This window comes from Tabrizicola sp., from assembly GCF_016792905.1.
Taxonomy (GTDB): Bacteria; Pseudomonadota; Alphaproteobacteria; order Rhodobacterales; family Rhodobacteraceae; genus Tabrizicola.
Genome location: NZ_JAEULP010000039.1, coordinates 1 through 49,977 on the forward strand (window position 1 = coordinate 1; position 49,977 = coordinate 49,977).

A 49,977-nucleotide genomic window follows, 5' to 3' on the forward strand; every position below is an offset into this window, starting at 1 on the left:
TCTCTTCTCCGGTCTGGTGGTCATAGCAAGCACAAAACTCCCGATCCCATCCCGAACTCGGCCGATAAGTGTGCCTACGCCAATGGTACTGCGTCTCAAGACGTGGGAGAGTAGGTCGCCGCCAGACCTGAAAAGAGACAATCTCACTCCATACGATGACAACCCCCCGATCGCACTCCAAGCCCTCGGGACAACGGACGCGGGGTGGAGCAGCCCGGTAGCTCGTCAGGCTCATAACCTGAAGGCCGCAGGTTCAAATCCTGCCCCCGCAACCAATCCCCCCATACCCCCACAAGACCCCCAATCGCAGGGCGCCTGGCGTTCATGGCCCAGCGGACCTTGCATCTGCTCAGTAGCGACCTTGCCGACGCCGAAGCCGTGCTTGCTCCACCGGGCTCAGTCGCCATGCCACGCGAGATTGCCGAATGGATGGCAGTGACCGGCGGGTCAGGGACCACCTCCGTAACCGGCGAAAGCCCGATCGTCTCGGGCGCGTGCATCTACGCCTGACCGCCCTTGGGCGCGTCGCCCGACAGGAAGGGCATGATCCGCGCGACGATGGCCGCCAGCGGCTGGTCGATGTCGACGGTCAGCGCTTCGTCCGGACCCGGGGCCTCCAGCGCCGCAAACTGGCTGTTGAGCAGGGAAACCGGCATGTAGTGGCCCTCCCGCTTCGCCATGCGGCCCTCGATCACCTTGCGGCTGCCGGACAGGTGGACAAAGCGGACCGGCCCGTCGACACCCCGGCGAATGCGGTCCCGGTAGGCCCGTTTCAGCGCGGAACATCCGACGATCACCGGGGCCTCGCTCGCCAGCACCGTCGCCACGCAGTCAAGCCAGGGCCAGCGGTCGGCATCGGTCAGCGGAATTCCGGCCCGCATCCTTTCGACATTCGCGGGCGGATGAAGATCGTCGCCGTCGACATAGGGCAGGCCGAGTGCTGCTGACATTGCCTCGCCCACCGAGGACTTGCCGCAGCCGGCGACGCCCATGATCACGGCTCGAAGGGCTGGCTGACGTGTCATAGCGAGGCCGTGATCCCGCCGTCCACATAGAGCACATGGCCATTGACGAAACTGGAGGCGTCGGAGGCCAGGAAGATGCAGGCGCCGACCAGTTCCTCGACCTTGCCCCAGCGTCCGGCGGGGGTGCGCCTTTCCAGCCAGTCCGTGAAGGCAGGGTCGGCAACCAGCGCGGCGTTGAGCGGCGTGTCGAAATAGCCTGGGGCCAGCGCGTTGCATTGCAGGCCGTGCCGGGCCCAGTCTGCCGCCATCCCCTTGGTCAGGTTGCCGACCGCACCCTTGGTGGCCGTGTAGGGCGCGATGGAGGGGCGGGCAAGCGCTGTCTGGACGCTGGCAATGTTGATGATCTTGCCACGCCCGCGCCCGATCATGTGGCGGGCCACCGCCTGGCCGACATGGAAGACGCTGGCGATATTGGTCTGGAGCAACCGCTCGAACGCTTCCTCCGGGAAATCCTCGAGCGGGGCGCGATGCTGCGTCCCCGCGTTGTTGACCAGGATGTCGATCGGGCCGATGTCCGCCTCGAAGCTGTCGATGCTGCTGCGGACGGCGGCATGGTCGGTTGCATCGAAGGCGAGCGTCAGGGCGCCCGGAATCTCAAGCGCGGCTTCCGTCAACCTGGCCCGGTCCCGTGCGTTCAAGATTACTGTTGCGCCAGCCGCCGCCAGGCCCTTTGCCAGCGCCAAGCCGATGCCCTGCGATGATCCGGTGATCAGCGCCCGGCGGCCTGTCAGGTCGAAAAGTCCCGATTCCAACCCGGCCCTCCTCCGTTGCTTCCGACAGGGCGAAGCGGGTCATTCATGTTTTCCCCAACACTTCGAGTCAAGTGCCGCGGCCGCCTAGGGGGTGTGACCGGCCGGGAGCAGCGGCCAAGACGTGCAACGGCCCCGGTGTGGAACCGCAATAGCAAGGGGCCAGCGGCTTGCACCGCTGGCCCCCGGAAGGACCTGTCGGCTAGATCAGTTCGTCATCAGGTAATAGCTGTTCCGAGACCCGCCCATGTTCTGCACGGTGACGTAGAAATAGCCATCCCAGGCCGGGGTCCAGTCGCAGTAGAGCTTGTCCGACCAGCTGACGTCATAGCAGATCACGTTGCCATTCTCGTCGGTCACTGCCACGTCCAGGTTCGCGTCGCCGTCGCCGACGATGGCGACCTCGGCGTAGGAGTTGCCGTAGTAGGGGATTTCCCAGACATCGGTCTGGCCCGAGGGCAGGCGCGACAGCCATTCGACCGCCCCGCCGATCCGGCCCCGGCCGGTTTCGGCCTTGGCATCCTCGATCAGGCCCAGCAGAGCCTCGTCATCCGCCGCCAGTTCCGTGGCCTTGGCGAACATCGCATCCGCCGTCACCGGGGCGTCGGCGGCGCCCTCATCCTCGTTGGCGGCGTTGAAGAAGGTAGCCTTCGATACAGCGCGCGGGCTGCCGTCGTTCATCATCGGCGCAGGCGCGGCGGGGGCGGCTGGGGCGGCCTTCTTGCGCAGGCTTTCCTGGTCGCCTTCGGCAAAGGCGATCTTGGCCGGATCAAGCGCCGCGGCTTCGGCGGTCTTCACCTCGACCGAGGCCGCCAGCTTGGCGGCGGCCAGCACAGTGACGGCATCGCCCTGCGCAACCCCCAGCGCGTACAACTCCTGCGCCAGGCCCATCGTCGAGGCTGCGCCGGGTGCGGCACCTTCGGCGGCAGCGCCGACGTTCACGCCGGTCTTGTCCTGCGCAAGAACGGGCAGGGTCAGCGCCGCAACGGCTGTGGTGGCAAGGATCAGCGAAAGGGATTTGATCGACATGGCGGGTCCTATGGGTTGACCAGCCCGGAATGGGCCGGAATGTCAGGATCATTGCAGGCGATCACGCGATTGAGAAGGTGGCAAAATGTGACAAATTCCGTCACCTGCATCAGTTGCCGATCAGCTGGTAGCTGTTCCACTCCGCCCCGGTGTTCGTCACCTGCACGATGAAGAACCCGTTGCGCGCCGGGGTGAACCGGCACAGCGCCGGGTCAAGCGCGGGCGGGCGGGTGCAGACAACCGCGCCGGAATCGTCGGCCACGGTCAACCCCAGGGCCGTGCCGCCATCGCCCAGCACCGCGATCTCGACAGGGACCGCACCGGACAGCGGCATCCGCCAATCGTCCGCAGCCCCGCCATCCAGAGCCGCGGCTGCGACCGTCACAACCGGCACCCTGCCATGCGGCACCTGCGCGTCCAGATCATAGGCCAGATCCTGCAGGTTCGGGTCGTCGATCGCCATCCCGTGCAGCACTGCCAGGGCCGCGTCACTGCCCGGATCTGGCGGTCCCGCGCGCTCGGGCGCGGGGGCCGGGATCGCTTCGGCCTCGGTCAGCCGGTCCCAGCCAAGGGCCGGGCGGGTGGTGACGCCCCGGGCCAGCCGGATCGCGGCCAGAAGCAGCATCGGGTCGCCGCTGGCGCTGGCCATCCGGTAGGTGCGATGCGCCAGGACCAGCTGGCTCGCCGCGCCCGGGCCCCCCGCACCCTCGGCGGCAAGGTTCGGTGCTTCGGCAAGGGCGGGTCCAAGGCCCAGGAAGAGGCACAGGAACAGGGCAAGACGGCGCGGCATCGGCGGGCTTTCGGCAATGTGCCGCGACCTTGGCAAAGCCGGGCGGCAGGGACAAGACGGGAAAGCTTCCGGCCGCCCCGGTTTCGCGGTAGCACGGGTCAAACGGAGGGGAACATGCGCGAAATACTGGAACGGCTCCTGGCCTTCGACACGGTGAGTTCAAAGCCGAACATCGCGCTGATGGACTATGTGAAGGGCCTTCTCGAAGGCGCGGGGCTGATCGTGACGCTGGTCCCCGATCCGTCGGGTGGCAAGGCGAACCTCTTTGCCTCGACCGGGCCGGAAGGGGCGCAGGGCGTGATGCTGTCGGGGCACACCGACGTCGTGCCGGTCGAAGGCCAGGTCTGGACCAAGCCCCCCTTCGCGCTGACCGAGGCGGACGGGCGCTACTACGGGCGCGGGGCGGCGGACATGAAGGGCTTCGTCGCCTGCGCCATCGAGGCGATGGTCGACGCCGCGCGCCGCCCGCTGACGGTGCCGCTGCATCTCGCCCTGTCCTATGACGAGGAGATCGGGTGCATGGGGGTGCGGTCGCTGATCGACCTTCTGGCAGCGGCCCCGGTGAAGCCGCGCTTCTGCATCGTGGGGGAGCCGACGGGGATGCAGGTCGCGACCGGCCACAAGGGAAAGATCGCGCTGCGGGCGACCTGCACCGGGCGGGAGGGGCATTCGGCCCTTGCCCCGCTGGCCCTGAATGCGCTGCATCTGGCGGCCGATTTTCTGGGGGCGGTGCGACGCCTGCAGGCCGAGGTTGCCGCGACGGGGCTGAAGGACGGGGACTATGACGTGCCCTATTCGACGCTGCATGTGGGGAAGATGTCGGGGGGGGTGCAGGTCAATATCGTGCCGAACCATGCGGTGCTGGATTTCGAGATCCGGTCCCTGGCGGGGGAAGACGTCGCGGGCCTGATCGCCCGGCTGGAGGCCGAGGCCGAGGCCATTGTCGCACCGCTGCGGGCGGAGTTCCCGGAGGCGGCGATCAAGGTGGAGCGGCTCTGGGACTATCCCGGCCTTGGCACGCCGTCGGATGCGGCGGTGGTGAATTTCGTCAAGGGGCTGACCGGGGCGAACGGGACGATCAAGGTGGCCTTCGGGACCGAGGGTGGCCTCTTCGACGCCCGGCTCGGGGTGCCGACAGTGATCTGCGGGCCGGGGTCGATGGCCCAGGGTCACAAACCGGACGAATTCGTTGCGGTCGAGCAGATCGAGCGCTGCCGGGGGATGCTGGCAGCGCTGGTCGGGCGGCTGGAGGCGGGGTGGTAGATCGGACTGTCCACGGTGGACAGATTTTCGGTGCCTTTGAAATCAAATGGTTGGGCGCGGCCGTTAGGAGTATTTTTACGGTTCAGGGTTCGCGGGAGACGGCCATGGACGGCACGGTGGAGGCTTGAGAGGAAAGGCGCGTGGGCAAATTGCCCACCCTACCTGCGGCTGCAGAGGATGGGCATTTTGCCCATGTCTTGCGGAAAGCCGGATCAGTCGGCCAGCGCCTTAAGCCGCCTGGCCTGATCCTTGCCGATCCGGTAGTGCCCGGTCATCGGATAGGCGAAGAGGATGTCTTCCTCCTGCGCGCCGCGGCCGATGTTGTGCAAGACCAGCGGCGTGCCATCCGCCGTAAGGCGGTCCGACACGATGCCGATGTGGTCGAGGTTGCCGGGAAGCGTCCAGGTGACGATGTCGCCGGGAAGATAGGGCGTCGGGCCTTCTTCCAGTGGCACCTCGGCGCCGATATGGGCGAAGAGTGTCCGCAGGTTCGGCACCCGGCGGTGGTCGATGTTGCGGTCGGTCGAGGTCAGGCCCCAAAGGCCCGGATAGGCCGCGAAATCGGCCTGCATGTCGCGGTTCACCGCGAGTTGCAGGTCGATCCCCCAGCCATCGCGCAGGGCGCGGATCACCACGTCGGTGCAGACTCCCCGGTCGCGCGGCACATCACCACCGGGGAAGGTGAGCTTCGCATAGGCCGGGTCGTAGATCACCGTCACGCCCACCTGCGCGCGCGCGGCGGCGGTCAGCCGCGACGGTTCGGATCCCGCAAGGGCGGGGGCGGCAAGGGCGAGCGAGAGGATCAGGACAAGGCCGCGCATAGGCTGAATCATGCGCCTTTCCCTGCTGCAACGCGAGTGAGGATTTCCGGCGAATCGAGCGGGCTGGCGCGTTTCCGCCGGGGTCGGTAAGACTTGCGTGATGGCGATCACCCTGACCTCTCTGGCCGATCTGGCGACGCATGGCTTCGATGACATCATCGACGTGCGCTCGCCCGCGGAATTTGCCGAGGATCATCTGCCGGGAGCGATCTCGCTGCCCGTGCTGGACGACGAGGAGCGGGCACGGGTCGGGACGATCTACAAGCAGGCGAGCCCGTTTTCCGCCCGCAAGATCGGCGCGGCGCTGGTGGCGAAGAATGCGTCGCTGCACTTGCAGGGGCCGCTGGCCGACAAGCCGGGAGGCTGGCGCGCACTGGTCTATTGCTGGCGGGGCGGGCAGCGGTCGGGGTCCTTCGCGACGATCCTGGGCCAGATCGGCTGGCGGGTCGAAACGCTGGCCGGCGGCTACAAGACCTGGCGGGGACTGGTGGTGCGTGAGGTCTATGACACACCCGTCCGGGCGCCGGTGGTGGTTCTGGATGGCAATACCGGGTCGGCGAAGACCGAGGTGTTGAACCTGCTGCCGGGTTTCGGGGTGCAGGTGATCGACCTTGAGGGGCTGGCACGGCATCGTGGCTCGCTGTTCGGCGCGGTGGGGCCGCAACCTTCGCAGAAGGCCTTCGAGGGGGCGCTTGCGTTGGCTCTTGCCGGTTTGGATCCGTCGCGACCCGTCGTGATCGAGGCGGAGAGTTCGAAAATTGGCAATTGCCGCCTGCCGCCGGAGATCTGGAAGGCGATGGTCGCGGCGCCCCGGGTGGCGATTGCGGCGCCAAGGCCAGCGCGTGCAGAATATCTGGCGCGGGCCTACTGCGACCTGACGGCGGATGCGGACCGGTTGGCGGCGACGGTGGGGCTTCTCAAGCCGCTGCATTCCGCCGAGGTGATCGAGGAGTGGCTGGGGCTGGCGACCTCGGGTCAGTTCGCGGCGCTGGCGGACGGGCTGATGGAGCGGCACTATGACCCGCGCTACGGCAAGCACCGGGCGCGGATGGCGGTGCCGTTTCTTGAGGTCGGGGCGCCAGACCTGCGGTCCGAGGCTTTGCCGGGGATCGCGGCGCGGGTGGCGGAGGCGGTGAAGCGGCTGGCCTGAGCCGGCGGAACATGGCAGTATGTTCCTTCTTTGTTCTGGACCTGAGTCGCCCGCCATGCCCTTCGTCGAGTTGTCGGCGCTGACAAATTTCACCTTTCTCACCGGGGCCTCGCACCCCGAGGAGATGGTCCTGCGCGCCGCCGGAATGGGGATGGCGGCGATTGCGGTGGCCGATGTGAACTCGGTTGCCGGGATCGTGCGGGCGCATACCAAGGCGCGGGAGCTGGCGCGGGACGGGGGGCCGAGGGTGCGGCTGATCCCGGCGGCGCGGGTGGTCCTGGCGGACGGGTTCCAGGTGACATGCCTGCCGCGCGACCGGGCGGGCTGGGGGCGGCTTTGTCGTCTCCTGAGCCTCGGCCGGTTGCGGGCGGTGAAGGGCGACTGTCGGCTGGACCTGGCGGACCTGCTGGAATGGGGCGAGGGGATGGAGCTGCTTGTCCTGGCGCCCGACCAGCGGCTGACGCTGGCCATGGCGGGCGAGGGGATGGAGCCGAAGCGCTGGCGCGCGCATGTCGCCCGGCTGGTGGCGCGGTTTCCGGGGCAGGTGAGCCTTGCGCTGGCGCCGCGCTATGACGGGCAGGACCAGGGGCGGTTCCAGCGGCTGTCGCGGGCGGCTTCGGCGCTGGGGGTGCCCACGGTGGCGACGGCGCTGCCCTTCCTGCACCACGGGCGGCGGCGGCGGCTGGCCGATGTGCTGACGGCGATCCGGCTGGGGGTGCCGGTCGACCGGCTGGGGCGCAAGGCCCTGCCGAACAATGAGGGGCGGTTGCGGTCGGAGGGGGAAATGCTGCGGCTCTTCGCGGGCCATGAGGCAGCGGTGGCGCGGGCGGGAGAGGTGGCGGCGCGGGCGGGTTTCTCGCTGGACGAGTTGCAGTATGAATATCCGTCCGAGGTTTCAGGCGGGGAAAGTGCGGCGCAAAGGCTGGCCCGGCTGGCCGAGGCGGGGCTGGACCGGCGTTATCCCGAGGGGGTGCCGGACCGGGTGCATGCGCAGATGGCGCATGAGCTGGAGCTGATCGCCAGGCTGCGCTACGAGCCCTATTTCCTGACGGTGCGGGACATCGTGGACTTTGCCCGTGCGCGGGGCATCCTGTGCCAGGGGCGGGGCTCGGCGGCAAATTCGGTGGTCTGCTATGCGTTGGGCGTGACCTCGGTTTCGCCCGAGATCGGGACGATGGTGTTCGAACGCTTCATCAGCGAGGCGCGGAACGAGCCGCCCGACATCGACGTCGATTTCGAGCATGAGCGCCGGGAAGAGGTGATCCAGCACATCTACGAGAAATATGGTCGCCACCGGGCGGGGCTGTGCGCGACGGTGATCCATTATCGCGGCAAGCGGGCGGTGCGCGAAGTGGGGCGCGCGATGGGCCTGTCCGAAGACACGCTGGCCGCGATGTCCAGCCAGATCTGGGGCTGGGGCGGGCCCGGGGCGATGACGGAGACGCGGCTGAAGGAGATCGGCCTTGACCCCGCCGATCCGCGGCTGGCCCAGACCCTGCAGCTGATCGACGAGATCCAGGGGTTTCCGCGCCACCTGTCGCAGCATGTGGGCGGGTTCATCATCACCGAAGGCCGGCTGGATGAGCTCGTGCCCGTGGAGAATGCCACGATGGAGGATCGCACGGTCATCCCCTGGGACAAGGACGACATCGACACGCTGAAGATCCTGAAGGTGGACGTGCTGGCGCTGGGAATGCTGAGCTGCATCCGCAAGGCGTTCGATCTTCTGGAAAGGCATCACCACCAGCATTTCACCCTGGCGACCCTGCCGCCCGAGGACCCGGAAACCTACCGGATGCTTTGCCGGGCGGATTCACTGGGGGTGTTCCAGGTGGAAAGCCGGGCGCAGATGAACTTCCTGCCGCGGATGAAGCCGAAATGCTTCTACGACCTGGTGATCCAGGTGGCGATCATCCGCCCCGGTCCGATCCAGGGCGACATGGTGCATCCGTTCCTGCGGCGGCGGAACGGGCAGGAGAAGGTGAGCTTTCCGTCCGACGAACTGGGCCGGGTGCTGGGCAAGACGCTGGGGGTGCCCCTTTTCCAGGAGCAGGCGATGCAGATCGCCATCGTGGGGGCGGGGTTCTCGCCCGATGAGGCGGACCGGCTGCGGCGCTCGCTGGCGACGTTCAAGAAACATGGGTCGGTCAGCGAATTCAGCGACCGTTTCATCGGAGGGATGCTGGCCAAGGGCTATGACGAGGATTTCGCCCGCCGCTGCTTTGCCCAGATCGAGGGGTTCGGGAGCTACGGTTTCCCCGAAAGCCATGCCGCAAGCTTTGCGCTGCTGGTCTATGCCAGTGCCTGGGTGAAGCGGCACCATCCCGGCATCTTCGCCTGCGCGCTTCTCAACAGCCAGCCGATGGGCTTCTACGCCCCGGCGCAGATCGTGCGGGATGCGCGGGAACATGGCGTGACCGTGCTGCCGCCCTGTATCCAGGCGAGCCATTGGGACAACCGGATGGAATGGCTGAACCGGCCGGAGAAAGCTCCGGAACTGGCGCTGCGGCTGGGGTTCCGGCAGATCAAGGGTATCGCCGAGGAGGAGGCGCGCTGGATCAGCGGAGCGCGGGGCAACGGCTACCAGACGGTCGAGGATGTCTGGCGCCGGGCGGGGGTGACCCCCGCAATCCTGGCGCGCCTGGCCGAGGCGGATGCCTTCGCCGCCCTGGGCCTGTCGCGGCGCGATGCGCTCTGGGCGGCAGAGGCGCTGGCCGAGGGCGCCCCCCTGCCGCTGTTCGCGGACGACCTGGACGGCGAGGGCATCACGGAGCCTGCCGTCCACTTCCGCGAGATGACGCTGGGCGAAGCGGTGGTCGAGGATTATGTGGCGATGCGTCTGACCTTGCGGGCCCATCCCATGGCGCTTTTGCGGCCCTGGCTGGATGCTGCCTGACGGGGATGAAGCCGGATCAGGGACCAGCCAATGGCCCCGCCCCCGGCACAGGACCGCACGGCAGATCCGTCTAGATCAGGCCTTCCTTGTGGAACAGCGCCTTGAGGTCGGTTTCGGGCCGCGCGCCGAAATGGCTGATCACCTCGGCAGCTGCAACGCAGCCCATGCGCCCCGACGTCGACAGCGACTGGCCGGTGGCAAGGCCGTACAGGAATCCGGCGGCGAACTGGTCGCCCGCGCCGGTGGCGTCGACCGGCACCACGCGCCTGACCGGGACGACGGCCTCCTCGTCACCCCGCACCACGATCACGTCATGGCCCGACCTTGTGCAGACCACCAGCCCCGAATCCGCCGCCGCCTGCTCCAGTGCGGCGGAAAGGTCGGTCTGGTACAGCGAGCACCATTCGTGCTCGTTGCCGATGACGTAGTCCAATGACTTGACCAGACGCCGGAAGTCCGGGCGGTGGCGGTCGACGCAGAACGGGTCGCTGAGCGCGATCCCGGCCTTGCCACCCGCCTTGTGGCACAGCTCGACCGCCCGTTCGAAAGCCTGCATCCCCTTCGGCTTGTCGTAGAGATAGCCTTCGAGGAACAGGATCTCGGCGCTGCCCGCCACAGAGTCGGACACGTCATCGGGGCCAAGCTCGGAGGAAATGCCAAGATAGGTGTTCATCGACCGCTCCCCGTCCGGCGACACGAAGATCATCGAGCGCGAGGTCGGAAGTTCGCCCCCCGGCACCGGCGGGTTGACGAAGTCTGTGCCTTCCTTCGCCATGGTCTGCGCATAGAACCGACCGAGCGCATCGTCATGGACCCGACCGATGAAGCCGGTGGTCAGCCCAAGGTTGCCAAGACCCGCCAGCGTGTTCGCCACCGACCCGCCGGGGGCCTGCTGGCGGTTGGTCATCGCGCCATAGAGAAGCTCTCCCCGCTCGCGTTCGACAAGCTGCATGATGCCCTTCTGGATGCCCATCAGGTCAAGGAAACTGTCATCGGCAGAGGAGAACACATCGACGATGGCATTGCCGATGCCGACAACCTGATAGGATTTCATGCGGTCTTTTCCTCATAAAGGCACCAGTCGCGGATCGGGCAGATGCCGCAGCGGGGCTTGCGCGCGGTGCAGATATACCGGCCGTGCAGGATAAGCCAGTGATGCGCATGCTGCTGGTACTCTGCCGGGACATTGTCCTCGATCGCCCGCTCCACCGCCGCCTCGTCCTTGCCGGGCGCGATGCCGGTGCGGTTGCCGACGCGGAAGATATGGGTGTCGACCGCCTGGGCGGGGTGGTGGAACCACATGTTCAAGACCACGTTCGCCGTCTTGCGGCCCACCCCCGGCAGCGTCGTCAGCGCGGCCCGGGAGGACGGTACCTCGCCCCCGAAGTTTTCGATCAGGAGGCGCGAGAGCCTGATGACGTTCTTCGCCTTGTTGCGATAGAGGCCGATGGTGCGGATATGTTCAATCAGCCCCTCCTCTCCCAGCGCCAGCATCTTTTCCGGGGTGTCGGCGATCTGGAACAGCTTGCGGGTGGCCTTGTTCACCCCGGCATCGGTGGCCTGCGCCGACAGCGCCACCGCCACCAGCAGGGTGAAGGCGTTGAGGTGTTCCAACTCGCCCTTCGGATGCGGCTCGATTTCGGCAAACCGCGCGAAGATCCGTTTCAGCGTGGCATAGGGAAGCTGCGGTGTCATGGGTCCCTTGCAGCACGAAAGCCGCCTCGCGACAAGCCGCAGGAAACGGGTCGCACCGCGGTCGGGGCCAGAATAGATTGCGGGTCCAAGGAGAAGACCGATGACCGACCTGTCCCCCGCCTACCACTACCAGGTGATCGCCCGTGCGCTGCAGGTGATCGACGCAGAGGGCCCCGCGCTGACGCTGGAGGACCTCGCCCAGCGGATGAACATGAGCCCTGCGCATTTCCAGCGCCTCTTCAGCCAGTGGGTCGGCGTCAGCCCGAAGCGCTATCAGCAATACCTGACATTGGGCCATGCCCGACGCCTGCTGAACGAACGGCATACGATGCTGGGCACCGCGCTGGAAACCGGGCTTTCGGGGACGGGGCGGCTGCATGACCTGTTCCTGACCTGGGAAGCGATGTCGCCCGGCGACTATGCCCGGGGCGGGGCGGGGCTGGAAATCCGCTGGGGCTGGTTCGAAAGCCCGTTCGGCCCGGCGCTGGTGATGGCGACCGACAAGGGCATCTGCGGCATGGGCTTTGCCGACGAGATGGGCGCGGAGGCAGCACTGGAAGACCTGGTCGGCCGCTGGCCCAGGGCCACCTATGTCGAGGATCCCACGGCGATCCGTCCCCTGGTCGATGCGGCGCTGGGCGGGCGGAGCGCCAGCCTGCACCTGATCGGCGCCCCGTTCCAGATCAAGGTCTGGGAGGCGCTTCTGGCGATCCCTTCGGGTCATGTCACCACCTATGCCGACATTGCCGGGGCCATCGGCCACCCCAGCGCACACCGGGCGGTCGGCACCGCGGTGGGCCGCAATCCGATCTCTTTCCTGATCCCCTGCCACCGGGCGATGCGCCGCGACGGCGGCCTTGGCGGCTATCACTGGGGCCTGCCGCGCAAGCGCGCCATGCTGGCCTGGGAGGCCGCTCGCACAGATTTGTAATGCGCGGAACCCTGCCGAAGCCTTCGGGAACCGGCAGCCTCTCGACGACGTTCGTGTATTGTGGCACGGGTCTGGCACAGGCCCGCGAATGGGCGAATTCTTGAGGCGAGAGCACAAATGATGATGAAGACCCAACTGATCCTGGCGGCAACGGGTACGCTGTTCCTGACCGCCTGCGTCGATCCCAATGCCTATCCGAACGACCCGAATGCCCGGCAGCGCAATGGCGCGATCATCGGCGGCATCACCGGCGCCTTGGCGGGTGTTGCGGTTTCGGGCGATGGCGACGAGCTGAAGGGCGCGATCGTCGGCGGCGCCCTGGGTGCCGGTACGGGCGCGGTGATCGGCGCGGACCTTGACCGCCAGGCCGCCGAACTGCGCGGCTCGCTGAATTCCAACATCTCGGTCACGAACACCGGCGACTACCTGATCGTGAACATGCCGCAGGACCTGCTGTTCGCAACCGACAGCGCTTCGGTCCGGCCGGACCTGACCGCCGACCTGCGCGCGGTGGCGGCAAGCCTGCTGCGCTATCCCAACAGCCGGATCGAGGTGATCGGCCATACCGACAACACCGGGTCCGCCGCCTACAACCAGGACCTGTCGCAGCGTCGCGCCGTCTCGGTCGCGGGCGTGCTGCGCGACAGCGGTGTGCCGGGCAACCGCATCTCGGCCTATGGCAGGGGCGAGGATCAGCCGGTCGCGTCGAACCTGACGCCGGATGGCCGGGCGAAGAACCGCCGGGTGGAGATCATCATCCGCCCGAACCGCTGAGGCTCTGCGGGATCGAAACGGGGGGTCAGCCGCGGCTGGCCCCTTTTTCATTGTGATCTGCGGAAATCGGTCATATTTCTGGACCAATAACCAGGGCTCGCCATGCCATTTCACAAGGTCACGCCAGAGAAGCTGTCGAACTCGGTCGTGCGGCAGATCGAGCAGCTGATCCTGCGCGGCATCCTGCGGCCGGGCGAACGGCTGCCCTCCGAGCGGGATCTGGCCGACAAGCTGGGCGTCTCGCGTCCCTCCCTGCGCGATGCCATCGCCGACCTGGCCGACCGCGGGCTCCTGGTCAGCCGCGCCGGATCGGGCGTGTTCGTGGCGGACGTGCTGGGCTCGGCCTTCTCTCCGGCCTTGACGCAGCTCTTCTCCACCCATGACGAGGCGGTCATCGACTACATCAGCTTCCGTCGCGACATGGAGGGGCTGGCGGCGGAACGGGCGGCGACCTTGGGGTCGGAGACCGACCTGAAATTGATCGACACGATCTTCGGCAAGATGGAAGCCGCGCACCAGAAGCGCGACCCTTCGGACGAGGCGCAGCTGGATGCCGAGTTTCACATGGCGATCATCGAGGCCAGCCACAACGTCATCATGCTGCACATGCTGCGCTCGATGTTCGAGCTTTTGCGGCAGGGCGTGTTCTACAATCGGCAGGTCATGTTCCGGAACCGGATGACGCGGGACCAGCTTCTGGACCAGCACCGGGCGATCAATGCCGCGATCCAGGCGCGCGACCCGACGGCGGCGCGGGCGGCGGTGGCCGCCCACATGGCCTATGTGGAGCAGGCCTTCCACGACCAGATGCGCGCCGAGAAGCGCGAATCCATCGCCCGGCAACGGCTGGAGCAGGAAGCCAGCCGATAGCTACTTCAACGGCAGGTGCAGTTCGGTGATCAGCTCTTCGGGCGCGGTATCCATCGGCGTGTTGAGATAGACCTCGAAAGACGGCGTGTCGGCGGGCTCTTCGCCCGACTGCGGCAGCCAGATTCCGAACAATTCGTCATAGGCGGCGGGCAGGCCGGCGTAGGGTCCCCTGTAGGTCAGCACCGCCTGTCGACCGCCGGGAAGCGAGACTTCCTCAAGCGGCGGGGACAGGTCGGCCGGGCCCCTGATCTCGAACCCGGCATGACTGCGCAGATCGGCTTCGGCGACCGACTGCGGGTCGTCGTGAAAGACCGCGATCATCCGCCCGGCGCTTGGGAACAGGTTGCGACTGGCCATGAGGGCGGACAGCTGCTGGAAGGCCCGCGAAATCTCGTGATAGGCGCCCCTGTGCGGCAGTGCGGCAAGCCGGATCGGGTCTTCTGTGCGGATGGTGACGGGGTGCATGGCATCTCTCCTTGCTGGGATGTGGCGGACAAAGGGGCGCAACTCGCCCCGCTTGCGAAAGGCGGTGGGCGACATCAGGAAAGCTTCTGCGAAGGCGCGGTTGAAGCTTGTCAGATTCTCCATCCCGATCGAGGTGGCGATGGCGGCAAGCGGCTGGTCGGTCATCGCCAGCAGGTAGGAGGCCCGCTGCATCCTGATCCGGCGCACCGCCTGGGCCAGCGTCTCGCCGGTCATGGCGCGGAAGACGCGATGCCAGTGGAATCGGCTCATCGCGGCGACGTCGGACAGGGCATCCAGAGACAGGTCCCCGGCGGGGTTGTCGTGGATGTGGTCCAACACCCGCAGCAGCCGTTTCTCGTTCGCATTCGCCATCTTGCCTGCCCCTTTCGCCCGGCCATCCTTGCACGACGCCGCCGCACAAATCTTGCCGAGTTGCATCAGGCATTCCCCGCGGGCATATAAGGACGGTCCCGGTAAGGAAGCGCCATGCAATACCTCGAATTCGAAAAACCCCTCGCCGACATCGAAGGCAAGGCGGAAGAACTGCGTGCCATGGCGAAGACCGGCGGTGGCGTCGACATGTCGAAAGAGGCCGAGGCGCTGGACCGCAAGGCCGACCAGGCGCTGCGGGATCTCTACAAGACGCTGACGGCCTGGCAGAAATGCCAGGTGGCCCGCCACCCCGACCGGCCGCATTGCCAGGATTATATCGAGGCGCTCTTCACCGAATATACCGCGCTGGCCGGGGACCGGGCCTTTGCCGACGACCATGCGGTGATGGGGGGACTTGCCCGGTTCAACGACCAGCCGGTGATGGTGATCGGGCACGAAAAGGGCAACGACACCAAATCCCGCATCCAGCGCAACTTCGGCATGGCTCGGCCCGAGGGCTACCGCAAGGCGATCCGGCTGATGGACATGGCCGACCGCTTCCGCCTGCCGGTGATCACGCTGATCGACACCGCCGGGGCCTATCCCGGCAAGGGCGCCGAGGAGCGTGGTCAGGCCGAGGCCATCGCCCGGTCGACCGAGAAGTGCCTCGCCATCGGCGTGCCGCTGATCTCGGTGGTGATCGGCGAGGGTGGATCGGGCGGGGCGGTGGCCTTCGCCACGGCGAACCGGGTGGCGATGCTGGAGCATTCGGTCTACTCGGTGATCTCTCCGGAAGGCTGCGCCTCGATCCTGTGGAAGGACGCCGAAAAGATGCGCGAGGCGGCCGAGGCCCTGCGGCTGACGGCACAGGACTTGCAGAAGCTGGGGATCATCGACCGGATCGTGAAGGAACCGGTGGGCGGGGCCCAGCGGGCGCCGAAAGAGGCGATCGAGGCGGTGGGCAAGGCGATCGAGGCAATGCTGGGCGAGCTTGTCGGCAAGAAGCCCGAGGCGCTGGTCCGGGACCGGCGGCAGAAGTACATCGACATGGGCTCGAAAGGGCTGGCGGCTTGAAAGCCTGGGCAGCCGCAGGCCTTGCCGGGCTGATCGCATTTCCTGCCCACGCCGGGACGCTGGAGGGGCGGCTGGTGACGTTCACGGTCGAGACCTGGGATGATCGCGAGGCCCCGCTTCTGGTCGCGCGGGGGCGGACGGTGACGGTGGGGCAGGGCACCGAGTTCGGGTTGGACCGGGAAGGGTTCACCGGCGGCCTCGACGTGGTGCCCGTGGATGTCGAAATCGGACCGACGCGGATCGAGCTGAGCTATCCGAAGGGGATCGGGCGGTTCTACGAGGCGAAGTTCAACGGCTATGTCCTGCGGTTCGAGACGGACTGCGCGCTGTTCGAGCATGTTGCCGTCGATCCCGCGGAGACGACGATGAAAGTGACCGAGGTCTGGGCCGAGACGGGCGCGCTTTATGTCAACGTCTCGGGGCTGGGCTACGGGCCGCAGGCGAAGCTGGCGCTGGATCTGGAGGTCGCCGACTGCCCGCTGAGCTGACCTGTCCACGGTGGACAGAATTTTGCGGCAAATGAAATCAATGGGTTGGCCGCGGACGTTCAGGATTTGGAAAGGTTTGACCGGGCCCTGAAACGACGCCTCCTCGTGCGCCTTCGGCTTCTTGTCGGAAGGGGGCCATGGCGAGGAGGGACGAAGTTGCCGACGGGCCTACCACATCGTCTGCGCGGCCCGGCCCGGCCAGTCGGCGTCATAGGCCCGGCCGTCGATCCCGCCCTCGGTGATCTCGCGCAGCATGTCGCCCACCGTGGGCAGGCCCGCCGACTGGTCGCCCGAAGTCCACAGCGCGGAGCGGATCAGGGCGCGGGCACATTGCGAGTAGACCTCGGCGATGCGGATCACGATGACGGTCCGGGGCTGTTTTCCCGCGCGGTCGAAGCGGGCGCGGAGGTCAGGGTCGGCAGTCAGCCTGGCGGTCCCGTTGACCCGCAGGGCATTCAACGCGCCGGGGATCAGGAACATCAGGCTGACCCGCCCGTCGCGGACGATGTTGCGCAGGCTGTCGATACGGTTGTTGCCGAGCCAGTCGGGCAGTGCCAGCGTCTGCGGATCGAGTACCGCGACCACCGGCCCCTCGTCGCCGCGTGGCGAGCCATCGGTGCCCTCGGGGCCCACGGTGGTCAGGACGCAGAAGCGTGCCCGGTCGATCCAGTCGCGGTAGGCGGGGATGAGATGCGGCGTGACCTTGACGGTCGAGGCTTCGGCGGGTTGGCCGTAGTGGCGGTGAAGGTCGTCCAGAGTGGTGATCCAGTTCATGACGGTCCGCCTGTGGTTTGAGGTCAGGCCCCTTTCGCCTTTCGCCGGGGCGTCTTCGGTTTCGGGGCCGGAAGATCGTCGGCCACGGCCCTGAGGGCCAGGATGACCGGGTCGGGGGCATCCAGCGCGTCGGTGACAAGGAGATGCAGCTTTGCGCCGGGATAGGGATGGCCGGTCGGGCAGCCGGGAAGCGCCGCGGTGGCACCGGCAGTCGGCTTGACGAAGAGGAGATCGTCGCAGACCAGCGCCACCACCTTGCCGTCGAGGTAGAGCGCGTATTCGCCGAACATTTTCCGGGAGGTGAGCGGCAGCGGCGCCAGCGCGTCGAGGAGATGTGCGATGGTGTCGGCCCGGGTTCCCATCAGATCTTGAACCCTGCCTCATGCATCAGGCGGTTGGAGTTGTGCTCGACCTCTGCCTCCAGCCGGTTCATGAAATCGGGCACCGGCAGGCCGGGGGCGATGGGGGGCAGGAATTCGACCACGGCGAGTCCCGGTTTGCGCAGGATGCCGCGCTTCGGCCAGAAGACGCCGACATTGGTGGCGACCGGGTGGCAGGGCTGGCCAAGCTGGTCGAAGAGGAGGCCGGTGCCGACCTTGTAGGGTTTCACATCGCCCGGCGCGACACGGGTGCCCTGCGGGTAGATGATGAGCTGGCCGGGCTCGGCACTGCCTGCGGCGACATCGGCCTTCATCCGCGCGATGGCCGCGCCGCGCTTGCCGCGATCGACGGGTACGCAGCCGATGCGCAGCGCATACTGGCCGAGGAAGGGGGCATACATCAACTCGCGCTTCATGATGAACTTGCCCGCCGGAACCGCGTTGAAGATCAGGATGATGTCGAGAAAGCTCTGATGCTTGGCGGCGATCAGCGCCTCGGTGGTCGGGGGGGTGCCGCGGACCTCGGAGTTCAGGCCGGTGAGGATGCGCAGCGAGACGATCACCCAGCGGCAGAAGGTCTTGCAGGCCACCCGGGCGCCGTGGCGGGAGAGGAGCGCCCAGGGGGCGAAGACCACGGCGATCACGGCCATGGCAAGATACATCTGGATGATGAAGACGAGCGACAGAAGCCAGCGGATCGGGGTCATGTCAGCTCTCTGAGTTTCCGGAAGGCGGCACGGCGGGTGGCGAGGAAGGCCACGATAGCAGCGAGCGGGGGGAGCGCAAAGGGCCAGAGCCAGCCGAGGCCAGTGAAGCCGAGCCCGGTCAGGAAGCCGCCGGCGGCGTCGGCAGCGGGCAGGGCGGCGACGCCAATCAGCCCGGCGGTGGCACCGACGGCGGCCCCGGCGAAGCTGCGCAGGGTGAAGCGGCGCACGAACGCGCGGGCGATGTAGCTGTCCTTGGCGCCGACCAGGCGCAGGACGCGGATCACCTCGGCGTTGGTGGCAAGCGCGGCGCGGGCGGAAAGGGTGATCATCGCGGCCATGGTGGCGCCAATGAGCGCGATGGAGAGGACGCCAAGGAGACGGATGCGGGAGGCGGCCTCGACCAGCGGGCGGCGCCAGCGGGTGTGATCGTCCAGCACGGCACCGGGAGCCTCGGCGGCAAGGCGCTGGCGCAGGCCCTCGGAATCATACGGCTGTTCGGCCTCGACCACCTCGATCAGCCGGGGGATCGGCAGGGCCTCGACCGGCAGGCCGGGGCCGAACCAGGGTTCGAGGAGCGCCCGCGTCTCGGCATCGTCGAGCGCGCGGTAGCTGGCGATGCCGGGGGTGGTGGCAAGCGTGGCGAGGATCGCGTCGGTCTGGATCTGCATCTGCCCGGTGGGGGCGGAGAGGCGGATGGTGGCGGTCTTCGCCAGCGCCTCGGACCAGCGCGTCGCCAGGCGGCCGGAGGCCAGCGAGAGGGCAAGGGCAAAGACGCAGAGGAAGGTCATTGCGCCCGCGGTGAAGGTGGTGAGCCAGGCGGTCGGACCTGAGGGGGGGACGACTTCCAGCGCGCGGGTGGCGGGGCTGGCGGGTTTGGCCTTGGGGAATTTCACAGATCGGCCCCCGCAAGCTGCACCCGGTGCTTCGCGATGCGCAGCACGCGGGCCTGGATCTGCGCCTTGGCCTGGCGGATCAGGTTCAGGTCGTGGGTAGCGACAAGGATGGTCTTGCCCATCTTGTTCAGTTCCACGAGGAGCGTGAGGATGCGCAGCGACATTTCCCAGTCGACGTTGCCGGTGGGCTCGTCGGCGAGGATCACGTCGGGATCGACGATCACGGCGCGGGCCAGGGCGGCGCGCTGGCGTTCGCCGCCCGAAAGCTGTGGCGGCAGGGCACCGGCAAGATGTTTCAGGCCGACCCAGCCGAGGAGGTCTTCCATGTCCTGGGGGCTGCTTTCGCGGTCGGAGACGGTGAAGGGCAGCGCCATGTTCGCGGCGATGGTCATGTGGTCGAGGAACTTGCAGTCCTGATGCACGATGCCGATGCGGCGGCGGCTGCGGGCGACATCGTCGCGCGACAGGCTTTTCACGTCATGGTCGAACAGGGTCACGCGGCCGGAGCTGGGCTGCAACTCGGCATAGGCGAGTTTCAGGAAGGTCGACTTGCCCGCGCCGGAGGGTCCGGTGAGAAAGTGGAACGACCCTGGCGCAAGCTTCAGCGAGACATCCGACAGAAGCTCGCCCCCGCCATAGCTGTAGGCGACGTTTTCGAAGGTGATCACGGCTTTCCCCCGGCCCTGCGTCGGACACGTCATGCGGCACGGTGGCGCCGGTGTCACTGCGCTTTCCATCGCACAGGCCGAAACGATTGCACAAGAGCACGCGACAAAGCCTTGGAACCACAGGAAATAGGGATTACAACTTTGAGCGAGCAGCCGAAAAACAGGCGTTGAGGGACGAAGATGCGGTTGGTTTGCCCGAACTGTGAGGCGAAATACGAGGTCCCCGAGGACGCGATCCCGGAAACCGGACGCGACGTGCAATGCGCGAATTGCGGGCATGCCTGGTACCAGATGCGCCAGCGCGCCGCCGGGGCCGAAGCGGTCGCCGCGCCCGTGGCGCCGCCCGCGCCCCCCCCGGCCCCCGAGCCGGTGGTCGAGCCCGAGCCGGTGGTGGAGATTGAAGTGGCGGCGCCGCCTCCGGTTGTGGCCGAGGCGGAGGTGATCGTTCCGCCTGAACCCGAGCCCGTGGAAGACATGGTTGCCGAGGTGGCGGAAGCCATGCCGGAACCCGTTGCCGAAGCACCGGCAGAGGTGATCGGCGATGTGGTGGAGGAGGTTGCCGAGAGCGCCGGGCTTGCCGCGGAAAGCGTCGTGGCCGAAGCGGCTGCGCTGGCTGATCCGACGGTGGTCGAGGCTGCCGTCGCCGAGGTGGTGACGGGTGAGGTCGAGGAGCCGGTGGCCGAAGCTGCCGCCGTGCCCGTCGCCGAGACGGTTGCCGAGACGGTTGTCGCGGATGCGGAGGTCGTGGGCGACGCTGCCGAGGGGGACGACGGTGCCGAGGCGCCCGCGGTTGCGGCCACGGCGGCGGCCTATGCGGTGGACGAATCCGTCCTTGCGATCCTGCGCGAAGAGGCCGCGCGTGAGGCCCAGGCGCGGCGGGCAGAAGCGGCGAAGCCGTTGGAAACCCAGACCGACCTCGGGATCGAGGCGGCCATTCCAGCGGCGGTGAAGGCGCAGGCGGCGGCTGCTCCGGTCGCAGTCGATCTGGAGAGCGAGGACAAGCTGGCTGCCCGACGGACGCGTCTGCCGGATGTCGAGGAGATCAATTCGACCCTGCGGCCGACGGAAACCGCGCAGGACGGGACCGAGTCGGTCGAAACCGCGGCGTCGGTTGTCGAGCGGCGCAGCAGTTTCCGCAGCGGGTTCCTGATGGTGCTGACCGTGGCGATCCTTGGCTCGGCGCTGTACGGCAGTGCCGATGCGCTGGCGCAGGCGATTCCCGCGCTGGCCGGGCCGCTGAAGGCCTTTGTCGGCTTTGTCGACAGCCTGCGCCTGCATCTGGACGGGCTGATGCAAAGCGCGACCGTGGCGATCAACGGCAACTGAGCGGCCCAATTCGGCTTGCCCCTGACCGGGCAGGCCTTTATCCCTTGCGCCAAGCCATTTCCCGCAAGGAGCCGCCATGACCAACCAGCGTTTCGACAAGTCGAAGCTTCCCAGCCGCCATGTCACCGAAGGCCCGGCGCGCGCGCCGCATCGCAGCTATTTCTACGCGATGGGGATCACCGAGGAAGAGATCCACCAGCCCTGGGTGGGCGTGGCGACCTGCTGGAACGAAGCGGCCCCCTGCAACATCGCGCTGAACCGGCAGGCGCAGATCGTGAAGCAGGGCGTGAAGAAGGGCGGCGGGACGCCTCGCGAGTTCACCACCATCACCGTGACCGACGGGATCGCGATGGGGCACGAGGGGATGCGGTCCTCGCTCGCCTCGCGCGATGCCATCGCCGACACGGTGGAACTGACGATGCGCGGGCATTGCTATGACGCGATCGTCGGGCTGGCGGGCTGCGACAAGAGCTTGCCGGGGATGATGATGGCTATGGTGCGGCTGAACGTGCCCTCGGTCTTCATCTACGGCGGGTCGATCCTGCCGGGCCGCTATCAGGGACAGGACATCACCGTGCAGGACATGTTCGAGGCGGTGGGCAAGCACCAGGCCGGGAACCTGTCGGATGCAGAGCTGGAGATCATGGAAAAGGTCGCCTGTCCGTCCTCCGGCGCCTGCGGGGCACAGTATACCGCGAACACGATGGCTTGCGTCTCGGAAGCCATCGGGTTGGCGTTGCTGAACTCCTCTAGCGCCCCCGCGCCCTATGAAAGCCGCGACCAGTATGGCGAGGCTTCGGGCGTGGCGGTGATGACCCTGATCGAGAAGAACATCCGCGCGCGGGACATCGTGACGCTGAAGGCGCTGGAGAACGCGGCGCGGGTGGTCGGCTGCACCGGCGGGTCGACCAACGCCGCGCTGCACCTGCCGGCGCTGGCGAACGAAGCCGGGATCGACTTTGATCTGTTCGACGTGGCCAAGATCATGAAGGACACGCCCTATTTCGTCGACCTGCGCCCCGGCGGCAAATACGTCGCCAAGGACCTGCACGAAGTGGGCGGCGTGGCCGTGGTGATGAAGGAACTGGCGCGCGAGGGCTTGCTGCACCTCGACTGCCTGACGGCGAGCGGCAAGACGCTGGGTGAAAGCCTTGACGAAATCCGCGGCGAGGCGGATGGGCGGGTGATCTATCACATCAACAGCCCCATCACCAAGACCGGCGGCGTGGTCAGCCTGAAGGGCAACCTGGCGCCCGACGGGGCGATCGTGAAGGTCGCGGGGATGACCGAGGCGGAGCAGAAGTTCACCGGCCCGGCGCGGGTGTTCGAATGCGAGGAAGACGCGTTCGAAGCGGTGAAGAGCCGCGGCTACAAGGAGGGCGAGGTCATCGTCATCCGCAACGAAGGCCCGGCGGGTGGCCCGGGGATGCGCGAGATGCTGGCGACGACGGCGGCGCTGTCCGGTCAGGGCATGGGCAAGAAGGTGGCGCTGATCACCGATGGGCGCTTCTCGGGCGCGACGCGCGGCTTCTGCGTCGGTCATGTCGGGCCGGAAGCGGCGCATGGCGGACCGATTGCGCTTTTGCGGAACGGCGACGTGATCACGCTGAACGCGGTGACGGGCGAACTGTCGGTTGCGCTGTCGGACGAGGAGCTGGCGAAGCGCAAGGCCGAATGGAAGGGACCTCGCAAGACGCAATACACCAGCGGAGCGGTCCACAAGTTCGCCAGACTGGTTGGCGGCGCGCGCTGGGGGGCGGTGACGCATCCGGGCGCGAAGGCCGAAAGCCACGTCTACATGGACCAGTAAGGCGTCATGGCCAGCCGCATCGCCACGGTTCTGGAGGGCTGGCACCAACGCCGGACCGAGATCCGCTGGGCGCGGCTGGCAGACAACGCCCCGGGGCTGGAGAGCTACGAGCTGCGGGCGCTCCGGGCCGAGGCGCGGGGATTCCGCCGATACCTGGACCGCACGCTGCAGGTCGCGGATGCGCGTCTGGCGGTGCCCTCGTCAGCTTCGGGCCTGCCGCAGATGCCGCTTGGGACCGACTGGTCGTGGCGGCCCGACCTGTGGCGCGGGGCAATGGCGGAGCCCGGCGCGGTTGCGCAGGGTGAGCGAACGGCGCTGGGCGAGGGGGTTGCACTTTACCACGACTGCCCGTTGGGCGAGGTCGTCGTGCGGCAGGTCCGCAACGACCGGCCCGAGGACCGTGCGCCCTATGGCCTGGCCATCGACATCTTTGGCTTCAGGGGCAGCTTCCTGTCGCTGGCGCTGAACCTGCCGGATGCAGCGGTCGAAGGTCTGAAGGCGCGGCATCTGGTGCGGACCGAGATGGTGATCGACAGCGACCGGCCGATGCGGGCCTATGTCCGGCTGAACGTCAAGCACGGCCCGAACCTTGCGCAGCCGGTCAGCAACCTGCCTGCCGAGGGCCGCGACAAGCTGGCCGAGTTCGACCTGGCCTATGCCGACCTGAACGACAAGCGGATCGAGCGGGCATGGGCAGACCTGATCCTGAACGACGCCGCGATGACGCGGATCGTGATCCGCGACGTCGTTGTCAGTCGTCGCCCGCGGGCCGAGCTGTAAGGGGAAACGATGCCTGCCACGGCGAACATGCGGATCGACCAGGGTCGGATCGCGGGCGGTGTCTGGGAGGGCATCCTGACAGGTGCCGACAGGATGCCGGTGATCGAGGTCCTGCACGAGGGCCGCGCGGTCGAGGGCGCCGAGGTCCGGCCGGTGCCAGGCAGGGCGGGCCAGTTCGCGGTGCGGGTGCCGATCCCGGCCTGGGCGCTGAACGAAGGGGTGCAGAGCTTCCTGGTGCAGGCGGGCGGGGTGACGCTGGCCCGCTTCACCCTGGTCGCCGGGCAGGCGCTGGAGGAAGACATCCGGGCCGAGCTCAACCTTCTGCGGGCCGAGCTGGACCTTTTGAAGCGCGCCTTCCAGCGGCATTGCCGGGAAAGTTGAGCCGCGGCCTTCGAGGTCATCCCCTCCTTGACCGGTCTTGCGCGAGGAGGGGCGACGGCATCAACGGGTTGCGGCCTAAAGCTGCGAGAGCAGGTATTCGCCGGCCGAAATCTCGCAGCCGCGGCCGGTTTCCGGGTTGGAGCGGGTGATGACCCCGTCCTCGGCCAGCAGCGAATAGCGCTTCGACCGCCCGAAGAACCCGCTCTGCGGCACGTCGAAGGCCAGGCCGATGGCCCTGGTGAAGGCGCCGTCGGCATCGGCCAGCATGGTGATGCCTGCCGCAGTCGCGCCCGTCGCCTCGCCCCAGGCCTTCATCACGAAGGGGTCGTTGACCGAAATGCAGATGATCTCGTCCACGCCCTTGTCGGCGAAGCCTTTCGCGGTGCGGATGAAGCTGGGCACATGGGCGGTCGAGCAGGTGCCGGTATAGGCGCCGGGCAGGCCGAAGATCACCACTTTGCGGCCCTTCAGCGTCTCGGAGAGTTTCACGCCCTCGACGCCGTTCTCGCCCGACCGCAACAGCGTGGCCTCGGGCAGTTTCGTGCCAACCTCGATCGTCATTGGTGTGATTCCCTCATCTTTGCCGCGTTGCGCCTTCACCCATATGGGTTATAGGGTCCGTCGCGGAACATGCCAGAGGGGGATGCGCGATGCGGGTGGTGATCGTCGGGGCCGGGCAGGCGGGTGCGGCCCTGGCCGCGAAGCTGCGGGCCCTGGGGCATGACGGCGAGATCGTGATGCTGGGCGACGAGCCCGCGCCGCCCTACCAGCGCCCGCCGCTGTCGAAGGCCTATCTTCTGGGCGAGATGGAGGAAGACCGGCTCTGGCTGCGCGCGCCGGAGTTCTGGGCGGACAGCAACGTCGAGTTGCGGCTGGGGCAGGCGGTGACGGCCATCGACCCGACCGCGAAGACCGTGACCGTGGGCGGCGAGGCGCTGGCCTATGACCATCTGGCGCTGACCACGGGGTCGACCCCGCGTCGGCTGCCCGCAGCCATCGGCGGGTCGCTGGAAGGCGTCTACACGGTGCGCACGCTGGCCGATGTCGATGCCATGCGGGGCGAGTTCCAGCCGGGCCGGAGGGTGATCATCGTCGGCGGCGGCTATATCGGGCTGGAGGCGGCGGCGGTTGGCGCGAAACTGGGGCTGGAGGTCACGGTGCTGGAGATGGCGCCGCGCATCCTGCAACGGGTCGCGGCGCCCGAGACCTCGGATTATGTCCGGGCGCTGCATCAGTCGCACGGGGTGAAGGTGCTTGAATCCACCGGGCTTGACCGGCTGGTCGGGGATGACCGTGTCGAGGGGGCGCTGTTGAAGGACGGGCGCCAGATCCCGGCGGATTTCGTGATCGTCGGCGTGGGGATCACCCCCAACACCCATCTGGCCGACGAGGCGGGGCTGGAGATCGACAACGGCATCGCGACCGACGAGCTGGGCCGGACCTCGGACCCGGCGATCTGGTCGGCGGGGGATTGCGCGTCCTTCCCGTGGAGGGGTGGACGCATCCGGCTGGAATCGGTCGGCAATGCCATCGACCAGGCGGAAGCGGTGGCGGCGAACATCCTGGGTGCCGGGGCCGCCTATGAGGCGAAGCCGTGGTTCTGGTCGGACCAGTATGACCTGAAGTTGCAGATCGCAGGGCTGAACATGGGCTACGACCGGATCGTCACCCGGAGGGGCGAGGGCGATGTGGCAAGCTTCTGGTACTATCGCGGGGCGGACCTGTTGGCAGTGGATTCGATGAATGACAGCCGGGCCTACATGGTGGGCAAGCGGCTGATCGAGATGGGCAAGAGCCCGGTGCCCGAGGTGATCGAGACGGCGGCGGACCTGAAGCCCTTGCTCAAGGGCTGAAGCCCCCTCACCCCCGACCCCTCTCCCCAGGTGGGAGAGGGGAGTGACCCCCCGGAGCGGACATGCGGATCATTGGTGGCAGCCGTCGCGGGTTGAAGCTGGTTGAGGTCGGCGAAGGGGATGCGGCAGCGCATTTGCGACCGACCTCGGACCGGGTGCGCGAGGCGGTGTTCAATCTTCTGGTAAACAGCCAGGGGTTCGATCTTTCGGGCGTGCGCGTGCTGGACCTGTTCGCCGGAACCGGAGCGCTGGGGCTGGAGGCGCTGAGCCGCGGGGCCGCGCAGGCGACCTTCGTGGATGATGGTGCGAAGGCGCTGGCTTTGATCCGGGCCAATGTCGCGAAGATGCGGGCGGAAGGCGAGACGCTGGTTCTGAAGCAGGATGTCCGGCGGCTGGGGCCGAACCCGGGGGCGGTCCATGGGCTGGTGTTCCTCGACCCACCCTACGGGAAGGGTTTGGGAGAGCTGGCGTTGGCGGCGGCGCTGAAAGGGGGCTGGCTCGCGCCGGATGCGTTGGTGGTCTGGGAGGAAGGCGGGGGTCCGGCGGTGCCGGAGGGTTTCCGTCAAGTCGACCAGCGCAGATATGGAGATACGATCGTGACCTTGTTGAGAGCCCCGGAATGATCCGCCCCGAAGCCGTGCTCTTCGATTGCGACGGGGTGGTCGTCGACAGCGAGGGGCCGACATTCGCGCTGTTCCTGCAGGACCTTGCGCGCCATGGCCTGCCCCTGACCCTGCAGGAGTTCGAGGCGGATTTCGTGGGCGGCACCGTCGAGTTGGTGGCGCAGCGGGCGCGGGCGGCGGGGGCGCGGCTGCCCGAAGACTGGGTCGCGGATTTCTATCGCCGCATGTACGCGATGCTGGCCGGGGGCGTGCCGCTGGTCGAGGGGGTGGCGGGGGTGCTGGACCGGCTGGACCGGGCCGGGATTCCCTATGCCATGGGCTCGAACGGCTCGCTGGAGAAGATGGAGATCACCCTTGGCCAGCACGTGCTTGCGGGCCGGTTCCGGGCGGTCTTGTCCGGGCAGGGCATGGGGGCGCCGAAGCCTGCCCCGGATGTCTATCTTGCGGCGGCCGGGGCCTGTGGAGCGCGGCCCGGGGCCTGCGTGGTGATCGAGGACAGCGCCACCGGGGCGCGGGCGGGCCTGGCCGCCGGGATGCGGGTGCTGGGCTTTGCCGCGCACGGGCCCGAGACGGCGACCGCCCGGAGCCTGACGGCGCTGGGGGTGCCGCTGTTCCGGCGGATGGCGGATTTGCCGGGGCTTCTGGGGCTGGACGGGTGAAGGTGCGCTGTAGCGCACCCTGGGACCGGGTCAGAGCTTCCGCCTAGCGCGCAGCGCGGCGCCGATGGTGCCGTCGTCGAGATAATCCAGCTCGCCCCCGATCGGAACGCCTTGCGCGAGGGTGGTGACCTGCGCCTGGGTGCCGGAGAGCGCGTCGGCGATGTAATGGGCGGTGGTCTGGCCATCGACCGTGGCGTTCAGCGCGAGGATGACCTCGCGGGTGCCTTCCTCGGCGACGCGGGCGACAAGGCGGGGGATGCCCAGCTCATCCGGGCCGATGGCATCCAGCGCGGAGAGCGTGCCGCCCAGCACATGATACCGGCCGCGGAAGGACTGGCCGCGTTCCATGGCCCAGAGGTCGGCCACATCCTCGACCACGCAGATCTCACCCGTGGCGCGGGCGGGGTTGGCGCAGATCGCACAGGTGTCCGAGGTGGAGATATTGCCGCAGATCCGGCAGTCCTTTGCGGCAAGCGCGACTTCGGCCAAGGCCTGCGCGAGGGGGGCCATCAGCTGCGCGCGTTTCTTCAGGAGGACCAGCACCGCGCGGCGGGCCGAGCGGGGACCGAGGCCGGGAAGCCGGGCCATCAGCTCGATCAGCGCCTCGATGCCTGTCTCGTCCGCCATCCGCGGCAGCCCGGTCAGCCAGGCATGCCCATTCCGGGCGGGAGCCCGAGATCGTCGGCGATGCGGGCCATTTCGGCCTGGGCACGTTCGTTGCCGCGATCTTGCGCGTCGCGGATTGCAGCGATGATCAGGTCTTCGACCACTTCCTTCTGCGCAGGGTCGAGAAGGCTTGGGTCGATGTCGAGCCCGGTGACGATGCCCTTGGCAGTCGCCCGTGCCTTCACCGCGCCGCCGCCCGCTTCGCCGAGCACCACGATGCGGGCAAGTTCCTCTTGCAGCGCGGCCAGCTTGCCTTGCATTTCCTGTGCGGCCTTCACCATCTTGGTCATGTCGCCAAGCGCACCCAAACCCTTCAGCATGCCGCCATTCCTTTGTTCAACCGGGACACAGATCGTAGCTGCCAAATAGGGGGATGACCAGTGAAGCGCAAGCTTACGGCGTGGCGCGGAACAGCATTCGGCGGGGGAAGAAGCCTGCGGCGCGGAAGAAGGCCTGGGCTTGGGTGTTGGCCTCCCAGGTGTCGAGGAGGATTTCGTCGACCTTGAGTTCGCGGGCGAGGTCTTTCGCGGCCCCAAGCAGCGCGCGGCCCTGGCCCTGGCGGCGGGCTTCCGGCGCAACGGCGATGTGGTCGATCATCAGGCGGCGAATGGCGGGCGAAAAGATCGACGCCTCGCGGGTTTGCAGCTGGCAGAGGGCATAGCCGGTCGCGGGGTCGCCGGTCAGGAAGGCGGTGCAGGCGGGGTCGGACAGGCGGTCGGCGAAATATGCGGTCAGGGATTGGGGGGCGGGGTTCGGGAAGAAGGCTTCGGGGTAATGCGCGGCGTGCCAGCCCTGAACATGGGCGTTCAGGCGCGCCAGCGTGGCCGCGTCCTCGGGTCCGGCGCGGCGGGGCGTCATTCCTCGAACGGGTCCCAGTCTTCGTCGGCTTCGGGTTCGGCCAGCGGCAGGGCGGCTTCGGCTGCCTCGGCGGTGATCGCCTCGGGGGAGCGGACGTCGGAGATCTGCGCTCCGGGGAAGGCGCTGAGGATCGCCTGGACAAGCGGGTTTTCGGCGGCCTCGGCGCGGGCGGCGGTCAAGGCGCTGTCGCGGGTTTCGGCGATGGTGGGCTGGCCGCCGGAGCCGACGACCGAGACGCCCCAGCGGGCGCCGGTCCAGCCCTGCAGGCGCTGGCCAAGCCGGGAGGCGAGGTCGGGTTTCGCGCCGGGGGCGGGTTCGAACTCGATCCGGCCGGGGGCGTATCGGGCAAGGCGGAGGCCGGTCTCGACCTCGTTCAGAAGCAGCATGTCGCGCTTCTGGCGGATCAGCTCGATCACCTGGTCGAAGCTGGCGTAGACCTGGAGCTGGCCTTCGGCAAGGACCGGGGCTGCTGCGGTCATCACCGGGCCGCGGCTGGGCGCGGAATGGACGGGCGCGAGGCGGGGGCTGTGGACGGTGCCGCCGCCCGCCGGGGCGCCGCCGGGGATACCGCCGCCGGAGGGCGGACGGGGGGTGTCGGAAAGCTTCTTCACCAGCGTTTCGGGGTCGGGCAGGTCGGCGACATGGGTCAGGCGGATCACGGCCATCTCGGCGGCCATCATCGCGTTCGGGGCGAGCGAAACCTCTTCGATCGCCTTCAGCAGCATCTGCCACATCCGCGTCAGGGCGCGCATCGGCAGGCGGGCGGCCATGTCCTGACCGCGCGTCTGTTCGTCGGGTGGGGTGGTCGGGTCCTCGGCAGCGGCGGGGTTGATCTTGATGACCGAGATCCAGTGGGTGATCTCGGCCAGGTCGCGCAGGACCGCCATCGGATCGGCACCGTCGGCATACTGGGCGGAAAGCTCGGCAAGTGCCGCAGCGGCGTCGCCCTGCATGATCAGGTTGAACAGGTCGAGCGTGCGGCCCCGGTCGGCGAGGCCCAGCATGGCGCGGACCTGGTCGCCGGTGGTTTCGCCCGCGCCGTGGGCGATGGCCTGGTCCATCAGGCTCATCGCGTCGCGGACCGAACCTTCGGCGGCGCGGGTGATCAGGGCGAAGGCATCCGGCGCCAGTTTCGCGCCTTCGAGGTCGGCCACCTTGGCGAGGTGGGCCATCATCACCTCGGGTTCGATCCGTTTCAGGTCGAAGCGCTGGCAGCGCGACAGGACGGTGACGGGAACCTTGCGGATTTCGGTGGTCGCCATGATGAACTTCGTATGCGACCGCGGCTCTTCCAGAGTCTTCAGCAGCGCGTTGAACGCGCTGAGTGACAGCATGTGGACTTCGTCAATGATGAAGATCTTGAACCGTCCCTCGGCGGGTCGGGTGTTCGCCATCACATTCAGTTCGCGGATGTTGTCGACACCGGTGGATGACGCAGCGTCAATTTCCAGCACGTCGAAGAACCGGCCCTCCGTGATCCCCACGCAGGGTTTGCAAACCCCGCAGGGCTCGGTCGTGGGGCCACCATTGCCATCGGGGCCGACGCAGTTCAGGCCCTTGGCGATGATGCGGGCGGTGGTGGTCTTGCCGACCCCGCGGACGCCGGTCATCACGAAGGCATGGGCGATCCGGTCGGCGGCGAAGGCGTTCTTCAGGGTGCGCACCATCGCCTCTTGCCCGATCAGGTCGGCAAAGGTCTGCGGGCGGTACTTGCGGGCAAGGACCTGGTAGGCTTTCTCGTCGGACATGGAACCCTCGTGACTCGGGGGCCAGACTAGGGCGCGGGGGGCGGAAGGTCCACCGGGAAGGGTGTTCGATGGTGATTGCGGAACTGCCGGTGGGCGGAGGCGTGCTCGGGATCGGGCCGATGCCGGGACGGGGTGGCGCTTATGCCCGAGAGCTGGCCGAGGTGCTGGCTTGGGGGCCGGAGTTGGCGTTGACGATGACGACGGCAGCGGAACTGGCGGCGAAAGGGGCGGAGGGGCTGCCGGTTGATCTGGGCGATGCGGGGGTGGAGTGGCTGCATCTGCCGATTGCCGATTTTGGCGTGCCGTCAGGGGAGACGCTGGCCGCGTGGCCCGCAGCCTCGGTCCAGGCGCGGGAGGTGCTGGCGGCGGGCGGCAAGGTCTGGGTGCATTGCATGGGGGGGTGTGGCCGGTCGGGAACGGCGGCGCTGCGGCTGATGGTCGAGGCGGGGGAGGAGCCGGGTGCCGCGCTGGCGCGGTTGCGCGCGGTCCGGCCATGTGCGGTCGAGACGCCGGAGCAGTTTGCTTGGGCGGCGACGGGTGCAAAGGGAAGGTGCGCCTGAAGGCACACCCTACATCGTGGGGCCGTAGAGACGGGCGGGCAGGCCGCGCAGGACGTCGGACTTGCGGCGGGTGCGGGCGAGGGTCCAGCTGCCCTGGAAGCCGATGATGAAGGTCTCGGCAGCGTCCTGGGCGGTTTCGGGGGGCATTCCCAGCCCTTCGCCGTAGCGGGCGGCGGCGGCGATGATGCGGTCGAGGGATCGTTCGGCCTGGGCGCGGAAGCGGTCATGGTCGGGGCCTTCGAACAACAGGCCGAAGATCGGGCAGGCGTCGGCGCTGTTCAGGATGTCGAAGAGCTTGGCCATCTTGTAGCAGAAGGTCGTGATCCCCTGCCGCCAGTCCGGCGCAGCGCGAAAGCTGTCGTCGATCACCCGGATGATTTCCGAGGCGGTCCAGTCCGCGGCAGCGCAGGCGAGGTCGGCCTTGCCGTCCGGGAAGTGGTGGTAGAGCGAGCCCTTGGGAACCCCTGCCTCGGTCAGGATCTCGGTCAGCCCGGTGCCGTCATAGCCGCGCTGGCGGAACAGCCGGGTGGCGGCAAGGACCAGGCGGTCGCGGGTGGTGGGCTCTTCGGTCATCACTTCAACATAGGGAAAGCCCTGCTTGGGGAAAAGACTAGACCGATTGGTCTAATCATGCTACTAGACCAATCGGTCTAACGAGCGGAGCCGGACGATGCTGGATGCAACGAGTGCGGTGCGTGGCGTGGACGGCGAGGACCTGGACATCCGCAGCGAGGGCGCGCTGTTGCGCGGGCGCCTGGTGCGGCCCAGGGGCACGCCTCGGGCGGCGCTGGTGCTGCACGGCGCGACGGGTGCCCCGGCCCGATACTACCGGGGCTTCGCCGAATGGGCAGCGGCCGAGCGTGACATGGCGGTGTTGACCTATGACTACCGGGATTTCGGCGCCTCGCTGCGCCGACCGATGCGGGGGGCAAGGGCAACGCTGGCAGACTGGGGGCGGCATGACCAGAACGCCGCGCTTGCCACGTTGGCACGGATGTATCCGGACACGCCGCTCTGGGTGCTGGGCCATTCGGTCGGCGGGTTGTGGCTGGGCTGGCACGAGGCGATGGGCCGGGTCAGCCGCGCGATCACCGTCGGCTCGGGGCTGACGCATGTGACGGACCATCCGCTGCGCTACCGCTGGAAGGCGCGGGTTTTCTGGTCGCCGCCGGTGCGCCTGGCCGCGAAGGTCGCGGGCTATCTGCCCGGGCAGCTGGTTGGGCTGGGCGCCGACCTGCCGCGCGGCGTTTATGAGGACTGGCGGCGCTGGTGCCTGGCGCGGGGCTGGCATCTGTCGGATGTGGGGCGGACGCTTCCCCTTCCCGATCCGGCGCGGGTGACGGCCCGACTGCGGATGATCGCGGTGGCGGATGACGATCTGGTGCCGCCGACTGCGGTCTGGCGCGCGCGGGCCCTGTATCCCGAGGCGATGAAGGAGCAGAAGGTGCTGCGGCCGGAGGATTTCGGGCTGGAGCGGATCGGGCATATCCCGCCCTTTACCCGGCGCAATGCGGTCCTGTGGCCGGCGATCCTGGACTGATCAGCGCATCAGGTCGGCTTCGGTCCAGCCGAGACGGGCCATGTCTTCGCTGCGGGCTGCTGCATCGTCGCCGACGATGAACTCGTCGAGTTGCGGCGGCTTGACCGGCGTGGCGGAAAGGAGCCCGTGGACCTGGCCGCGGTGGTGGGTCTGGTGCTGGAACAGATGCGACAGGACGTCGTCGCGCCGGTCGTGCTGGACCCGCTCGCCCCGGTCGATGGCGACGATTTCGGCCAGGGTTTCCGACGTGAGGCCGTCGACTTGGGCGATGAGGGCAAGGTCGGTATCGGCCTGCCAGGCCGTGAGGGTCGGCAGGTCGGGGCAGAAGGTCGCCTCGTCCAGCAGGGCGCGGTCGAGAGCGCGGCCGAGAAGCGCGTTCAGGTAGAAGCGGTCGACCATGAGCATGTGGTTCAGCGTGGCCTGGATCGTGCCGAAGAAGGCAGGGCGGGGCGCGGTCAGGTCGGCAGGGTCAAGGCCGGCGCAGGCGCGGTGCAGGCGGGCATTCGCAAGCCGGTTGGCCTGGGCGAGCTTGCGGAAGGTGCGCTGGGCGTCAGTCATCGCGAAAGCCGACAGGATGGGGAAAGGTGAGAGGCTGGACAACGACCCAAACGGATCTCGTTACGGCTGCTTCCTTCCGGACCTGACCGGGTTGGCGAGGCGCCTGCCCGCGCCAACCTCTCGCGGGGTCATATAGGCGGCGGTGGCGGGATTCGCAAGGAAGGACTGGGGCGGCGATCGCCTGCGCCGGGGGGCGACCGAGTGGTTGGTCTGTCCGACAATCGTTGCGTTGTGGCCCGGTTGTGCGTCAGGTTGGTGCGGCGCAGGGCATGGGGGCGGGGGATGACCAGATTGCAGCGTCTGGACTGGCCGGACAACGGGACGCCGGACCTTCCGCCCGCCTTCTCGCTGGCGGAGGCCGAGGGGCGGCTGGCGGCAGTGCGCGCGGCGATGGCAGGGGCGGGGTATCAGGCGCTGGTCGTCTATGGCGACCGCGAGCATGCGGCGAACCTGCACTGGCTGACCGGCTTCGATCCGCGCTTCGAGGAGGCGGTGCTGGTGGTCACGCCGGATGACGCCCTTCTGATCGCGGGCAACGAATGCCTTGCCTATACGGTCGTGTCGCCGCTGGTCGTGGCGGGAAAGGTGCGGACGGGGCATTGCGCCTCGCTGTCCCTGCCAAGCCAGCCGAGGGCGTCGCGGCGGCTCTGGGAATGGCTGGAGGAGGTGGTTCCGTCGGGCGCGACCATCGGCGCGGTGGGGTGGAAGTGGTACGGGGCGGAAGAGTTGCCGCCGGGGACCGACCCGGCGCTGGCGCTGGACATCCCGGCCTTCCTGGCCGACCCGCTGCGGCAGCGGGCGGGGCTGGTGGAGAATGCGACTGCACTTTTCATGCATCCGGGATCTGGGCTGCGGGCGCGCGCGGGCGTTGACGAGATCGCCCGGCTGGAATTTTCGAACCACATGGCGGCATCGGCACTGAAGCGGATGGTCTTCGCGTTGCAGGAGGGGATGACCGATTTCGCGGCGGTCGAGGCGGCGCGGATCGGGGGACTGCCGCTGGGCTGCCATGTGACGTTCGCGATGGGGGACACGCCGGGCCTGTCGGGGCCGGTGGGCGACCGGATCGCGCGGGGGAAGCCCGCCAGCTTCAACGTCGCGCATTGGGGGTCGAACATCTGCCGCGCGGGCTGGATGGCGCGGGGGCAGGGGGACCTGCCGCCAAATGCGGCGGGCTATCTGGAGGAGTTCGTCTTTCCCTACACGCGCGCGATGTCGAACTGGTGCGGCATGATGCGGCCGGGCGTGAGTGGCGGGGCGGTCTGGGCGATGATCGACGACCGCCTGCCCGACAGGTTCGGGGTGACGCTGAACCCCGGCCATCTGATCGGACTGGACGAGTGGATGTCCTCGCCCATCACGCCGGGGTCGGAGATCCCCCTCGCTTCGGGCATGGCGATGCAGATGGACGTTATTCCGGCTCACGTCACCTGGGGCTCGACCCGGATGGAGGATGGCTACGTGATCGCGGACGACGCATTGCGCGGCGCGCTGGCCCGGACGCATCCGAACGTGGCCCGGCGCTGCGCCGCGCGGGCGGAGTTCATGCGCCGGGTGATCGGGATGGAGGTGCCGGAAAGCCTGCTGCCCCTGGCCGATACCTGCGGGATCATCGCGCCCTGGCTTCTGGATCCGGCGCAGGTGGTGGTGCTGTGACGTCGCGTTCGTGGTGACGACGGTGGCGGGCTTCGCCATTCTGCCCGCAAGGGAGACCGCCATGACCAGCTATCCACACCTTCTGTCGCCGATCACCCTGGGAGCGGTTACGCTCAGGAACCGCAGCCTGATGGGCTCGATGCACACCGGGCTGGAGGAAACTGGCGACTGGGGCCGGGTCGCGGCCTTCTACGCGGCGCGGGCGCGGGGCGGGGCGGGGCTGATCGTGACCGGGGGCATGGCGCCGAACCGCGAGGGCGGGGTGTTTCCCGGCGCTGCAGGGTTGTTCTCGGACAGGGACATCGCGAACCATCGGCGCGTGACAGAGGCAGTCCATGCCGAGGGCGGGCATATCGCGATGCAGATCCTGCATGCGGGGCGCTATGCCTATGGCAAGGACTGCGTGGCGCCCTCGGCGATCAAGTCGCCGATCTCGCCTTTCCCGCCGCGCGAGCTGGACGAGGAAGGGATCGAGAAGCAGATCGGTGACATCGCCACGGCGGCGGCGCGGGCCGTCGAGGCGGGCTATGACGGCGTCGAGGTGATGGGGTCGGAAGGCTATTTCCTGAACGAGTTCCTTGTGGCCCACACCAACCGCCGCACGGATCGCTGGGGCGGGTCGTATGAGAACCGGATGCGGCTGCCGGTTGAGGTGGTGGCCCGGGTGCGGGCGGGGATGGGGCCGGGGGCCGTGCTGGTCTACCGCATCTCGCTGATCGACCTGGTGCCCGATGGCTCGACCTGGGACGAGGTCGTGCAGCTGGCAAAGGCCATCGAGGCGGCGGGGGCTTCGGTCCTGAACACCGGGATCGGCTGGCACGAGGCGCGGGTGCCGACGATTGCGACCTCGGTTCCCCGGGCAGGCTTCGCGCACCTGACGGCGCGGTTGCGGCCGGAGGTTGCGATTCCGGTGATCACCTCGAACCGGATCAACGCGCCGGATGTGGCGGAGCGGCTTCTGGCCGAGGGTGTCGCGGACATGGTGTCGATGGCGCGGCCCTGGCTGGCGGATGCCGAGTTCATCAGCAAGGCGGCGCAGGGCCGGGGGGCGGAAATCGCGCCCTGCATCGCCTGCAACCAGGCCTGCCTGGACCATACCTTTTCCGGCAAGCTGACCTCCTGCCTGGTAAACCCGCGCGCCTGCCACGAGACGGAGCTTGTCTATGACCCGGCGGTCGTCCCGAAGCGGATCGCCGTGGTGGGGGCCGGGCCCGCCGGGATGATGGCGGCCATCGTCGCGGCGGGGCGGGGGCACCGGGTCACGCTGTTCGACAGGGCGGACCAGGTGGGCGGGCAGTTGAACCTTGCCAAGCAGGTGCCGGGGAAAGAGGAGTTTCACGGGCTGGTCGACTGGTTCGCGACGATGCTGCGCGGCCCCGGCATCACGCTGCGGCTGGGGCAGGCGGCGACGGCCGACGACTTGGCGGGATTCGACGAGGTGGTGATTGCGACCGGCGTGACGCCGCGCGATCCGGGCATTCCGGTCGAGACGGGGGCGCGGCTCTTCAGCTACGTCGACATCCTCAAGGGGGCGCAGCCCGGCCCTCGCGTCGCCGTGGTGGGCGCGGGCGGGATCGGTTTCGACGTGGCCGAAACGCTGGTGCATGAAGGGGTCAGCCCAACGCTGGACGCGCCCCTTTGGCGGGCGGAATGGGGGGTCAGCGCTCCCTGGAAGGATCGGGGGGGACTGGAGCCGGAAGGCCCGAAGCCGCATCCGCCTGCGCGCGAGGTGTATCTGTTGCAGCGCAAGGCCGAGAAGCCCGGTCGGCATCTGGGCAAGACCACGGGCTGGATTCACCGTGCAAGCCTGGCGATGAAACGGGTGAAGATGATCGGCGGGGTGAACTACGAGCGGATCACGGCCGAGGGGCTGTGGATCAGCCATGGACCGAACCGCGACCAGCCGGAACTGCTCGCGGTCGATGCCGTGGTGCTCTGCGCAGGGCAAGAGCCGGAACGGGGGCTCAGCGCCGAGCTGGACCGTCGCGGCATCCCCCACCATCTGATCGGTGGGGCGGATGTCGCCGCCGAGTTGGATGCCAAGCGCGCGATCAATCAGGCCGCGCGCCTGGCCGCACGGCTGTAGGGGCGCCCGGTCGAAGGACGGGGCGCCCCTGCCAGGGTCAGCCGTTGGTAGCCGCTTCCGGCGCCTTGATCACGCCGCCGTCCAGCGCGGCCTGAAGCTCGGTCGCGTCGACCGCGCCGTCGGCGGTGGTGTCGATGGCCTTGAAGTTGTCTTCGGTCAGATCCGTCCAGACCGCCTGAAGCTCGGCCAGCGACCAGGTTCCGTTGCCGTCGGTGTCGGCGACCTCGGGCAGGGTGGCCTGCGCAAGGGCGGCCGAAGCCAGGGCGAGGGGCGCGAGCGCGATTGCGAAGCGTTTCATGGAAGTCTCCTTTTGCTATCCACGATTGCAAGACCCGGATTGTCCGCGTCTTGACGGGCTAGCTAAAGGCTGCCGGAAAGATATTCCAGACACGCCAAGCATGGCTGCCGTGGGGCGGCTGACAGCCGCCGGAGCGATCGGGAATCTGGAACGTTTTCCCGCCGACGGACGGGATGCAGGCCTTTCCTTGCCGAGAACACTCGCCGGTTCCGGCAGGGGCTTGCCGATGAAAGGCCGCCGTGAACGTTTCGATGCCATGAACGATCCCCCACAATACCCCGGATCAAACGCCTGATTGCCACCTTCCTGCCCGATTTCCCGGTGAAACCTGTCGATAACAAAACCGGCGTGGCTGTTCCCCAAGAGGACAATATGGATCGACTGACAGAGATGGAGGCCTTTGCCACGGTAGTGGACCAGGGCGGCTTCACCGATGCAGCCAAGAAGATGGGGATTTCCAAATCCGCCGTCTCGAAACATGTGTCCGCCCTGGAAGCCCGCCTTGGCGCACGGCTTCTGAACCGCACCACCCGCCGCGTTTCCCCGACCGAGATCGGCCTTGCCTATTACGACCGCGCCCGCCGCGTACTGAACGACGCGGGCGAGGCCGACGCGCTGGTGACGTCGATGCAGTCCGCGCCCTCGGGCTTGTTGCGGGTGTCGGTCGCCACGGATTTCGGGGTGAACCTGTTGTCGCCGATCCTGGGGGACTTCCTGCTGGAATACCCCGACATCACCGTGAACATGGTCCTGAACAACCGCTACGTCGAGCTGATCAGCGAAGGCTTCGACATGGCGATCCGGGTGGGCGAGCTGGAGGATTCCTCGCTTCGTGCCCGGAAGCTGACCGAAACCACCAAGCGGATGATCGGCGCGCCGGGCTATTTCCAGAAGTTCGGGCGGCCGCAGAAGATCGACGACCTGAACGACCACAAGCTGCTGCACTATTCCAACCAGGCCAACGGCAATGTCTGGAAGATCACCGCGCCGTCGGGCGAAAAGCGGCAGGTCCGCTCGGTTGGCTGGCTGACGGTGAACGACGGGCAATCTCTGCTGAATGCGGCGATTTCGGGCCTGGGCATCGCTTACCTGCCCTCGTTCCTTTACGCCGACGCGATGCGACAGGGGCTGGTGGAAGAAGCTATTCCCGGCCTGCCGGTCGAGGTTCTGGGCATCTATGCGGTCTATCCGCCGGGGCGGTTCACCCAGCCCAAGGTGCGGGCCTTCATCGATTTCCTGGCACGGCGCTATACCGACAAGGGCCCCGACAACTGGTGACGGTCCTTCCCTCTCTCGGGCCCGTCAACGGGTCGAAGTGACAATCACTTCGACCCGTCTGTTTTTCTGGCGCCCTTCCTCGGTCTGGTTCGTGGCGCGCGGGGCAAGGAAGCCCACGCCTTCGGCGTCGACACGGGCGCGATCGGCGCCGTACCTGTCGACCAGCACTTCGGCCACCGCCTCGGCGCGGCGCTCGGACAGGGCCACGTTGGCGGCAAGGCTGCCGGACGCATCGGTATGGCCGACGAGCGCGATGGTGCCTTCCGGATTCGCGTCGAGCCAGGCCGCCACCGCGGCAAGCGAGGGGTAGTCGCCCGCGGTCAGGGTTGCCGCGCCGCTGGCGAAGACCAGATCGTCCAGCACGGCCGAGCCCTTGGCATCCAGATCGGCGGCAACGGCAGAGGCGGGCACGGTGGCTTCCGTCCCCGTTGGCGTCGTCTCGACGTTCAGGTTGACGGGTGTTTCCACCGGCGTTGCGGGCAGGGGCGCATCGGTGATGCGGGTGATCTGGACATAGGCCGCGCCCGCGCTGCGGCTGACCAGGATCGACACGGCCTCGGCTCCCTTCTGGGCCGAGAGAAAGCGGAAATCGCCGAGGTCGACATGCATGTCGGGTTCGGGAAGAACGTCGGTGTTGAAGCGGAAATCGAAGCCGCCGCAGGCGCGGGCCTCGCATTCGAAGACGATCTCGTAGCCTGCCGCCCGTACCTGATCGCGCAGCGGAGCGAGGATGGCGAGCGTGGTCATTTCTGCCGCGTCCAGCCGGAACGCCCGCTGGTCCAGCGCGCCCTCGACCTGCTGGGAAGGCACGTTGATCCCGTTGAAGGCGGCGACGGGCAGGGCATAGCTCGCCGGATTGGCGCTGCGGGTTTCCTCGCCCAGCACCTTGGCCGGAAGATCCAGCGTCAGGGCGGCGACGGGTTGGGCCAGCGTGGCAAGGAGAGGGATAAGGAAAAGGGCCTTCGACACGGGCAGGGGTCGCTTTCCGCGATCATTTCATTCGGTAGTGATACTGTCCCACAATCTGCATCCCAAGGCGAGTGTAGAGCGCGCGGGCGGCGGCGTTCTGCCGGGTGACGACCAGTGACAGCCGGGCGGCACCCTGGGTGGCGGCCCAGTTGGCGGCGGCGTGCAGGAGGTTTCGCCCAAGGCCCTGCCGACGCTGCGTCTCCCGCACCTCCAGCGCATGGAGCATCGCGTCGGTCCCGTGGCAGGCGACGAAGGCGATACCGGCGGGGCGGTCGCCGGTGCGACCCAGAAGTGCCGCCTTGGGGCCGGTCACGCGGTCCATGACGGCGATCCGGGCGGGGCCGATCCCGCCCTCGGCCCAGAGCGTGCGGGCGATTTCCAGGGGCGGCCAGTGCGGAAAGGCGGTGAGGCCCGGAAGTTCGGCTGCCAGCGCCACGACCGGGGCGGCGTAGGCGATCACCGGGTCGATGATGCACCAGCCACGGGCGTCGAGGGCGGCGTCCAGCGCCTCGTCGCCGGGGCGGATCAGGAACAGGGGTTCCGGCATCGCGGCCTCGGCGGCGTCCAGGTCCTGCGCGGTGAAGGGGCCCTCGGCACTCGCCGCCGAGACACGCTTGCCACCGCCCGCACCGTCGCGCAGGGTGAAAGGGCCCAGGCGCCAGCTTCGGGCGGCGGGCCAGGTCGCCTCCATGACTTCGGCAAGCAGGGCGGGGGTCATCCGAACATCCGCGTCAGCTTGACCATGGCCTGATCCAGCCGCCCCGGATCGGTGCCCCGGATCACCAGGTTGGTGCCATGCGCGCCGTTCTGGATGAAGGGGTAGGAGCCCATGGACAGGTCGGGAAATTCGGCGGCAAGCGCCCCGAAGCTGGTGGCAATCTCGCCCTCGCCCCGGTCGACGCGCAGGGTTTGCGACAGAAGCGGCGGGCCGCCCGTAAGCTTGGGCAGGACTGAAGCAACCATCGCCTCGAAGATCTTCGGCACCCCCGCCATCACATGCACGTTGCCAAGCGTGAAGCCCGGCGCGGTCGAGACCGGGTTGTCGATCAGGCTTGCGCCATCGGGGATGCGGGCCATGCGCTGCCGGGCCTCGTTGAACGGCAGGCCGGAGCGGTCGTAATGCGCCTGGAGGAGCGCCATCGCATCGGCGCGGTGGCCGATCTTCGCCCCCATCGCCTCGGCCACCGCATCGGCGGTGATGTCGTCATGGGTGGGGCCGATGCCGCCGCTGGTGAAGACATGGGTGTATTTCCCAGACAGAGCCCGGACGGCGGCGACGATTTCGGGATGGATGTCGGCGACGATGCGCGCCTCGCGCAGGGTGATGCCGATCCGGGTCAGTTCGCCCGCCAGGAAATGCAGGTTCGAATCGCGGGTTCGGCCTGACAGGATTTCGTCGCCGATCACCAGTATCGCCGCGGTCGGATTGGTCATGGCCGGTCTCTCCTGATCACAGCTGCGGGTATAGCCCTGCCTGCGCGGGCTTTCAAACCCCGGCCTCTGGCCAATTCGGCGCAAGGCTCTTATGTAGGGGCCAAGGAGACTGGCCTTGGAGAGACTGGCCTTGGACGACATTCGCGCGCGCATCACGAAAGACGGCATCCGCATCTACGAAGACGCGGATTTCGCGGGGATGCGCCTGGCGGGGCGGGTCGCGGCCGAGATTCTGGATGCCGTGGCACACCTGGTCGTGCCGGGCGCGACGACGGCGGTGATCGACGATTTCATCACGGCAGAGATCGCGCGGCGCGGCGTCACCTCGGCGACGGTGGGCTACAAGGGCTACAAGCACGCCTCCTGCATCAGCGTGAACCATGTGGTCTGCCACGGCATTCCGGGGCCGAAGGTGCTGGTGGACGGCGACATCCTGAACGTCGATGTCACGGTGATCGTCGATGGCTGGTACGGCGACACGAGCCGGATGTATGTGGCCGGTCAACTGGCGCGCAAGGCCGAGCGGCTGATCGAGGTCACGCATGAGGGCCTGATGCGCGGGATTGCGGCGGTGAAACCGGGCAACACGTTCGGCGACATCGGCCATGCGATCCAGGCCTATGTCGAGGCGCAGCGGATGTCGGTGGTGCGCGACTTTTGCGGGCACGGGCTGGGCCGGGTGTTCCATGCGCCGCCGAACGTGCTGCACTATGGCCGCGCTGGCTCGGGTCCGGTGCTGGAGGAAGGCATGTTCTTCACCATCGAGCCGATGGTGAACCTTGGCCGCCCCGAGACGAAGGTTCTGGCCGACGACTGGACGGCGGTGACGCGGGACAAGTCGCTGTCGGCGCAATTCGAGCATTCTGTCGGCGTCACGGCCACGGGCTGCGAGATCTTCACCCTGTCGCCTGCGGGCAAGTTCCACCCGACCTGGGGGTAGGGCCAAAATCCTTCGAAGGATTTTGCAAGTTTCTTCGAACAAACTTGGGTCCTCAGATTCCCGCGTACCGCTCGTATCCCCGGTCGGCCCAGTAGCTGCCCTTGCCGAAGCCAAGCGTGGCAAGGCTGTCGGTCAGCTCGATGGTGTGGACGTACTTCGCCATCTTGTAGCCGAGCTGCCGTTCCACCCGCAGTCGCAAGGGCGCCCCGTTCGCCACCGGCAAGGGTGCGCCGTTCATCGCATAGGCAAGGATCGTCTGCGGATGGTAGGCGTCGATCAGGTCGATGCTTTCATAATAGAACACCTCGCCAGACAGGCTGCGTTCTATGGCGTCGAAGCAATGAAAGACGGCGTAGCGGGCGGTGAGCTTCGGCTTGGCCAATGTCAGGACGGTGCCCAGCGGCACGCCCTGCCATTTGGCGATGCAGCTCCAGCCCTCGACGCAGTCGTGCCGGGTGATCTGGGTCCGGGAGGGCAGGGTGGTGAGGTCGGCCAGCGACAGGGTTTGTGGCGTCTCGACCAGCCCGGTCACAGTCAGGCGGTAGTCACGGAAGGCGGACTGCGCCATCTGCCGGTAGGACGCGTCGACCGGATCGGTCGAACCGTTCGGTCGCTGGCCCTGCCGGATGTCGGCTTCGGAAAACTCGGGCGCGAGGGCGTCGCCGATCAGCGCGCGCTGGGCGCTGCGGGTCAGGCCCTCGTGGCTGGCGAAAAGCGCGCGCAGGTGGCTGTCGCTACGCCCGGCACTGTCGAAAATCTTGCAACCGGAGAGCGCTGCCGCAGTGCTGCCAAGGAGAAACTTGCGACGATCAAACATCTTTCTCTCCATCAGTGCGATACCAGCCGGTCAGGATCGACCGCATCTCGTTCAAGGGGCCAGCGAGCAGGATCATCGCCATATGGACGGCGAAGAAGGCGATCAGCGCCAGCATGGTCAGGAAGTGGATCGTCCGCGCGGTCTGGCGGCCCTGGAACAGCTCCAGAAGCCAGGGCGCAGCGGCGTTGAACCCGGGCGACATGGAAAGGCCGGTCAGGATCATCAGCGGCAGGGCCAGGAACAGGACCGAGGCATAGGCGAGCTTTTGCAAGACGCCGTAGCTCGCCCCATGGTGGAAGCGCAGGCGCGCATGGTCGGCGATGTCGCGGGGCAGCGCGCGCAGGTCGGAGAGGGTTGGCAGCAACTGGCGGAAGTGGCCGTTCAGCGCCGAGGCCGCCAGCCAGAGCGCAAGCGTGCCGACCAGCGCCCAGGCGAAGAAGAAATGGATCGCCCGGCCCGTCGCAAGGCTTTGGTAGGACGGAATGGTAAGCGCGGCCGGGATGGCGCGCGGCTCGCCGTTCGAGACGCCGAGGACGCCGGTCGTGTCGAACTCGGCCCCAAAGAGGCGGGTCACGCCGACAAGGGTATCGCCATCCTGCCGCGCGCCGATTTCGAGAATGGCGTTGTCGTACTGAAACCCCGCCTCCTTGCCGATGTGCAGGCTGGGATGGGCGTTGAAGATCTGGAGCCCGGTCAGCATCAGGAAGAACAGGCTGACCGCCCAGACCCAGTGCGTGATCCGGGTGATCAGCCTTTGGCGATAGACAAGGGGTCCCGTCGGCATGGCATTCCTCCACTTCTCATGCCGGAGGAACGGAGGCGCGAGGCGAAAGTTTCAGCCCGCCGAAGCAGATTGCCGCTGATTGCATTTCGGCCCGGCGGGGCTTATCTCGGGAAGCTGACCAAAGGGGCAGCAGGCACCGCATGAACTGGATCACCAACTACGTCCGTCCGAAGATCAACTCGCTCTTCTCGCGCCGCGAGGTGCCGGAGAATCTTTGGACGAAGTGCCCGGAATGCGGAACGATGCTGTTCCACCGGGAGCTTGCGGCGAACCTGAACGTCTGCACCACCTGCGAACACCACATGGCGATCAGCCCGCGCGAGCGGTTCGACGCGCTGTTCGACGGCGGCATCTATGCCGAGGTCAAGGTGCCGGACGCGGTGGTTGACCCGCTGCATTTCCGCGACCAGAAGAAATACACCGACCGGCTCCGCGCGGCGCAGAAGGCCAGCGGAGAAAAGGACGCGATGCTGGTGGCCGAGGGTGAGATCAACCGCACACCCATCGTCGCTGCGGCGCAGGATTTCGCCTTCATGGCGGGGTCGATGGGCATGTATGTCGGCAACGCGATCATCGCGGCGGCGGAGCGGGCGGTGAAGCTGAAGCGTCCGCTGGTCCTTTTCAGTGCCTCGGGCGGGGCGCGGATGCAGGAGGGGATGCTCTCGCTGATGCAGATGCCGCGCACGACCGTTGCAGTGCAGATGCTGAAGGAGGCGGGGCTGCCGTATATCGTCGTCCTGACCCATCCGACGACCGGGGGCGTCACGGCCAGCTATGCCATGCTGGGCGATGTGCAGATCGCCGAACCCAACGCCCAGATCGGTTTCGCGGGCGCACGGGTGATCGAGCAGACGATCCGCGAGAAGCTGCCGGAAGGCTTCCAGCGCGCGGAATACCTCCTCGACCACGGCATGCTGGACCGGGTGGTGCACCGCAAGGCGCTGAAGGACGAACTGGTGACGCTGGTCCGGATGCTGACCGGCCAGCCGCCCGCGATCAAGGGCGACCTTCCCGCACCGGTCGAGGCCAAGGCCGAGGCGGGCGCCTGACCCATGACACAAGGTTCCGACGTCATCCTGGAACGGATGATGACGCTGCATCCCAAGGTCATCGACTTGACCATGGGCCGGGTTGAGCGACTGCTGGCGGTCTTGGGCAACCCCGAGCGGGTCATTCCTCCGGTGATCCATATCGCGGGAACGAATGGCAAGGGCTCGACCCAGGCGATGATCCGGGCCGGGCTGGAGGCGGGTGGCGACAAGGTTCATGCCTACACTTCGCCGCATCTCGCTCGGTTCCATGAACGCATCCGGCTGGCGGGGGAACTGATTTCCGAACCTGCGCTGACGTCCCTGCTGGACGAATGCATGACCGCCAATGGCTCGGATGAAATAACCTTCTTCGAGATCACCACCTGCGCCGCCTTTCTGGCCTTTGCCCGCACCCCGGCGGACTGGACGCTTCTGGAAGTGGGCCTTGGCGGTCGGCTTGACTGCACCAATGTGGTGGATCATCCGCGCCTGACGATCATCACACCGGTCAGCCTGGACCACCAATCTTTCCTGGGGGACACTGTCGCTGCGATTGCGGGCGAGAAGGCCGGGATCATCAAGCGCGGGGTGCCGGTGATCGTCGGGCCGCAGTCGGAGGAAGGTCTTGCCGTGATCGAGGCCAAGGCCGCGCGGCTGGGTGCCCCGGTCCTGGCCTTCGGCCAGCATTGGAATGCGTTCGAGGATCGCGGGCGGCTGGTCTATCAGGACGAGAACGGCCTTCTCGACCTGCCGCTGCCGAACCTTCCGGGCCCGCACCAGATCCAGAACGCCGGGGCCGCGATTGCCGCCCTGCGCGCCTTGGGCAGGGACGAGGCCGCCTGCGAGGCCGCGGTGACCAAAGCCTTCTGGCCCGCCCGGATGCAGCGCCTGCGGCACGGCCCGCTGGTCGACGCAGCGCCGCAGGTGGAGCTTTGGCTTGACGGCGGCCACAACCCGGCGGGGGGCGAGGCCGTGGCGGCGACGCTGGCGCGGATGCCCAAGCGCGAGACGCACCTGATCTGCGGGATGCTCAACACCAAGGACGTGACCGGCTATATGCGTCCGCTCGCCCCGGAGGTGACACGGCTGCATGCGGTGTCGATTCCGGGCGAGAAGAACACGCTTCCCGCCGAGGCGACGCGCGACGCCGCAGGCGCGGCGGGGATGGATGCGGTGACGGCCGGGTCGGTGGCCGAAGCGCTGGCCGGGATTGCGGCAACCTCGCCCGAGGCCCGGGTGCTGATCTGCGGCTCGCTCTATCTGGCGGGGACTGTGCTGCGCGAGAATGGGTGACTGCCCTTAAACGGCCAAAATCTCGGGCAAAACTTGAAGGATCGAATCCTGCCTGGGCATCTCCGTGGACCTTTCACCAGCCCCCCGCTTGAAGTCGCGCGTTGCCTTGCTGATCGACGGGGACAATTTTCCCCGCTCTGGCGTTTCCCAGATTGAGAGCAAGGCGGCGCGCCTGGGCGAAGTCACCATTCGCCGGGTGTTCGGCGACATGGCGTTGCACAAGGACTGGGCGCAGGAAACGGCCTACATTGCAACGCATTGCGCAACATCGGCGGGCAAGAACCGGGCGGACATGGCGCTGGTGATCGCAGCGATGGATTTCCTGCATCGCGGGTTGGCGCAGGCCTTCGTCATCGTGTCGGATGACCGGGACTTCGATCCGCTGGTGAGCCACATGCGTGAGCAGGGATGCCGGGTCGAGCGCATTGGCAAGCCGACACCGCAGGCAACCGGGACGGCGAAACCCGCGATCAGGCCGAAGTCGGCGACCTGCGCCGACGAGACCGTCGACAGGGTGCGCGCGATGATCGCGGGGGCGGGGGCGGCTGGTTATCCAATCCAGTCGCTCGGGGTCGCGTTGTATCAAGAGGGAATCAGCCTTGCGGACAGGCCCGTGAAGTCATGGCGCGCCTGGCTGACCTCCTATCCCGAAGTATTCGAGTGCGATCCCCGCGGGCCGAAAGCCCGCGTCCGCCTGAAGGGCTAGGCGTTCACCCCATATCGCGCCAGGAACATGTCCACCGCGCCGTGCACGCTGCGCTGCGTCATCTCGGGGGTGATCGTCTCGGCCATGCCGAAAATCAGCTTCTCGTGGATCGTCGCCTTGCAGAGCTGCGCGAACTGGTCGGCGGCAAGATCAAGATCGTCGATCTGCAACTGCCCGTTCAGTACATAGCAGCGCAGGTGATGGACCAGCCGCTGGTGGATCAGCCCAGGCCCGAAATCATGGAACTGACGGCCAAGGCCGGGGAAACGTTCGCCCTCGCCCACCACGATGCGGAACATGCGCTGGCCGAAATCCGAAAGCTGGAAGGCGACGATATGCTCGGCTGCAATGGTCAGCGCGACGTGAACGGGAATATCGCCCTCAACCAGCGCCTCGGCAGCTTCGGCTTGCCGATGGCATTCGCGGCGCGCGACTTCCAGGAACAGAAGCTGCTTGTCGGGGAAATAGGCGTAGATCGTCGCCTTCGATACTCCTGCTTCCCGCGCGATGTCGTCGACCGAGGCCCGCTCGAACCCGTCGCGCATGAAGATCTTGTGCGCGCCGTCCAGCACCTGGTCGAACTTCCGGCCGCGCCGGACCCCATGATCGGCAATGACGTTCATCGGCCCCCCTGACCGGGACCATAGAACATCCCGGTCCGGCGCGGCAAGCGCGGCCGGGGTCACTCGGCCAGCTTGCAGGCGGGCTGGGTGTTGGCGCTGTCGCAGCCCTTGGTGGAGGTCGTCACCACATCCTCGGGGAAGGTGAGCGTCGGCAGCAGAGTGGTCAGCGAATCCGCGGCGACCGGGGCGGCAAGGGCAAGGGTGGTAGCCAGGGCAAGTGCGAAGCGGGTCATTTCAGTCTCCATTTTGAACTCTTCGGTTCAGAATCTTATCTAAACTTGCCAGTTCAGTTTGGCAAGAGGAAAATGAACTCATCAGTTCAGAATCTGCGATTGTGCCCGCCGATACATGGAATAGATTAGAATCGTTCCAAACTAAGGTGTCCCCGTGCTGTCTGCCCTGACCTTCCGCCGCCGCTTCTCTGACCTCACCGAGCAGGAGGTGCTGGCACTGGCGATTTCCTCCGAGGAAGATGACGCCCGCATCTACCGCAGCTTCGCCGAACGGTTGCGGGTGGACTTCCCGGCCTCGGCGGCGGTGTTCGACGGCATGGCGGTCGAGGAGGACCACCACCGCCAGCGGCTGATCGAGTTGCATCGCCAGCGGTTCGGCGAGGTGATCCCGCTGATCCGGCGCGAGCATGTGGCGGGGTTCTACGCCCGCCGCCCAATCTGGCTGGCGCAATCCCTGTCGCTGGACACCATGCGCGGCGAAGCGGCGACGATGGAGAAAACGGCGCAGGACTTCTACGTTCGCGCTGCCGCCCGCACTCAGGACGCTGCAACACGCAAGCTTCTGGGCGACCTCGCAGCGGCCGAAGCCGGGCACGAACGCCACGCCCTTCGGCTGGAGGAAACCCATCTGCCGCAGGATGCGCGCGACGCAGAGGACCAGACGGCGAAGCGCCAGTTCATCCTGACCTGGGTACAGCCGGGGCTGGCCGGGCTGATGGACGGCTCGGTCTCGACGCTCGCGCCGATCTTTGCCACCGCCTTCGCGACGCACAACACCTGGACGACTTTCCTGGTCGGCTCGGCCGCCTCGGTCGGCGCGGGCATCTCGATGGGCTTCACCGAGGCCGCGCATGACGATGGCGTGCTGTCGGGGCGGGGATCACCCGTGAAGCGCGGCCTTGCCTCGGGCGTTATGACCGCGGTGGGCGGGCTTGGCCACGCGCTGCCCTACCTGATCCCCGATTTCTGGACGGCGACGACCATCGCGATGATCGTGGTCTTCGTCGAGCTTTGGGCCATCGCCTGGATCCAGAACCGTTTCATGGAGACGCCCTTCCTGCGCGCGGCCTTGCAGGTTGTGGTGGGCGGTGCTTTGGTCTTTGCCGCCGGGGCATTGATCGGAGGCGGATGATGTATCGCAAGGGCGAGGTCGGCTATCAGGCGCTGCCGCTGCCGGATCGGCTCGAACTGGACGAGGCCGGGTCGCTGGCCGGGGCAGAAGGTTTCCTGGCCTTCATGCGCAAGCGGCATTCGGTGCGGGACTATTCAACCCGTCCGGTGCCCGAGGCGGTGATCGCGGCCTGCATCGCGGCGGCGGGGACCGCGCCGTCCGGGGCGAACCACCAGCCCTGGCATTTCGTGGCGATCTCGGACCCGGCGATGAAGGCCCGCATCCGCGAGGGGGCGGAAGAGGAAGAACGCGCCTTCTACGCCGGCGGGGCGGGCGACGAATGGCTGGCCGCGCTGGAGCCGATCGGCACCGGCGTCTCGAAGCCGCACCTGACCGATGCGCCCTGGCTGATCGTGGTCTTCGCGCAGCGCTACGGCCTGACCGAGGACGGTGCGCGCTACAAGAATTACTACGTCCCGGAAAGCGTGGGCATTGCGACCGGCTTCCTGATCGCCGCGATCCATCATGCGGGGCTGGTCTGCCTGGAGCACACGCCGAACCCGATGAAATTCCTTGGCCCGATGTGTGGCCGACCCGAGCATGAGAAGCCGGTGATGATCCTGCCGGTCGGCTATCCGGCGGAAAGCGCCACGGTTCCGGCGGTCGCCAAGCGGAAGAAGCCGCTGGAGCAGATCATGAGTGTCTTCCGCGCCCGAACCTGACCGGGGCGGACAGTCGGGGCCGGATCAACCCAGGGCAGCGAACCTGCGGGGCACGACAGGCGCGCGCCCGGCGACGGCCTCGATTGGCTCGTTCTCTGTTGCGCTGTTCCCGGGTAGCTCTGCGGCAAGCGCGGCCACCTCATGCGGCCTGGCCTCGGGCAGCTCTTCCAGGCCCGGCAGCGGCAGGACGATCGGCTCTGTCACCGCCATCGTCAGCCCGCGCGGCCGCGCGACCGCGAGCGATTCACGCGGCGGACGGTCCTGCTTCGGGCGCACGGAGGCGTCGTTCACCTTGATCACGGTGAAGCTGATGTTGTCCTGGTCCGGATCGTCCAGCCGGTTCAACTCGTCCAGCAGGCGCTCCGCGATCTCGGTCGAGCGGGTCTTGCGGTATCTGGCCAGAACCTTCTCGATCTGGGCATTGGTCAGGAACTGAAGTCCGTCGGACGAGCAGACCACGATGTCGCCCGCCTTCAGCTCGATGGGCCGCGCAGGGCAGTCGATCTTGGCGATCTTCGAGCCCATCAGAACCGAGACCAGGCAGTTCCGGTCGGGATGGTTTTGCCCGACCTCGGCGTCAAGCAGCCCTGACTTCACCATGAAGTCGATCTGCGGCGCCATGGAGTGATCTTCGTTCAGCTGGCTGAGCCGGCCGTTTCGGTAGAGAAACAGCGGCGAGTCGCCGATCGAGATCCACCAGAGCCGGTTCTCGACCAGGGCGGGCACCACCAGCGTCGCGCCCATGCCGTCGGTTTCCGGGTGGCTGCGGGTGTGCTGGCGCAGGGTTTCATTGGCAAGGTCGGCCACGCCGCGCAGGATC

At 67.6% G+C, this 49,977-nt stretch carries 56 protein-coding genes, 1 tRNA gene, 1 rRNA gene and 1 other RNA gene; 29 read left to right on the forward strand and 30 right to left on the reverse strand.

Annotated elements, in window-relative coordinates:
• The first annotated feature begins 12 nt into the window (after positions 1–12).
• The 3 genes from rrf to JNL31_RS08995 all read left to right on the forward strand — a co-directional run bounded on the left by rrf (position 13) and on the right by JNL31_RS08995 (position 510).
• A 5S ribosomal RNA gene (rrf, locus tag JNL31_RS08985) occupies positions 13–127 on the forward strand.
• A 71-nt stretch (positions 128–198) separates the two neighbouring features.
• A tRNA-Met gene (locus tag JNL31_RS08990) sits at positions 199–275 on the forward strand.
• Positions 276–378: 103 nt separating this feature from the next.
• On the forward strand, positions 379–510 hold the full coding sequence (locus JNL31_RS08995; RefSeq protein ID WP_294972497.1) for a hypothetical protein: 132 nt from the start codon (positions 379–381) through the stop codon (positions 508–510).
• Here the strand turns inward: JNL31_RS08995 and JNL31_RS09000 are convergent.
• The 4 genes from JNL31_RS09000 to JNL31_RS09015 form a co-directional block, all read right to left on the reverse strand.
• Positions 501–1,025, reverse strand: a complete 525-nt coding sequence (locus tag JNL31_RS09000) for a gluconokinase (RefSeq protein ID WP_294972498.1) — start codon at positions 1,023–1,025, stop codon at positions 501–503. The genes JNL31_RS08995 and JNL31_RS09000 overlap by 10 nt on opposite strands.
• Complete coding sequence (locus JNL31_RS09005; protein WP_294972501.1) at positions 1,022–1,777, reverse strand: SDR family oxidoreductase; 756 nt, start codon at positions 1,775–1,777, stop codon at positions 1,022–1,024. Before JNL31_RS09005 ends, JNL31_RS09000 begins: the two co-directional genes overlap by 4 nt.
• Before the next feature lie 204 nt (positions 1,778–1,981).
• On the reverse strand, positions 1,982–2,803 hold the full coding sequence (locus JNL31_RS09010) for a hypothetical protein (protein WP_294972503.1): 822 nt from the start codon (positions 2,801–2,803) through the stop codon (positions 1,982–1,984).
• 109 nt (positions 2,804–2,912) lie between these two features.
• Positions 2,913–3,593 carry a hypothetical protein gene (locus tag JNL31_RS09015; RefSeq protein ID WP_294972506.1) on the reverse strand — a complete coding sequence of 227 codons (681 nt, stop codon included), beginning with the start codon at positions 3,591–3,593 and terminating at the stop codon, positions 2,913–2,915.
• Between the two features lie 114 nt (positions 3,594–3,707).
• Between JNL31_RS09015 and argE the strand changes: the two genes are divergently transcribed.
• The gene (gene argE / locus JNL31_RS09020) at positions 3,708–4,856 is read left to right on the forward strand and encodes an acetylornithine deacetylase (RefSeq protein WP_294972508.1); all 1,149 of its coding nucleotides are present in this window, start codon (positions 3,708–3,710) and stop codon (positions 4,854–4,856) included.
• 212 nt (positions 4,857–5,068) lie between these two features.
• Here the strand turns inward: argE and JNL31_RS09025 are convergent, their stop codons facing one another.
• On the reverse strand, positions 5,069–5,689 hold the full coding sequence (locus tag JNL31_RS09025; RefSeq protein WP_294972509.1) for a DUF1287 domain-containing protein: 621 nt from the start codon (positions 5,687–5,689) through the stop codon (positions 5,069–5,071).
• 88 nt (positions 5,690–5,777) lie between these two features.
• On the opposite strand from JNL31_RS09025, the gene mnmH reads away from it, so the two are divergent.
• Entirely contained in the window at positions 5,778–6,827 is a 1,050-nt protein-coding gene (gene mnmH / locus JNL31_RS09030) for a tRNA 2-selenouridine(34) synthase MnmH (protein ID WP_294972511.1), read from the forward strand.
• A 55-nt stretch (positions 6,828–6,882) separates the two neighbouring features.
• Positions 6,883–9,723, forward strand: a complete 2,841-nt coding sequence (locus tag JNL31_RS09035; RefSeq protein WP_294972513.1) for an error-prone DNA polymerase — start codon at positions 6,883–6,885, stop codon at positions 9,721–9,723.
• A gap of 70 nt (positions 9,724–9,793) precedes the next feature.
• Here the strand turns inward: JNL31_RS09035 and JNL31_RS09040 are convergent, their stop codons facing one another.
• Positions 9,794–10,777 (reverse strand): adenosine kinase, encoded by a 984-nt coding sequence (locus tag JNL31_RS09040; protein ID WP_294972515.1) that lies wholly within the window; start codon positions 10,775–10,777, stop codon positions 9,794–9,796.
• The gene (nth, locus tag JNL31_RS09045; RefSeq protein ID WP_294972517.1) at positions 10,774–11,418 is read right to left on the reverse strand and encodes an endonuclease III; all 645 of its coding nucleotides are present in this window, start codon (positions 11,416–11,418) and stop codon (positions 10,774–10,776) included. Before nth ends, JNL31_RS09040 begins: the two co-directional genes overlap by 4 nt.
• Positions 11,419–11,518: 100 nt before the next feature.
• On the opposite strand from nth, the gene JNL31_RS09050 reads away from it, so the two are divergent.
• The 3 genes from JNL31_RS09050 to JNL31_RS09060 all read left to right on the forward strand — a co-directional run bounded on the left by JNL31_RS09050 (position 11,519) and on the right by JNL31_RS09060 (position 13,993).
• On the forward strand, positions 11,519–12,349 hold the full coding sequence (locus JNL31_RS09050; RefSeq protein WP_294972519.1) for a bifunctional helix-turn-helix domain-containing protein/methylated-DNA--[protein]-cysteine S-methyltransferase: 831 nt from the start codon (positions 11,519–11,521) through the stop codon (positions 12,347–12,349).
• A 117-nt stretch (positions 12,350–12,466) separates the two neighbouring features.
• Entirely contained in the window at positions 12,467–13,123 is a 657-nt protein-coding gene (locus tag JNL31_RS09055; RefSeq protein ID WP_294972522.1) for an OmpA family protein, read from the forward strand.
• 102 nt (positions 13,124–13,225) lie between these two features.
• Complete coding sequence (locus JNL31_RS09060; protein WP_294972525.1) at positions 13,226–13,993, forward strand: FCD domain-containing protein; 768 nt, start codon at positions 13,226–13,228, stop codon at positions 13,991–13,993.
• Here JNL31_RS09060 and JNL31_RS09065 read toward each other — a convergent pair whose 3' ends face one another.
• Positions 13,994–14,830 carry a GyrI-like domain-containing protein gene (locus JNL31_RS09065; protein ID WP_294972527.1) on the reverse strand — a complete coding sequence of 279 codons (837 nt, stop codon included), beginning with the start codon at positions 14,828–14,830 and terminating at the stop codon, positions 13,994–13,996.
• Between the two features lie 114 nt (positions 14,831–14,944).
• Between JNL31_RS09065 and JNL31_RS09070 the strand changes: the two genes are divergently transcribed.
• Together JNL31_RS09070 and JNL31_RS09075 are read left to right on the forward strand one after the other, a co-directional pair.
• Positions 14,945–15,904 carry an acetyl-CoA carboxylase carboxyltransferase subunit alpha gene (locus JNL31_RS09070; RefSeq protein ID WP_294972530.1) on the forward strand — a complete coding sequence of 320 codons (960 nt, stop codon included), beginning with the start codon at positions 14,945–14,947 and terminating at the stop codon, positions 15,902–15,904.
• Positions 15,901–16,392: a hypothetical protein gene (locus JNL31_RS09075; RefSeq protein ID WP_294972533.1), complete on the forward strand. Its 492-nt coding sequence runs from the start codon at positions 15,901–15,903 to the stop codon at positions 16,390–16,392. Before JNL31_RS09070 ends, JNL31_RS09075 begins: the two co-directional genes overlap by 4 nt.
• A 168-nt stretch (positions 16,393–16,560) precedes the next feature.
• On the opposite strand, the gene JNL31_RS09080 is transcribed toward JNL31_RS09075, so the two are convergent.
• From JNL31_RS09080 to JNL31_RS09100, 5 genes are read right to left on the reverse strand one after another with little or no spacing between them, the layout of a single operon-like run.
• Positions 16,561–17,166, reverse strand: coding sequence for a pyridoxamine 5'-phosphate oxidase family protein (locus JNL31_RS09080; RefSeq protein WP_294972535.1), 606 nt, complete (start codon positions 17,164–17,166; stop codon positions 16,561–16,563).
• Between the two features lie 23 nt (positions 17,167–17,189).
• Entirely contained in the window at positions 17,190–17,528 is a 339-nt protein-coding gene (locus JNL31_RS09085) for a TfoX/Sxy family protein (protein WP_294972538.1), read from the reverse strand.
• On the reverse strand, positions 17,528–18,253 hold the full coding sequence (locus tag JNL31_RS09090) for a 1-acyl-sn-glycerol-3-phosphate acyltransferase (protein WP_294972541.1): 726 nt from the start codon (positions 18,251–18,253) through the stop codon (positions 17,528–17,530). Before JNL31_RS09090 ends, JNL31_RS09085 begins: the two co-directional genes overlap by 1 nt.
• Complete coding sequence (locus JNL31_RS09095; RefSeq protein WP_294972543.1) at positions 18,250–19,146, reverse strand: cell division protein FtsX; 897 nt, start codon at positions 19,144–19,146, stop codon at positions 18,250–18,252. Before JNL31_RS09095 ends, JNL31_RS09090 begins: the two co-directional genes overlap by 4 nt.
• Complete coding sequence (locus tag JNL31_RS09100) at positions 19,143–19,814, reverse strand: ATP-binding cassette domain-containing protein (RefSeq protein ID WP_294972615.1); 672 nt, start codon at positions 19,812–19,814, stop codon at positions 19,143–19,145. Before JNL31_RS09100 ends, JNL31_RS09095 begins: the two co-directional genes overlap by 4 nt.
• Before the next feature lie 180 nt (positions 19,815–19,994).
• On the opposite strand from JNL31_RS09100, the gene JNL31_RS09105 reads away from it, so the two are divergent.
• The 4 genes from JNL31_RS09105 (at position 19,995) to JNL31_RS09120 (ending at position 24,111) form a co-directional block, all read left to right on the forward strand.
• Positions 19,995–21,140, forward strand: a complete 1,146-nt coding sequence (locus JNL31_RS09105; protein WP_294972544.1) for a zinc-ribbon domain-containing protein — start codon at positions 19,995–19,997, stop codon at positions 21,138–21,140.
• A gap of 76 nt (positions 21,141–21,216) precedes the next feature.
• The gene (gene ilvD / locus JNL31_RS09110) at positions 21,217–22,950 is read left to right on the forward strand and encodes a dihydroxy-acid dehydratase (RefSeq protein WP_294972546.1); all 1,734 of its coding nucleotides are present in this window, start codon (positions 21,217–21,219) and stop codon (positions 22,948–22,950) included.
• A 6-nt stretch (positions 22,951–22,956) separates the two neighbouring features.
• Positions 22,957–23,730: a DUF6478 family protein gene (locus tag JNL31_RS09115; RefSeq protein ID WP_294972548.1), complete on the forward strand. Its 774-nt coding sequence runs from the start codon at positions 22,957–22,959 to the stop codon at positions 23,728–23,730.
• A 9-nt stretch (positions 23,731–23,739) separates the two neighbouring features.
• Positions 23,740–24,111 carry a hypothetical protein gene (locus JNL31_RS09120; protein ID WP_294972551.1) on the forward strand — a complete coding sequence of 124 codons (372 nt, stop codon included), beginning with the start codon at positions 23,740–23,742 and terminating at the stop codon, positions 24,109–24,111.
• Between the two features lie 75 nt (positions 24,112–24,186).
• On the opposite strand, the gene JNL31_RS09125 is transcribed toward JNL31_RS09120, so the two are convergent.
• Entirely contained in the window at positions 24,187–24,672 is a 486-nt protein-coding gene (locus JNL31_RS09125) for a peroxiredoxin (protein WP_294972552.1), read from the reverse strand.
• Between the two features lie 89 nt (positions 24,673–24,761).
• On the opposite strand from JNL31_RS09125, the gene JNL31_RS09130 reads away from it, so the two are divergent.
• The 3 genes from JNL31_RS09130 to JNL31_RS09140 all read left to right on the forward strand — a co-directional run bounded on the left by JNL31_RS09130 (position 24,762) and on the right by JNL31_RS09140 (position 27,246).
• Positions 24,762–25,964 carry an FAD-dependent oxidoreductase gene (locus JNL31_RS09130; RefSeq protein ID WP_294972555.1) on the forward strand — a complete coding sequence of 401 codons (1,203 nt, stop codon included), beginning with the start codon at positions 24,762–24,764 and terminating at the stop codon, positions 25,962–25,964.
• A 62-nt stretch (positions 25,965–26,026) separates the two neighbouring features.
• A complete protein-coding gene (gene rsmD / locus JNL31_RS09135) occupies positions 26,027–26,587 on the forward strand; it encodes a 16S rRNA (guanine(966)-N(2))-methyltransferase RsmD (RefSeq protein WP_294972558.1) in 561 nt (186 codons plus the stop codon).
• A complete protein-coding gene (locus JNL31_RS09140; protein ID WP_294972560.1) occupies positions 26,584–27,246 on the forward strand; it encodes an HAD family phosphatase in 663 nt (220 codons plus the stop codon). The genes rsmD and JNL31_RS09140 overlap by 4 nt, the downstream gene beginning before the upstream one ends.
• A gap of 30 nt (positions 27,247–27,276) precedes the next feature.
• Here the strand turns inward: JNL31_RS09140 and recR are convergent, their stop codons facing one another.
• From recR to JNL31_RS09160, 4 genes are all read right to left on the reverse strand, one after another.
• Entirely contained in the window at positions 27,277–27,873 is a 597-nt protein-coding gene (recR, locus tag JNL31_RS09145; protein ID WP_294972563.1) for a recombination mediator RecR, read from the reverse strand.
• A 14-nt stretch (positions 27,874–27,887) separates the two neighbouring features.
• A complete protein-coding gene (locus tag JNL31_RS09150; RefSeq protein ID WP_294972565.1) occupies positions 27,888–28,232 on the reverse strand; it encodes a YbaB/EbfC family nucleoid-associated protein in 345 nt (114 codons plus the stop codon).
• Between the two features lie 73 nt (positions 28,233–28,305).
• Positions 28,306–28,770, reverse strand: a complete 465-nt coding sequence (locus JNL31_RS09155; protein WP_294972568.1) for an N-acetyltransferase — start codon at positions 28,768–28,770, stop codon at positions 28,306–28,308.
• A complete protein-coding gene (locus JNL31_RS09160) occupies positions 28,767–30,518 on the reverse strand; it encodes a DNA polymerase III subunit gamma/tau (protein WP_294972570.1) in 1,752 nt (583 codons plus the stop codon). Before JNL31_RS09160 ends, JNL31_RS09155 begins: the two co-directional genes overlap by 4 nt.
• Before the next feature lie 68 nt (positions 30,519–30,586).
• Here JNL31_RS09160 and JNL31_RS09165 point away from each other — a divergent pair, with 68 nt between their 5' ends.
• Entirely contained in the window at positions 30,587–31,078 is a 492-nt protein-coding gene (locus JNL31_RS09165) for a protein-tyrosine phosphatase family protein (RefSeq protein WP_294972572.1), read from the forward strand.
• Between the two features lie 9 nt (positions 31,079–31,087).
• On the opposite strand, the gene JNL31_RS09170 is transcribed toward JNL31_RS09165, so the two are convergent.
• Positions 31,088–31,651, reverse strand: a complete 564-nt coding sequence (locus JNL31_RS09170; RefSeq protein WP_294972574.1) for a TetR/AcrR family transcriptional regulator — start codon at positions 31,649–31,651, stop codon at positions 31,088–31,090.
• Positions 31,652–31,748: 97 nt separating this feature from the next.
• On the opposite strand from JNL31_RS09170, the gene JNL31_RS09175 reads away from it, so the two are divergent.
• Positions 31,749–32,618: an alpha/beta hydrolase gene (locus JNL31_RS09175; RefSeq protein ID WP_294972575.1), complete on the forward strand. Its 870-nt coding sequence runs from the start codon at positions 31,749–31,751 to the stop codon at positions 32,616–32,618.
• Here the strand turns inward: JNL31_RS09175 and JNL31_RS09180 are convergent, their stop codons facing one another.
• Together JNL31_RS09180 and ffs are read right to left on the reverse strand one after the other, a co-directional pair.
• Positions 32,619–33,176, reverse strand: a complete 558-nt coding sequence (locus tag JNL31_RS09180; protein ID WP_294972577.1) for a DinB family protein — start codon at positions 33,174–33,176, stop codon at positions 32,619–32,621.
• Positions 33,177–33,200: 24 nt separating this feature from the next.
• Positions 33,201–33,299, reverse strand: an RNA gene (gene ffs / locus JNL31_RS09185) — signal recognition particle sRNA small type.
• Positions 33,300–33,458: 159 nt separating this feature from the next.
• On the opposite strand from ffs, the gene JNL31_RS09190 reads away from it, so the two are divergent.
• Together JNL31_RS09190 and JNL31_RS09195 are read left to right on the forward strand one after the other, a co-directional pair.
• On the forward strand, positions 33,459–34,832 hold the full coding sequence (locus JNL31_RS09190) for an aminopeptidase P family N-terminal domain-containing protein (protein ID WP_294972579.1): 1,374 nt from the start codon (positions 33,459–33,461) through the stop codon (positions 34,830–34,832).
• Between the two features lie 61 nt (positions 34,833–34,893).
• The gene (locus JNL31_RS09195) at positions 34,894–36,918 is read left to right on the forward strand and encodes an NADPH-dependent 2,4-dienoyl-CoA reductase (protein WP_294972581.1); all 2,025 of its coding nucleotides are present in this window, start codon (positions 34,894–34,896) and stop codon (positions 36,916–36,918) included.
• A 37-nt stretch (positions 36,919–36,955) separates the two neighbouring features.
• Here JNL31_RS09195 and JNL31_RS09200 read toward each other — a convergent pair whose 3' ends face one another.
• Entirely contained in the window at positions 36,956–37,216 is a 261-nt protein-coding gene (locus JNL31_RS09200) for an EF-hand domain-containing protein (RefSeq protein WP_294972583.1), read from the reverse strand.
• Between the two features lie 372 nt (positions 37,217–37,588).
• Here JNL31_RS09200 and JNL31_RS09205 point away from each other — a divergent pair, with 372 nt between their 5' ends.
• Positions 37,589–38,494: a LysR family transcriptional regulator gene (locus tag JNL31_RS09205; RefSeq protein ID WP_294972586.1), complete on the forward strand. Its 906-nt coding sequence runs from the start codon at positions 37,589–37,591 to the stop codon at positions 38,492–38,494.
• A gap of 24 nt (positions 38,495–38,518) precedes the next feature.
• On the opposite strand, the gene JNL31_RS09210 is transcribed toward JNL31_RS09205, so the two are convergent.
• From JNL31_RS09210 to JNL31_RS09220, 3 genes are read right to left on the reverse strand one after another with little or no spacing between them, the layout of a single operon-like run.
• Positions 38,519–39,463: an OmpA family protein gene (locus JNL31_RS09210; protein WP_294972588.1), complete on the reverse strand. Its 945-nt coding sequence runs from the start codon at positions 39,461–39,463 to the stop codon at positions 38,519–38,521.
• A gap of 22 nt (positions 39,464–39,485) precedes the next feature.
• The gene (locus JNL31_RS09215; RefSeq protein ID WP_294972589.1) at positions 39,486–40,181 is read right to left on the reverse strand and encodes an N-acetyltransferase; all 696 of its coding nucleotides are present in this window, start codon (positions 40,179–40,181) and stop codon (positions 39,486–39,488) included.
• A complete protein-coding gene (locus JNL31_RS09220) occupies positions 40,178–40,897 on the reverse strand; it encodes a molybdopterin-binding protein (RefSeq protein ID WP_294972591.1) in 720 nt (239 codons plus the stop codon). Before JNL31_RS09220 ends, JNL31_RS09215 begins: the two co-directional genes overlap by 4 nt.
• A 130-nt stretch (positions 40,898–41,027) precedes the next feature.
• On the opposite strand from JNL31_RS09220, the gene map reads away from it, so the two are divergent.
• A complete protein-coding gene (gene map, locus JNL31_RS09225) occupies positions 41,028–41,837 on the forward strand; it encodes a type I methionyl aminopeptidase (protein ID WP_294972617.1) in 810 nt (269 codons plus the stop codon).
• A gap of 52 nt (positions 41,838–41,889) precedes the next feature.
• On the opposite strand, the gene JNL31_RS09230 is transcribed toward map, so the two are convergent.
• Together JNL31_RS09230 and JNL31_RS09235 are read right to left on the reverse strand one after the other, a co-directional pair.
• Positions 41,890–42,654: a molybdopterin-dependent oxidoreductase gene (locus JNL31_RS09230; protein ID WP_294972594.1), complete on the reverse strand. Its 765-nt coding sequence runs from the start codon at positions 42,652–42,654 to the stop codon at positions 41,890–41,892.
• On the reverse strand, positions 42,647–43,438 hold the full coding sequence (locus JNL31_RS09235; protein ID WP_294972596.1) for a cytochrome b/b6 domain-containing protein: 792 nt from the start codon (positions 43,436–43,438) through the stop codon (positions 42,647–42,649). The genes JNL31_RS09230 and JNL31_RS09235 overlap by 8 nt, the downstream gene beginning before the upstream one ends.
• A gap of 140 nt (positions 43,439–43,578) precedes the next feature.
• Here JNL31_RS09235 and accD point away from each other — a divergent pair, with 140 nt between their 5' ends.
• From accD to JNL31_RS09250, 3 genes are all read left to right on the forward strand, one after another.
• On the forward strand, positions 43,579–44,487 hold the full coding sequence (accD, locus tag JNL31_RS09240; protein ID WP_294972598.1) for an acetyl-CoA carboxylase, carboxyltransferase subunit beta: 909 nt from the start codon (positions 43,579–43,581) through the stop codon (positions 44,485–44,487).
• 3 nt (positions 44,488–44,490) lie between these two features.
• Complete coding sequence (locus tag JNL31_RS09245) at positions 44,491–45,762, forward strand: folylpolyglutamate synthase/dihydrofolate synthase family protein (protein WP_294972599.1); 1,272 nt, start codon at positions 44,491–44,493, stop codon at positions 45,760–45,762.
• A 106-nt stretch (positions 45,763–45,868) separates the two neighbouring features.
• Positions 45,869–46,468: an NYN domain-containing protein gene (locus tag JNL31_RS09250; protein WP_294972601.1), complete on the forward strand. Its 600-nt coding sequence runs from the start codon at positions 45,869–45,871 to the stop codon at positions 46,466–46,468.
• On the opposite strand, the gene JNL31_RS09255 is transcribed toward JNL31_RS09250, so the two are convergent.
• Both JNL31_RS09255 and JNL31_RS09260 read right to left on the reverse strand, forming a co-directional pair.
• Positions 46,465–47,091, reverse strand: coding sequence for a TetR/AcrR family transcriptional regulator (locus JNL31_RS09255; RefSeq protein ID WP_294972603.1), 627 nt, complete (start codon positions 47,089–47,091; stop codon positions 46,465–46,467). The genes JNL31_RS09250 and JNL31_RS09255 overlap by 4 nt on opposite strands.
• A gap of 59 nt (positions 47,092–47,150) precedes the next feature.
• Positions 47,151–47,324, reverse strand: coding sequence for a hypothetical protein (locus JNL31_RS09260; RefSeq protein WP_294972606.1), 174 nt, complete (start codon positions 47,322–47,324; stop codon positions 47,151–47,153).
• Between the two features lie 154 nt (positions 47,325–47,478).
• Between JNL31_RS09260 and mbfA the strand changes: the two genes are divergently transcribed.
• Entirely contained in the window at positions 47,479–48,456 is a 978-nt protein-coding gene (gene mbfA, locus JNL31_RS09265) for an iron exporter MbfA (protein ID WP_294972609.1), read from the forward strand.
• On the forward strand, positions 48,456–49,157 hold the full coding sequence (locus JNL31_RS09270; protein WP_294972619.1) for a nitroreductase family protein: 702 nt from the start codon (positions 48,456–48,458) through the stop codon (positions 49,155–49,157). The genes mbfA and JNL31_RS09270 overlap by 1 nt, the downstream gene beginning before the upstream one ends.
• A 24-nt stretch (positions 49,158–49,181) precedes the next feature.
• On the opposite strand, the gene JNL31_RS09275 is transcribed toward JNL31_RS09270, so the two are convergent.
• Positions 49,182–49,977 (reverse strand): PP2C family serine/threonine-protein phosphatase (locus tag JNL31_RS09275; RefSeq protein WP_294972612.1); only part of this gene is annotated, 796 nt, incomplete at its 5' end.

Coding starts and splice junctions, on each gene's coding strand:
- JNL31_RS09140 (WP_294972560.1), top strand. CDS start 26,584: ATGATCCGCCCCGAAGCCGTGCTCTTCGATTGCGACGGGGTGGTCGTC.
- JNL31_RS09155 (WP_294972568.1), bottom strand. CDS start 28,770: ATGACGCCCCGCCGCGCCGGACCCGAGGACGCGGCCACGCTGGCGCGC.
- JNL31_RS09125 (WP_294972552.1), bottom strand. CDS start 24,672: ATGACGATCGAGGTTGGCACGAAACTGCCCGAGGCCACGCTGTTGCGG.
- JNL31_RS09205 (WP_294972586.1), top strand. CDS start 37,589: ATGGATCGACTGACAGAGATGGAGGCCTTTGCCACGGTAGTGGACCAG.
- JNL31_RS09170 (WP_294972574.1), bottom strand. CDS start 31,651: ATGACCGAAGAGCCCACCACCCGCGACCGCCTGGTCCTTGCCGCCACC.
- JNL31_RS09190 (WP_294972579.1), top strand. CDS start 33,459: ATGACCAGATTGCAGCGTCTGGACTGGCCGGACAACGGGACGCCGGAC.
- JNL31_RS09060 (WP_294972525.1), top strand. CDS start 13,226: ATGCCATTTCACAAGGTCACGCCAGAGAAGCTGTCGAACTCGGTCGTG.
- JNL31_RS09120 (WP_294972551.1), top strand. CDS start 23,740: ATGCCTGCCACGGCGAACATGCGGATCGACCAGGGTCGGATCGCGGGC.
- JNL31_RS09235 (WP_294972596.1), bottom strand. CDS start 43,438: ATGCCGACGGGACCCCTTGTCTATCGCCAAAGGCTGATCACCCGGATC.
- JNL31_RS09115 (WP_294972548.1), top strand. CDS start 22,957: ATGGCCAGCCGCATCGCCACGGTTCTGGAGGGCTGGCACCAACGCCGG.
- nth (WP_294972517.1), bottom strand. CDS start 11,418: ATGACACCGCAGCTTCCCTATGCCACGCTGAAACGGATCTTCGCGCGG.
- JNL31_RS09230 (WP_294972594.1), bottom strand. CDS start 42,654: ATGTTTGATCGTCGCAAGTTTCTCCTTGGCAGCACTGCGGCAGCGCTC.
- JNL31_RS09165 (WP_294972572.1), top strand. CDS start 30,587: ATGGTGATTGCGGAACTGCCGGTGGGCGGAGGCGTGCTCGGGATCGGG.
- JNL31_RS09150 (WP_294972565.1), bottom strand. CDS start 28,232: ATGCTGAAGGGTTTGGGTGCGCTTGGCGACATGACCAAGATGGTGAAG.
- JNL31_RS09180 (WP_294972577.1), bottom strand. CDS start 33,176: ATGACTGACGCCCAGCGCACCTTCCGCAAGCTCGCCCAGGCCAACCGG.
- JNL31_RS09270 (WP_294972619.1), top strand. CDS start 48,456: ATGTATCGCAAGGGCGAGGTCGGCTATCAGGCGCTGCCGCTGCCGGAT.
- JNL31_RS09050 (WP_294972519.1), top strand. CDS start 11,519: ATGACCGACCTGTCCCCCGCCTACCACTACCAGGTGATCGCCCGTGCG.
- JNL31_RS09010 (WP_294972503.1), bottom strand. CDS start 2,803: ATGTCGATCAAATCCCTTTCGCTGATCCTTGCCACCACAGCCGTTGCG.
- JNL31_RS09085 (WP_294972538.1), bottom strand. CDS start 17,528: ATGGGAACCCGGGCCGACACCATCGCACATCTCCTCGACGCGCTGGCG.
- JNL31_RS09175 (WP_294972575.1), top strand. CDS start 31,749: ATGCTGGATGCAACGAGTGCGGTGCGTGGCGTGGACGGCGAGGACCTG.
- JNL31_RS09040 (WP_294972515.1), bottom strand. CDS start 10,777: ATGAAATCCTATCAGGTTGTCGGCATCGGCAATGCCATCGTCGATGTG.
- argE (WP_294972508.1), top strand. CDS start 3,708: ATGCGCGAAATACTGGAACGGCTCCTGGCCTTCGACACGGTGAGTTCA.
- JNL31_RS09130 (WP_294972555.1), top strand. CDS start 24,762: ATGCGGGTGGTGATCGTCGGGGCCGGGCAGGCGGGTGCGGCCCTGGCC.
- JNL31_RS09260 (WP_294972606.1), bottom strand. CDS start 47,324: ATGACCCGCTTCGCACTTGCCCTGGCTACCACCCTTGCCCTTGCCGCC.
- JNL31_RS09055 (WP_294972522.1), top strand. CDS start 12,467: ATGATGATGAAGACCCAACTGATCCTGGCGGCAACGGGTACGCTGTTC.
- JNL31_RS09015 (WP_294972506.1), bottom strand. CDS start 3,593: ATGCCGCGCCGTCTTGCCCTGTTCCTGTGCCTCTTCCTGGGCCTTGGA.
- rsmD (WP_294972558.1), top strand. CDS start 26,027: ATGCGGATCATTGGTGGCAGCCGTCGCGGGTTGAAGCTGGTTGAGGTC.
- recR (WP_294972563.1), bottom strand. CDS start 27,873: ATGGCGGACGAGACAGGCATCGAGGCGCTGATCGAGCTGATGGCCCGG.
- JNL31_RS09000 (WP_294972498.1), bottom strand. CDS start 1,025: ATGACACGTCAGCCAGCCCTTCGAGCCGTGATCATGGGCGTCGCCGGC.
- ilvD (WP_294972546.1), top strand. CDS start 21,217: ATGACCAACCAGCGTTTCGACAAGTCGAAGCTTCCCAGCCGCCATGTC.
- JNL31_RS09245 (WP_294972599.1), top strand. CDS start 44,491: ATGACACAAGGTTCCGACGTCATCCTGGAACGGATGATGACGCTGCAT.
- JNL31_RS09090 (WP_294972541.1), bottom strand. CDS start 18,253: ATGACCCCGATCCGCTGGCTTCTGTCGCTCGTCTTCATCATCCAGATG.
- JNL31_RS09195 (WP_294972581.1), top strand. CDS start 34,894: ATGACCAGCTATCCACACCTTCTGTCGCCGATCACCCTGGGAGCGGTT.
- JNL31_RS09215 (WP_294972589.1), bottom strand. CDS start 40,181: ATGACCCCCGCCCTGCTTGCCGAAGTCATGGAGGCGACCTGGCCCGCC.
- JNL31_RS09160 (WP_294972570.1), bottom strand. CDS start 30,518: ATGTCCGACGAGAAAGCCTACCAGGTCCTTGCCCGCAAGTACCGCCCG.
- JNL31_RS09200 (WP_294972583.1), bottom strand. CDS start 37,216: ATGAAACGCTTCGCAATCGCGCTCGCGCCCCTCGCCCTGGCTTCGGCC.
- mnmH (WP_294972511.1), top strand. CDS start 5,778: ATGGCGATCACCCTGACCTCTCTGGCCGATCTGGCGACGCATGGCTTC.
- JNL31_RS09065 (WP_294972527.1), bottom strand. CDS start 14,830: ATGGCGAATGCGAACGAGAAACGGCTGCTGCGGGTGTTGGACCACATC.
- accD (WP_294972598.1), top strand. CDS start 43,579: ATGAACTGGATCACCAACTACGTCCGTCCGAAGATCAACTCGCTCTTC.
- JNL31_RS09105 (WP_294972544.1), top strand. CDS start 19,995: ATGCGGTTGGTTTGCCCGAACTGTGAGGCGAAATACGAGGTCCCCGAG.
- JNL31_RS09035 (WP_294972513.1), top strand. CDS start 6,883: ATGCCCTTCGTCGAGTTGTCGGCGCTGACAAATTTCACCTTTCTCACC.
- JNL31_RS09025 (WP_294972509.1), bottom strand. CDS start 5,689: ATGATTCAGCCTATGCGCGGCCTTGTCCTGATCCTCTCGCTCGCCCTT.
- JNL31_RS09070 (WP_294972530.1), top strand. CDS start 14,945: ATGCAATACCTCGAATTCGAAAAACCCCTCGCCGACATCGAAGGCAAG.
- JNL31_RS09080 (WP_294972535.1), bottom strand. CDS start 17,166: ATGAACTGGATCACCACTCTGGACGACCTTCACCGCCACTACGGCCAA.
- JNL31_RS09255 (WP_294972603.1), bottom strand. CDS start 47,091: ATGAACGTCATTGCCGATCATGGGGTCCGGCGCGGCCGGAAGTTCGAC.
- JNL31_RS09220 (WP_294972591.1), bottom strand. CDS start 40,897: ATGACCAATCCGACCGCGGCGATACTGGTGATCGGCGACGAAATCCTG.